The organism is Thermostichus sp. MS-CIW-37, assembly GCF_054060065.1.
The window spans coordinates 1-56,029 of sequence record NZ_JBSSCV010000008.1 but is presented as its reverse complement, the minus strand read 5'-3'; the positions used below and the strand labels follow the sequence as shown (position 1 = coordinate 56,029).

The following is a 56,029-nucleotide window of genomic DNA, read 5'->3' as shown; positions in this document are numbered from 1 at the left end:
GGGCTGCACATCAGCCTGGGTCTCTGGCCCCCCCAAGTTCAGCAGGAGCACGCCGCTTTTGGACATAACAAAGCTCATTCGCGTTGGCGGTGCGGAGCACCATGTTCTTCTTTATCCACTGTAGGGGCTCTTATCCCCCAGCGGGAAAGTGACCTTAAGTTTTTTTGCAGTCTTTCTCAGTTTTCCCCTCAGGAGAAACCACCCGCACCCAAACCTACAAGTCCAATCCGGAGACTCCGTCCCGCTGTCGCGAACAAAGTCCAAAAAGGGATCCCCACCCACTGCAGGGATCCCCGGCATCAACACCCCATTGCCGCTAAGGAGCAGAGCGCTGTCAGAACTCTTGACCGCGGTAAACCCGCTGCAGGGCCGGAGTGACGGGGTAGCAATCGACATCGGCCAGGCTCAACTTCAAGCGCAGCGTATTGAGGAGTTTCCAGTAGGGGGGCACAAAAGCCTTTTCAGGGATGGGTTGGGCGGTAGGAGAGGGATCCCCAGGTCGGGCAACCGTCTCCACAGGGCAGCCGCGGTAGCGGAGCGGACGGGATCCGAGGTGAGCTGAGCGCAGATCTCGGCTGGGATCCACCGTCAAGCCGCGAAACTGGATCGCCCCCGGACGAGAGGCTTCCCGATAGCGCAGATAGCCAGCCCACACCTGGGCAATCCACTCCGGCAAAGCTTCGGGCCGAATGTGATAGCGCTCCGGCAACAGACGGTCGTTGAGAAAACCCATCAGCCCAGACCAAACTTGCCAGACAAAAGCTCTGACGATGCGAGCAGCGGAAGACGATGAAATCTTCATGGTGGAAGCTGAAAAATGTAGAGAACCTGAAAAACCGGTGATGCAGCCAGAATTTGCCGTTGATTATATCAGCCTGGATTCATCGGAGCGCTCACTCTGAACGTTTTGGCCTCCAGTTTTTCTGCTCACTGGAAAGCAGAAGCCAGCTTGCGGCCAAGCGCGTTGAGCCACCCAAATCCATCGACTACAATAGGCCCAAGGCTTGGGTGTTGCTTTCTCTTTCCGACCTGTAGCTTGCGGGGATCCCAGAAGCGCACCGACAAGCCAGCTCCAGTAACCATTGCACCTATGGGGATCGACGGATTATGACCTGGCGCGGCGACATCACTCCCATCAATCGGCTGTGGGGATCCCTTCCCTACCTTTTGCCTTTGGTATCGGCTCTGCCCTTGGGCTTTTTGCCCTCTGGGTTGTTTCAATCTCTGCCAGGGCTGATCCCCATTTTTGCGCCTCTGTTTCGTCTGGTGCCCCTGGCCACGGGCTGGCTGGGAATGGGGGTGTTTTTGGCTCTGCTGTTCCTGGTGATCCGCAACACCCGCGTAGCCCATTTTGTTCGCTTCAACACCATCCAGGCGCTCTTGCTCAACATTGCCTTGTTCTTGGTGCAGGTGCTGATGCAGGCGTTTGGCATACTCTTCGGCAACCTTGGCCTGGCAGCGGTGGTCAGCATTTTGGCCACCACGGCTCTCTTGGGGGTGATTGCCATCACCGTCTACGCCTGGGTGCAAAACATTCGCGGCCACTACGCCGAGGTGCCGGTGCTCTCTGATGCCGCCTATGCCTGGATTCGCTACTAGTTGTCAAGTCCCTGCGGGTCTGGTTGCCGATTTGCCGACCTCATCGGAGCCTAAGCCAACTCTTCAGCTCTCAAGGATTGTGGGAGGCCGGGGTGCCATCGGATTCGAGTTCTAGTCGCGCCAGCAGGACAGAGTCCTTTGTTGGGCAAGCCCTCACCCACCTGGACGCCTCTGGCCGAGTACAGATGGTGGAAGTGGGACACAAGCCCACGGTTGCCCGCTTGGCCACTGCCCAAGGACAGGTACGCATGTCAGAAACGACTTTGCAGACCATCTTGGCCGGTCAAGGGCCCAAAGGGAATGTGGTGGAAACAGCCCGGCTGGCCGGGATCATGGCTGCCAAGCGCACCGCCGATCTGATCCCGCTGTGTCATCCTCTCCCCTTGAGCAGCGTCACTGTGGATCTGGATCCGGATCCCCATCTGCCCGGCTTTCTGATCACCGCTACAGTAAAAACCAACGCCCAAACAGGGGTGGAGATGGAGGCTCTGACGGCTGTTTCCGTGGCCGCCCTCACCCTGTACGACATGGCCAAGGCCCTGGAAAAGACGATGGTGATCGAAAACATCCGGCTGTTGCGCAAGTATGGGGGGAAGTCTGGGCCTTTCGAGGCAGAGGATCGGGACAACGCCGAGAAATGCTGAAAGCTTTGCAACAACCAGAGAGGGGTGTTGGGCTAGGGTTGTTGGTGGGCATTGGGGTGCTGCTCTGGCCCATGCTGCGCCAGGGCTATCCCATGACTCACTCCACTCACTTCAACCTCAGTTGGGCCTTTCAGTATCAACGACAGTTTTTCGGCGGGCAGTTTTACCCCCGCTGGCTGGAGTATTCCAACTTCGGCTACGGCAATCCTACCTTTGCCTTTTACCCCCCTCTGTGCATGGTGGCCCCTCTGCCGTTTCGCCTGCTGGAGCTGGATATGCCCGGATCCCTGGTGGCCAGCATGGGCTTGGCGATGGCAGTCTTTGGCGCAGGGCTGTATGCCCTTCTCCGGCAACTCATCCCCTGGGCTTGGGCTCTGGTTTTGGCTCTGGCGGGTATGGCCGGCCCCTATTGGCTGGTGGATATTTACCAACGGGGGGCAATTGGGGAAGTGTGGGCCATTGCTGTCTCCCCCTGGATTTTCTGGGCCTCGATTCAGGTGATTTGTCGGCCTCAGTCCCTTTGGCCAATTGTGGCCTTGGCCATTAGCTACGGCCTGTTGGCCCTATCTCACTTGCCCACTTTGCTGGTCTTTACGCTAACTTGGCTGCCTCTGCCTTGGGTGCTGGGCCGCTGGGATCCCCTCTGGCCCAGGGTGGGGCGCTGCTACTTGGGGTTTGGGCTGGGGCTGGGGTGGACGGCGTTTTATCTGCTGCCAGCCTTTTGGGATCAGCGCCTCATCCAGGTGGAGTTGGTGAATTTTGTCGAAGAGTACATGCCCCAACATCGCCTGATGCTGAGTGGGCTGACCCGGCTCCAGCCGCAACTGACGCAGCACTGGTTTGAAAGCGGCCTGGTAGGGTACTGGCTCTGGATGGTAGCCGTTGTCTTGGGTGCTGGGATCCTGGTTTTCTGGGAATGGCTGGCCCGCAGGACAAGGGGGATGACCCCAATCCATTCCGCTCGTGCTGGCGAGACGGAGTCCCATGGTGCCTTAGAATCCTCTGCTCCCCTGGCCAAAGCCATCCTGCTCTACAGCTTGGGGGCCAGCTTGGTGGCCCTGCTGATGATGACGGATTTGCTGGGTTGGCTCTACGAGTGGATTTTGCCCCTGCGGCGCATTCAGTTTTCTTGGCGCTGGATGGCGGTGATGGCGGTAACCGTGCCCTGGCTGTTGGGATCCCTGGCCGCCTGGGGGTGGGGACAAAAGGGCTTGAGGATCCTCTTGATTGTGGGGATAGGTCTGGCCATGGGGATACAAAGCTGGCAGGGCTGGCAGGTCTTGTCCAGAGCCAGGTTTGACCCCCAGACCATCCAAACTTTTCAAGAGCTGTCTGTCGCCAAGCCATTTCCCAATGAGCCCCAGCAGCGACTGGGCATCGCTTTTCTTCACTGGCACTGGATCTTTCCCGATGGGCTGGCGCTGGTGGATGTGCTGGAGTACCGACCTCGCCAAGCAACCCTGCCCATGCCGCCCCCAGAGGTGGATCCGCTGCTGCGGTGGCAGGGGGACGTAGTGGATTTTGGACAAGAGCAAGGCAATCTGGAGCCACTGTTGGAAGTGGAGCAGTGGCGCTATGGCTACCGTCGTTTTCGGGCCGTTAACCCCACCGATCAGGATCAATGGGTAGTCCTGCGCACGTTTTACTACCCCGCTTGGCGGGTACAGGTGGATGGTCGCCTCACATCTGCCGAGCACAATGGACTGGGGCTGTTGCAGGTGCGGATCCCGCCGGGGGATCATCGCGTGCAGGTGCGCTATCTGGGTACTGCAGCCGAGTGGATGGGGTGGATCTTGACCGGCCTGACGGGGGTGCTGCTGGTGAAGCTGCGGCGGCTGCTTCGTTTGTTGAATTTGAACGGAGCGCGGAGACAAGAAACTCCAGAGGAGGTAACAGCATGCTGAGTCGCGTGGCCGATTCCATCTACTGGCTCAACCGCTACGTGGAGCGCGCCGAGAACATCGCCCGCTTCATCGATGTCAATCTCAACCTCATCCTAGACTTGCCCAGCGGTCCCGCCCAGCAGTGGGATCCCATCGTCTACACCACCGGGGATCAGGAGCTGTTTTACCAACGCTATGGCCAGGCAACCCAAGAAACAGTCATCCAGTTCCTGGCTTTTGATAGGGATTACCCCAACTCCATCCTTTCCTGTTTGCGGCTGGCGCGAGAAAATGCCCGTTCTGTGCGGGAGGTCATTTCTTCAGAAATGTGGGAGCGGGTCAACCGCTTTTATTTGATGGTCAAAGAAGCAGCTCAGCAAGGCCCCCACCTGAGTCAGCTCCACGATTTCTTCACGGAAGTGAAACTGGCCAGCCACCTATTCGCCGGGGTGATGGATGCCACCATGACCCACGGGGAAGGTTGGCACTTTGGCCAGATTGGCCGTCTTTTGGAGCGGGCAGACAAAACGGCGCGCATTTTGGATGTTAAGTATTTTATCTTGCTGCCCTCTCTGCAGTATGTGGGTACGGCTTTGGATGAGTTGCAGTGGATTGCTTTGCTGAAGTCGGCCAGTGCTTATGAAATGTACCGGAAATACAGCCGCCAGCACCGCATCAATCCCAGAGAGGTGGCCTCTTTCCTGATTTTGGATCGGCAATTTCCCCGCTCCATTCAGTTTTGTCTTATTCATGCGGATCGATCCCTGCACCAAATCACCGGCACCCCAGCCGATACTTGGCGGGATCCCAGCGAGCGAGCTTTGGGCCGCCTGCGTTCTGAGCTGGACTACCTGACCATCGACGACATTATGGAGCAGGGCTTACATGAGTTTCTCGACAAATTGCAGCTACAAATGAACCATGTTGGCGATTGTATCTACGAAACTTTCTTTGCCACTCGCCCCTTGCAACCGTCTGAATCCTCTCCCCTGCTGCAACGGCAGGCTTAGCTAAAATCCCTCACCCCTAGCCCCTCTCCTACAAGAGTTAGAAATTAATCTAACGAACGCTTCCACAGCTATCGACAATGAGCCAAATGTGTTGCTTATATCTCATTGCTATTGTGCAATGGATTGACAATGGTGAAACAGGAGCAAAGGGACGGGTTGATTTTCTGGATCCCTGGCTCCTCTCTTTTTCTGGGACTGGAGGCGGCGCGGAGCGCTGGGGCAGGTCTGGAATTGCCGCACCCCCGGTAGCAGTAGGATTGGGGAAATGGAAGCCGTTGCCAAGGGCGTTTGGAAAGTGGGGTTAGAGCAGCAGCCGAGAGGGATCGACCAGGCAGCCTTTATTGCCGCCAATGCCACACTGATCGGCGATGTCCAACTTGCGGAAGCGGTGAGCATCTGGTACGGGGCCATCTTGCGGGGGGATCTCTCGCCCATTGTCATTGGCCGCCGCAGCAATATCCAAGATGGAGCCATTCTGCACGGGGATCCCGGACAGCCGACCCTGGTTGGCGAGGAAGTGACCGTAGGCCATCGAGCGGTCATCCACAGTGCCCACATCGAGGGGGGATGTCTGATCGGGATTGGGGCCATTATCTTGAACGGGGTCACCATCGGGGCAGGCAGCATGGTGGGAGCTGGAGCGGTGGTCACCCGGTCTGTGCCACCTCGCTCTTTGGCGGCGGGGATCCCGGCTAAGGTTATCCGCACCCTCACCGAGGAAGAGGTCGAGCAACTGCGCCTTCACGCCCAGCACTACGTGGATTTGGCGCTTCAGCATGCCAGCCGCTTTGGCCGGTGGAGCAGAGGTTCGGGCGAGCGACTTTGAGCCTATTTTGCCAGCCGTCTCTCAACAGCCGGGATCCACACAGAGCACCCAGGTATCTTTGCTGCCGCCCCCCTGGGAGGAGTTCACCACCAGGGATCCCTTCTTGAGGGCGACGCGGGTCAGCCCCCCTGGGTGAACGTAGATCTCTTTGCCGTAGAGGATATAGGGCCGCAAGTCCACATGACAGGGTTCTAGACGGGGGCCTTCTCCCCGATCCACCAAGGTGGGCACGCGAGAAAGGCACAGGGTGGGTTGGGCGATGTAGTTGCGCGGTTGGGCGCGGATTTTCTCGGCAAAAGCAGCCCGCTCTTCCGGTGTGGCCTGGGATCCCATCAACATGCCGTAGCCACCCGACTCGTTGGCTGCCTTCACCACCAGCTTGTCCAGGTTTTCCAGTACGTACGCCTGATCCTTAGGATCCCAGCAGAGGTAGGTGGGCACGTTGGGCAAAATGGCCTCTTCTCCCAGGTAGTAGCGGATCATCTGCGGCACATAGGCGTAGATCACCTTGTCGTCCGCCACCCCTGTTCCCAAAGCGTTGGCAATCGCCAGCCGCCCTGACCGATAAACCTCAAACAGGCCCGGAACCCCCAGTAGAGAATCGGGGCGAAAGGCCAGCGGATCGATGAAGTCGTCGTCGATACGGCGGTAGATCACATCCACCCGCTGCAGCCCCTTGGTGGTGCGCATTTGCAAATAGCCATCGGCCACCACCAGATCCCGCCCTTCCACCAGCTCCACCCCCATCTGCTGGGCGAGGAAAGAATGCTCGAAGTAGGCGGAGTTGTAGATGCCGGGGGTGAGCACCACCACCGTTGGATTGGCCAGTTGCGGCGGCGCCAGGTAGAGCAGAGTATCCAACAAGTGGCTGGGGTAATCGTCCACCGGGCGGATCCCCATGGTGTTGAACAGGGAGGGAAAGGTGCTTTTCATCACCCGCCGATTTTCCAGCACGTAGGAGATTCCCGACGGACAGCGCAGGTTATCTTCCAGCACGTACCAAGTTCCGTCCCGATCCCGCACCAAGTCGGTGCCGGTGACGTGGCACCAAATTCTCCCCGGTGGGTTGAGCCCCACACAGGGCCGCAGAAATCCCTTGGCCGTCTCGATCAGCTCGGCAGGGATCACCCCATCCTTAAGGATCTTCTGGTCGTGATAGACATCGTCGATGAACAGGTTGAGGGCGTGGATGCGCTGCTTGAGACCCTTCTCCAGCCGCTGCCACTCGGAAGCCGAGACGATGCGGGGAATGATGTCAAAGGGGAAAATTCGCTCCGTGCCCTGGCTATCGCCATAGACGTTGAAGGTCACCCCCATTTGAAAGAGGGCCGCCTGCGCCGCCGCTTGCCGCTGCTGCAGTTCCCCTTCTTCCAGAGAATGAATGCGCTCAATCAGCGGGATCGCCTCAGGACGGGGCTGGTTACGCCCCAAAAACAGCTCGTCGTAAAACCCCTCGCCCGGGTCGTAGGCATCAAAACGCACGTCTGGGATCCCTGGAACGCTATCATCTTCTTCTACTTCTTCTACTGTTGGCGGCTCTGGATCTGCATAGTGTGCTTTCAGCTACTTTTAGCCTGGTAAAAAGAAAGGACTCCGTCCCGCGAACAGTGGGTTGGCCAAACCAGGGGGGGGGAGCTCTAGGGATCCGCCACCTCAAAGGCCCATAGACCCCGCTCGGCAGGGATCCGATGCAACTGCCCCTTGGGAAAGCGCCGTTGCAGCTCTGCCCCCTGCTGATCCCATACCCACTCGTTCATGAACAGGGTAAACGGTGGCTCCAGCGCCTGGATGGGCAACACCTCAGGGGAAAACACCGCTACCTTTTGTTCCCGTCCGGCAAAAAATTGAATCCAACTTTGCCAGTAGATAGGCTCTCCCCAGCCGAAATAGGGGTAGGCAGCGCTAGCCGCCAGATAGAAGCGGTAGTCGGGATCCATTTGGCGAGCTGCCACATAGCGCCCGGTGGCCCCCACATCGTTGCCCTGCGTCCAGCCTTTGTGGACAAAGTCTCCAAAAATGGCCAGGTTCCACCCCCCAATCAGCAGGATTGCCCCCGCCATCGCCGCCGCCGGCAGCCAACTCCCGGCCCGGGATCCCCAGCGTTCCAGGAGACCTGCCAGCACTTGGATCCCTTCCAAGGTTAGATAGGCTACAAAGGGCAGGATCACCAGCAGGCGGGTGTAGTTGGGGGCTTTGGTGATGGCCAAGCTAAACAGCAGGTAGAGAAATAGGAAGCTGCCGATACAGAGCCAGTCGTGGGGCTGGCTGCGCTTCTTGAAAAGGCGGTAGAGGCCGGATCCCAGCCCCAGCCAGATCAAAGCCCCCGTCAAGGGATCCACAAAAGCATGGCCGTAGTTGGGATAGATGTAGCCGCGGTCGTGCTGGCCGGGGTCGTTGAACATACTCAGGCCGTTGAAGATGTTGCGCCAGACCGCCTCCTCTGGCGTAGCCGCATTCACCCACATCTGTTGTAACGCCCGCCCTTCCGGGAAAAAGAGAAATTGTTGGCGAGAGTACTCGGCGCTCACCGCAGGTGCTGTGACCGTGGCCACCAGAATGGGCCCAGCCACCAGAAAAAAGCCCAGCGCCGCGGGCACCGTCAGCTTAGCCAGGACCCAGAGGGGATTAGCTTGCTTGTTTTCTCCTCGGAGATCCTCCCGGCCCAGGAGCAGGTACAGAACTCCAAACAGCAACCCCAGCAGGATCACCACCCGCCCCGGCAAATAGCCGTAGAGGGAGAAAGCCGCCGCTCCTCCCCCCAGATAGAGCAACAGGGGATTTTTTTCCCGCACGCCCTTGAGGAGCAAGGCCAGGGCCGCACACTCCACCAGCACAATCAGGTTTTCCCGCATGGCCATGCGGCTGATGCCCAGCAAGGCGTGGTTGGATCCCAAGAGGGCCGCCCCCGCCAAAGCCAGCCGGGATCCCCAAAATGCCCGAAAAAACCCGTAGGCCACCAGAATGGTGACGACCCCGAAGGCGGCATGTACCGTGCGCACATTGAGCAGCGTGACTCCCCCCATCAGCCGCGTCAGGCCGCCGAAGAGGCTGAACATGAAGCGGGGGAAATAGAAATACTCCGGCATCAGCCCAAAGATATCGGGATAGCGCACCCCTGAGGCGCGACGGGCCATGGAGGTGATCACAATCTCGTCAGTATTGATCTGAAAAGGGATGTTGGGCAGGTCGTAGAGGTAGATCGGGGCAAAGACCAACACCAACAGCCCCAGGTGCAACAGCTCCTGTTGCCAGCGCAGCCGCGTCGGATCCCAAGGGGGTTGAGCCGGGGAAAACTGCGCCCAATACAATCCCACCAGCAGGATGCTCAGCAGCCAGAGGCCAATCTGCAGCACGTGGTAGCCAAACACCCCGTACCAGAGGATCAGGGCTACCCCCAAGCCCAAGCCGGATCCCAGCAGGGGCAGATGCCGGGAGGTCATCACCCTATCCCAAACCGCCATAGAACCGATACGACTGGAATCAGGAACGAATCGATCCCTCTCAGCCTACCAGGCGCAAGATGCTCGACAAAACCAGAACTCAGTCAGCGCCCTCCCCCCTAGTCTTTCTCCCAAGGGGCGAGGGGAGATCAGAAAAGGTTGGAATCAAAACTTTGCCCCACCTGTTCTAGGGATCGCCAACAGGGATTCACAAAATCAATAACCCCGCATCGGCTCCGCCTCTGGCTCCAATTCCGGATCTATGAAGTTGGACGGATCGTAGAGGAAGCGGTTGACCTCGTCCTCAATGCGATAGATCTCGAAGGGCTCCAATTGTTTGCCAGTTCGCAAGGCCAGCAGGTAGCCATCCACCAGCAGACGTAGCTCATCGGTGCGCCGGTAGCCCCGCTGCCAGGTATCCACCAGAGCATCGGTCAAAGCCTGATAGTGCCGGATCAACTTTGGGTCTTGCAACATGGTGTTCCCTTGCCCTGCCTGTTTCTATCCTAACGTTTGGTGTCTCTTTGTAAGCGGGGATTGCGAACGGGATCCCGAAGCTTGGTCTCTTCTTGGCTTCAAGCCATGGGCAGGTGCAGTCGCGAAGGCGTCTCGCCACCGCTGCGGAGAGTGATGGTGAGAATGCGGGCCTCAATCAGCCGCTCTTCCCGCATTCCCGTGCCTGTGTTGACAGGATAGGCCGGAAAACAAGCCGCGCTAAGGCTGAGGCGCAGAGCATGACCGCAAGGAATGCGAATACAGGTGGGCTGACAGGGAATCAGAATGGGGGTACTGGGCTGGGGATCCCGTAGGCGACAATAGCCTTGGGAAAAGTTATACACCTGCCCATCGGGCCTTACCACCGAGAGCACAGCGCAAAGATCGAAACTGGGGCTGTCCGCCTCCGCGTACACCTCCACAGCAATGTCCCCGACCAGAACCAGCTCGGCTTGCAGCGGCGGAGTGGTATAGGTCAGGACATCGGTGCGGCAGTCGAGGGCGGAGCGCTCTTGCGGCCCGGCAGGCTGAACTAGGTGGCCCCCCAAGGCCGGCACCGGTCGCCAGGGATCGTGAACAAAGGTATCCGATTGTTGCGTCGGCGAGGGTTCAGGGCGAAGGGATCCCTCTGCTTCTGAAAGGGCAGCCAAGCCGGTGCTGTGTAGGTAAAAAGCTTTTGGCTCAGGGGTAGGCCAAGCATCAAAGCCGCGCCAGCGGTTGGATCCCATCTCGAACAGGCGTACCGGCGGCTCCTGGAGGATCCCTGTGTCTTTGCCTTTGAGGAACTGGTCAAACCAGCGCACCTGCAGCCGATCGATGGGGCTAATGGCCTCTGGGCCGAAATCCAACGCCCCCACTTTGCGGCCCCAAGGGAGATGGGCCCAAGGGCCGATGATCAGGTATTGAGGGTTCTGGCTGCGGGCGCTCATTTCCTTGTAGAGGCGCAGGCTACCACTCAGGTAGCTGTCAAACCAGCCGGCAATGTGTAGCATCGGCAGATCCACCGCCTCTAGGCGGGGAGAGAGCTTGCGCCAGTATTCATCCGGCTCGCTGTGCTCCAGCCAGTCAAAGTAATAGGACTGGGGCGCATATTGTTGCAACACCCCCGGCTTGAGGGGGATAGGGTCGTAGAGGGGGAGATTGCGGGCAGCTTTCAAAAGCGCTTGGTAGGCATTGGCATCCCCCCTGAGACGCGCCCCTTCGGTCTCCAGTTGCAAGGCCCAACTGAGGTTGTTGTAGAAGGCAAAGGCCCCCCCTGGGTAAGCGGCATCGGCATAGAGATCGTAAGGCAGCATCGCCGGGCAGATGGCCTTCAAGGCGCTGGGACGGGTAGAAGCCGCATACAGCTGGGTCATGCCCTGATAAGAGAAGCCGTACATGCCCACTACGCCGTTGCTCCCCGGCAAGGCAGCCGCCCAATTGACGGCGTCAAACCCGTCTTCCACCTCATGGCGGAAAGGGTAGAAGGATCCCTTGGAAGTTCCCCGTCCGCGCACATCCTGGATGACCACAATGTACCCCTGGGCCGCATACCACCTGGGATGGGCATACACCACCGTCGAGGCAATAGCCCGCCCATAGGGCTGCCGCATCAGCAAAACCGGGTAGCTCCCCTCCCCTTGCGGGCGATAGACATCCGCGTCCAGTTGGATCCCGTCGCGGGTGAACATGGAAACAGTTTCGCGGGGGCGAACGGGCAACATGGCCTGGGTTGGGCTAGCGGATCTTGCCAAAGGGATACCAACCAAGGACAACCTAAGGGATCCCTGGGTGGATTCTTCCTAAGATAAAACAGAAGCCCTTATGAGAGGGAGAAACTCCCACCAGAGTTTGAGCCCCTTCCCTGGTATTGCCCTTGATCTCCGGCCTGCTGGCGCAAACGCAGCCCCCTCCAGACCCCTCTTTTATGGCTTTTATGGATTTATGGAAACAGAGACCCTGGGAAAAGATTTGTCGGAGCATGCCTCTAACCCCCAAAACCCTGAACTTTGCTGAATTTACTGAGCTTTAGGCGGTTTGGCAAAAGTCATTGAGAGGGATATAGTAGACCAAGTTTCCCCCTGATCCTTGAGTCCACCGCAACGGTTGCCGGGAAGTGAAGGGGGAAAGCGCTCGGGGGGTATTCCTCAGGGCTTTGCGGGATACCGCCTTCCTGCTTGGACTCCGTCCCGCTGACGCGAACAGAGATAGGCAGGATGCGATCGCTTCTTTCCTGAACCATGTTCAGGAGAGTTCAGCGTGAATGTATCAGTACCCCTGACTTCCAACCTCTACAGCTCCCAGAGCCATTGAGGCCTAAGCCTCAGCAAATGCCCTTCTCCAGCCCCCCGACAGTACCTGCAGATCCTCCTCATCCAAATCTGCAGGAGTACCGGATCGGATGAGCTCGGCAAAATCTTCGTTGGGCACCATCATGCAGAGGGCGTAGAGGCGGCCTGGGCCGGTGTTGTGAATTTCATGCACACCCGTTGGCGGCACCAGAACGCTGTCTCCGGTCTTGATGGGGGCAGCTTTTCCATCGCAAATGGCTAAACCTTCTCCCTTGAGAACGAAAAACATTTCCACAGCCATTTGATGGCGGTTGGGAGGAGTTCTGCCTCCCTCATCGAAGATCTCCACACAAAAGGTTAGAGAAATCTGAGCATGAGAAGGATCGAACACGATGGCCAGGCGATTGGTATCGTGGGGGCTGATGCGAAAAGCCTGATAATCGGCAGGGGTTTTAACAATTGGAATCACGCAGCGGGAAAGCGTTTGCATCCGGATCCTCCGCTCAAGAGATGAGGGGTGAATAGTGGGCAAGTGCTAACAGGGGAGAGCCGCGAGCAAGTCAGGGGAGGAGGCGACAAAGCCAAAGCATTGCTTGACGTTGTAGAGGGTAGCTAGCAAACAGTATTCAGGAGAGGTGGTGGCGGCGCAGTCTTCCAGCAAAATGCAGTCGTAGCCGAGGAAATTGGCATCTTGCAGCGTGGTCATGACGCACTGGTCGATGTTCACGCCGGCAAAAAAGAGGGTGGTGCGCCCCAGGTTTCTGAGAATGCTATCGAGAGGGGTATCCCAAAAGCCGCTCATGCGGAACTTATCCACCCAGATATCCTCGGGTTTGACCTCCAGTTCCTCCACCACAGCAGCGCCCCAACTGCCCCGCGTGAGGACTAAAGACCCGTTCTTAGGCAAGGGATCCCCCAGCCCTACTCCCTCTCCGGTGGGGTTGTACACATGTCGCAAGCCGGCGCTGATGTTGAGCAAGTCAGGGCGATTGCCCCAGTTCACCCACACAATCGGCACTTGAGCTTGTCGCAGGCGGGGCAGCAGGGCTTTTAGAGGGCCGATGGGAGCCCGTGCAGATGTGACATCGACGCCAATGCTGGCCAGCCAACCGTCGGGATGACAAAAGTCGTTTTGCATGTCGATCACCAACAACGCCGCCTTGGCCAGATCCAAGCGCAGGGTTTTGCTGGAGGTGGGTAGCAGGATGGGCCGGGGATCCAAGGGCGGACGGGTGAGGTCGGCCATTTCGGCATTCACAGCCCAGGCATTGGGAGGGATCCCAAGGGTCTTCAAGGGGCGATTGGGGGTGCTCATGGATTCTCCGCTCGCGTCGCGCAGCAGTGGGATCAGGTGGGGCGGATGACCCACAACTACGCTCGACCTTAATGCACAGCTGACCTCACTTTGGAATCATAGGCTACACTTTCTCACCTTATTGACGCATGGGATCCCCCAGGGTCAGTTGATATGGATTGAGATGAGGATGATCCGAAAGGGTGCCCAGGGATCCCTCCCTGCACGCTATGCTGTAGAGACCAAGGTTATGTAGAAATATGAACATCTTGCGGCAATATATCTTTCCTGCCCTCATCCTGCTGGTGTTTCTGTTTACCCTGGTGGTGGTGAGCATTCGCTCGTTTCTGCCGGAGGATATGGCCCAGCCTGCCCCTCTAGAAGAAGCGACGCCTGTGGCCCTTTCTGCAAATGCCTGAGGATGGCTGAACAAGGGATCCCTCTGCCTGTGGGTTATCGTTGGCGCATTGGTTCAGCCTGGGATCGGCCCTGGGTGAGGCGAGGATTGCAGGCCACGTTGCAGGAATCTTTTCCAGAGCAAAGCAACTGGGATCACCTGGAAGAGACGCTGGATCGCCTCTTCGACCCACCCCGCACCCCCTGCTGGTGGATCCTCAAGGAAGAAACAGGGGAGCCGGTGGGCTGTGTTTGGGCCGGCATCTCCACCGATCAAGCCACCCATCGGCGGGTAGCCTACATTTTTCTGCTCTGGGTGGATCCCGCCCATCGTCGGCAGGGCCTGGGCAGAGCTTTGATGCAACAGGTGGAACGCTGGGGATCCCAGCAGCAGCTGGCGGCCATCACCCTGCAGGTTTATCGCCATAACCAGGCTGCCCTCAATTTCTACAAGCGGGCCCATTTCTCCGTGCAAGGCTACTGGCTGTACAAACCCCTCGGCGCCGCTGGCGTGGCAGAACCAAAAGGTTATGAAGTTTTGTAAATAAGCTGGGATCCGCTCTCAGTTGCTCTTTTGATGAAAGCGGTGGCAAAGACTGGAGGGAAAGCCCATGTCCAGACCTGTCAAACTCAGTGAAGCTGAGGTCCAAGCCAAGCTGGAAAATCTGCCGGGCTGGTCTTTGCAGGATGGGAAGCTGCATCGTCAATTTCAGTTTCGCTCCTTTGTCGAAGCCTTTGGCTGGATGAGCAGTGTGGCCTTGGTGGCCGAGAGCATGGGGCACCATCCCGAATGGACCAATGTCTACAACCGCGTGCGGGTGCATCTTACCACCCACGATGCCGGGGGCATTACAGAACTGGACTTTACCCTGGCGCAACGCATGAACGAGCTGGCCAGCTGAACGCTTTCTCAGTACCTAACTCTAGGGATCCCTTCAGAGCTGGTTTGGCAAGGGATCCCCATTGGTTTGTTGCTGCCTCTAAGGTTGTGTCGGGAGTTGCGCTGGTCTGATAGACTAAGCCTAAGGTTAAGAAATGATAATTTTATGAACGTGCTGGTTGTGGGGGCGACGGGAACGCTGGGCCGTCAGGTGGTGCGCCGAGCCATCGAAGAAGGACATCAAGTCACCTGTCTGGTGCGAAATCCGGCAAAGGCTGCTTTCTTGAGTGAATGGGGCGCTCAACTGAAAGTGGGAAATCTGCTTCAGCCCAGCACCCTCAACTCCGCCATGGAAGGCATCGAGGCGGTGATCGACTGTGCCACGGTGCGGGTGACCGATACCCTCAGCGCCCGTCAGGTGGACTGGGATGGCAAAGTTGCCCTGATCAATGCGGCACGGGCTGCCCAGGTAGGGCATTTTATCTTTTTCTCCATCATGGGCGCCCACCACGAGTATCCCAATGTGCCCCTGATGAATTTCAAGCATCACATCGAGAAGTATTTGATCGGATCCCAGATGCCCTACACCATTTTCCGGCCAGCGGGCTTTATGCAGGGGTTGATCGGCCAGTACGCCATCCCCATCTTGGAAGAACAAATCGTCTGGGTAACCGGCGAGGGCATGCCAACGGCCTACCTGGACACCTTGGATGCTGCCCGGTTTGCGGTGCGAGCTCTCACTGTAGAAGCTGCCAAGCAGCAAATCTTTCCCTTGGTGGGGCCCAAGGCTTGGACGGCTCGAGAAGTCATTGCCTTGTGCGAGCAGCTCTCCGGCAAAAAGGCCAAGGTCAGCACCATGCCGCTGGGATTACTGCGAGGGGCGCGCAAGGTGGCGCAGTTTTTTCAGTGGAGCTGGAACATTGCCGACCGGCTGGCGTTTGTGGAGGTGATCGCGGCCAAAGAACCCATGCACGCCGATATGACGCCTGTATGCGAAACCCTGGGGATCGAACTGGCCTCTCTGACCTCGCTTGAGGACTACCTAGCGGAGTATTTCCAGAAGATGTTGAAACGGATTCGCGAGCTGAAGGTCAAGCAACCCAAAGTCAAAACGCCCTTCTAGGTCGTTGTTCTCAGTCTTCATCTTCTTGGCAATTTCACAGGGACTTACGATGGTAGCCTTGGGATGAAGAGGTGAACGGGATCCTGCTTGCGTTAGCCTATCGAAGACCGGAAGTAGGGCAGCAGAACTTCGGGGATGTCCTAGAGCCATTCACGGTATCTGCGCAGCCGGGGATCCTGAGTTCCCAAGGGGTTCATTTCCATCTACGCTTTAGAGAGTGAGGGGGTGACAACGACAGAGGTTATTCTGCTCCCCCTGCTTGAACTATAGATTTTTGTCTATAGTTTTTATCGGAAAGTTCAATTTTTATCTATCCTAGTTCGCAGCTAAGATGCTACTTAAGACTTTTTACAGGATCTCAGCAAGTGTTCCAGTTTGGCCAAGATCCCTGGCCGAAGGAGGATTATGAGCTTGAACGGGCTGGTCACAACTGCATGGCTGATTCCCCTCTACGCCTTGGTGGCGTGGGCGGGAGCGCTGATCTGGTCCCCAGGAATCACCCGGCGCACGGGACCACGTCCGGCAGGTTATCTGAATGCGCTCTTGACGTTGATGGCCTTCCTGCACAGCGTGGGGGCGCTGGTGGCAATTTGGGATCAGCCGGCGCAGGTCATTCGGTTGCCCTGGCTACAGGTGGGGGATCTGATGTTAGAGCTGCCGCTGCAGGTGTCATCGGCAACTCTGGGGGCCTGCGCTGTGGTGACGGGGCTGAACCTGGTGGCCCAGATCTACGGCTTTGGCTACATGGAAATGGACTGGGGCTGGGCGCGGTTTTTCTCCCTGCTGGGCCTGTTTGAGGGGGGGATGTGTGCCTTGGCTTTGTGCGACTCCCTCTTTTTCAGCTACGTGATCCTGGAGATTTTGACCCTGGGCACTTACCTGTTGGTGGGCTTTTGGTTCAACCAATCGCTGGTGGTGACGGGAGCGCGGGATGCTTTTTTAACCAAGCGCATCGGCGACCTGTTGCTCTTGATGGGGGTAATCGCCATCTATCCCCTGACCGGCTCCTGGGAGTTTGAGGATTTGGCGGCCTGGGCAGAGGCGGTGCAGGCAGGATCTGTCACTGTGGATCCCACCCTGCTGGCCCTGGTAGGGCTGGGGTTGCTGGCCGGCCCCGTAGGCAAGTGTGCCCAATTTCCTCTGCACCTGTGGCTGGATGAGGCGATGGAAGGGCCGATCCCCTCGACGATCTTGCGCAATGCGGTGGTGGTGGGCACAGGGGCCTGGGTGTTGATTCGCCTGCAACCCCTCTACGAGCTTTCCCCAACAGTGCTGAAGGTGATGCTGACTATCGGCAGCTTGACGGCGGTGGGGGGATCCCTGGTGGCTTTGGCCCAGATCGATGCCAAGCGGGCCCTGTCTTATCTGGTGAGCGCCTACATGGGCTTGATCTTTGTGGCGGTGGGCACCGGTCATCCCCAGCAAGCCTATGGGTTGCTGCTGACCTATGCGCCCGCGATGGCCCTGTTGGTGATGGCGCTGGGCATGGTGATCTGGAACAGCATTACCCAGGATCTGCGCTATCTAGGAGGCTTGTGGTCGCGGCGTCCTATCTCGGGGCTGTGCTTCTTGACCGGGATGGCTGGAATCATCGCTTTGCCGCCTTTCGGTTCCTTTTGGGTGCTGACGGATCTGTGGCAGCAGTTGGTGCAACCGGGGCAGGGGTTGTGGGCGGCAGTCGTGCTGGTCACCAATGCTGTAACGGCCCTAGGGCTGACACGGGTGTTTGGCCTGATCTGGGGGGGCAAGCCGCAGCAGATGAGCGAGCGTTCGCCAGAGGTGCATTGGCCGATGATGTTGCCCAGCACCGCCATGATGGGGGTAACGCTGCACATGCCCATGATCCTAGCGGCACTAGGTCTGATTCCCGCTCTGGAAGGGATCCCTGTTGGGGTAATGACGGGATCCAGCTTGACAGGCATTGCCTTGGGAGCCTGGCTGTATCTGCGTCCGCAGCGGCAGCCGGTGGACTGGACCTTCTTGGCCGACTGGCAGGATTTGTTGGCCAACGACTTCTACACCCCCAAGCTCTACCGGGCCAGTGTGGTGTTTGCGGTACGCATCATCTCTGAGGTTACAGCCTTGTTCGACCGCTATGTGGTAGACGGCTTGGTAAATTTGACCAGCTTGGCGGTATTGGCGGGTGGACAGGTTTTGAAATACACCACCTCTGGCCAGTTGCAAGCCTACGTGCTGACGATTGTGGTGGGGGTGGCCCTGCTGGGCTGGCTGATTCTCTAGGCTTGGGCAAGGTAGCGGGACGGAGTCCTTAGATAAAGAGGGAAAAGACCATGCTGAGTGCCTTGATTGTGTTGCCGATCTTGGGATCCCTGCTCCTGTTCTTAGGCTTGGGGGGGCGAAAGCTGGCGGTGGCCTTGGCCGGGATCCTGCTGGGGATCTCGCTGCTGCTGTTTGCCAACTTTGACCTGCAAGCGGAAGGGCTGCAGTGGGTGCAGCGGTGGGATTGGATCCCGGCAATTGGGCTGAGCTACTCCCTGGGCCTGGACGGGTTTTCCCTGCTGATGGTGGCTTTGAATGGGCTGCTCACGCTGATTGCGGTGCTGACAGCTGAGCCAGAGGTGAAGCGGCCCAACCTCTTATACGGCTGCATTTTGTTCATGAGCGGGTCGGTCAACGGGGCTTTTGTTGCCCAGAACCTGCTTTTGTTCTTCTTGTTTTACGAGCTGGTGCTGATCCCGATCTACCTGCTCATCTCCATTTGGGGCAGCCCCAAGCGGGATTATGCTGCCATCAAGTTTTTGATTTACACCGCCGTTTCCGCCATCTTTCTGTTGGGGGCCTTTTTGGCCATCTACTGGCTGGGGGATCCCCATAGCTTTGAGCTGCTGGAGATCCGCATCACCTCTCTCAGCCCTGTTGCCCAGACCTTGACGCTGTTGGCCTTGATCGTGGCTTTCGGCATTAAGATGCCGCTGATCCCCTTCCACACCTGGTTGCCTGATGCATACGGGGAGTCGTCGCCGCCAGTGGCCATCCTCCTGGGAGGGATCCTCTCCAAGTTAGGCACGTACGGTCTGTTTCGCTTTGGGCTGCAGTTGTTTCCCCAAGCTTGGGCCGACCTGGGCGGGATCCTAGCCTGGTGGGGAGCCATTGCCGTGTTGTCCGGGGCTTTGGCAGCCATCGCCCAAAAAGACATCAAGCGCATGGTGGCCTACAGCTCCATTGGCCACATGGGCTACATCTTGCTGGGCATGGCGGCAGCCACCCCCATTAGCCTGACCGGGGCGATGGTGCAGATGGTCTCCCATGGTCTCATCTTGGCGCTGCTGTTTGATCTGGTGGGCTTGGTGGAGCGCAAAGTGGGAACGCGGGATCTGAACGTACTCAACGGCCTGCTCAACCCCTTGCGAGGCTTGCCCACAGTGAGCGCCCTGCTCATCTTGGGGGGGATGGCCAGCGCCGGGATCCCTGGCCTGGTGGGCTTTGTGGCGGAGTTTTTGATCTTCCAGGGCAGCTATCAGGATTTTCCTTTGCCGACTTTGATCAGCATCTGTGGCACCGGTTTGACGGCGGTGTACTTCGTGATTTTGCTAAACCGCACCTGCTTTGGCAGGTTGGACAACCGCACCGCCTACTACCCGCGCGTGCATGGCTGGGAGCGGATCCCAGGGCTTATTTTGACGGCCTTGATCGTTTGGTTTGGGATCCAGCCCATGAACCTGGTGAAATGGCCGCAACCGTTGGCCTTTACCCTATCCACCCAGGTGGCTCAGGCCCAAACGCTTATCTTGGCATCAGCCGGTGACCTTGCCCCCATCACCCTCTCTGGAGCCGATCCAGGCAAGCGGGAAACTCCCAGGAATTGAGATCCCAGGGAATGACCTCAAGGAGCCAGAACTTTTGAAGAGTTGGAGACTTCTTCTATGACGACAACCCTCACAGCCCGCAAGCTGCCCCCTTCTACCCATCCTTTTGCGGATATAGTCCACCGCTTGGAGGCAGGGGGATCCATGCTGCCAGATACGCCGGAAAACCTGATGCAAATTATCGGCCTCTACAAAGCCTATGCCGTGCCAATGGATTTCTACTGGCGGGATCTGCTCTACATTGCCGAGCAGGTGTTTGTGGATCCCTTGCCTTTTTTCAAGTTCATCATTCCTGAAGAGTATCTGAAGCTGGCCAACCACTACGCGGGAGATAACGCGGATTTGCGCATTTGGCGGGGCCAGGCTACGGCCCACCCCGAGCTGCTGGAGTTCATGGAAAAAGGGGAGCTGAAGCGCAAGCTGCCCAGAATTTTGCATCACCTCTGGCATGACCGCATCAACATGGAATTTGCCGAAGAATGTATGCGGGCCATGCTCTGGCACCGGGATATGGGGGGCTTGCTGGATCCCTACATGGATTCCGAAGAATACAAGCAAAATGCCGACCGCGCCATCCGCGCCTATTGCCAGGGCAACCCCTTGTTGATGGGGCTATACAAGCTCTTCCCCGATATGTTTTTGGAGCTGTGCCGCCAGGCCACCATGTACTCGGTGTTGGGCCTGTTTTGGGAGGTGATGGCTCCGGTCTTTTTTGAGATGAGCGATCTCTACGATGAAGGCAAAATTACCAGCGTGCCGGAGGCGATGAACTTTCTGGTCAACGGGATCTTCACCATTGCCGGACGACCCATCTACCACCGCGTGCGCATTCGGGGAGAATGGTACGATATTGTGCCCAAATCCAAGGGATTTACCTGGCTATATGAGGCCGCTTTCCCCTATGTAGAGGCCGTGTTTTATCGCACCTCTCCTTTCCGCGGCACCAAGTCCTACAACGCCCAGGCCAACGAAGTTCCCACCAACCAGTTGGACTTCCACTACGGGATCCTCTACGCCGATAAGTTTCCGGTGGGCACCGCTGGGATCCCGCCCACGCTCCTGCACCAGGATATGTACCACTTTTTGCCCCAGTATTTGGTGGAATATTACCGCAAGCATTGCCGCGGCGAAGAGGACATGCTGATTCAATTGGGGGTTAGCTTCCAGCGCTCCATGTACAACGTCACCTCAGCCGTGATTCAGGCGGGAAGGGCCGCTTTCTTGTATCCCCTTGATGATCCAAATCCACGGCACTTGATGATGAACCGCCGTTATTTCGAGGGCCAACTCAATCGCTTCACTCGACCGGAATACGGGATCCGGGAAGCAGCCCGCCTCGCCTACATTCAGGATCAGAATTATCGCTAGCCCGTGGCAACTTTAATGATCCCAAAGCCTTTCGAGCAGCAACTTTGTTAGCAGCAACTTCCCAGCCAAAGGATCCCAGCCATGCCCGATATTGTCGATATTGCCGTCTCTGCTGAGGGCTTTTCCACCTTGGTAACTGCCGTTAAAGCGGCAAACCTGGTAGACACTCTCAAAAGCCCTGGCCCCTTTACCGTTTTTGCCCCCACCGATGCGGCTTTTGCCAAGCTGCCCCCTGGCACCATCACCACTCTGGTGCAAAACATCCCCCAACTGACCCGCATCTTGTGTTACCACGTGGTGCCCGGTCGCCTGAAAAAGGCGGATTTGGCCAAGTACCAAAGTGTGGGCTCGGTAGAGGGATCCCCCATCGACTTGTTGATCGAAGGGGACGTTTTCGAGGTCAATAACGCCACCGTTATCCAGGCGGACATCGAAGCCGATAACGGCATCATCCACGTCATCGACACTGTCATCCTGATGCGGCCCCACTGGTTCTGGCCGATTATGAACTCCGCCTTGGCTGCCTCGGCCAGAGGATAAACGGATCCATCCTGAACGGAGGTTGGGGAAAGTGCCTTGGTGAACACTCTCCCCGGCTATGCCTTCCGATGGGTACGGTCAGAGATTTCTGCTCCGCGTGCAGTCTACACCATCCCCCGCCCCCCACAGGGTGGGGATTTTTGTCTCTCGGTAGCAGTGATGTCGCCGTCTTTTAAACCCAGAGATGAATCCGAAGCTTGGCCTGATACGTACCTTATTTAGCCTGTTCTCTGACCGAGGAGCTTTTTTCCATGTTGTTGATCGGTTTTGCCCTTCGGCCTCGTTCAATTTTCGAGGCTTTTTGCGGCTTTTGCCTGGTTGCTGTCTTGTTTCTCAGCGGTTAAGGAAGCTTTACAAATCTCACAACCCCACTTCTACCCATTGCTAACTTTGGCCCTTGTCAAGTCGCGATTTTTGTGGGTTTTTCTTCCACGGCCCAAAGCGGGCCCATGTCCAGGTAACGCCGGAAAGCCCAGTCCTCCGTGGCCCTCAGCATCACCACCGTGGCCAGATTCACCAGGCTCCCCTCGCCGGGGAAGACCCCAACCACCCTGGTCCGCCGCTTCACCTCACGGATAAGCCGCTCCAGCACATTGGTGCTCTTGATGTGCCGCTGGTGGACCCCGGGAAAGTCCAGGTAGGTCAGGGCCTCCCCCAGACCCTGGGCAAACACCTCCACCGCCCGCTTAAACCGGTCCCGGTAACGCTCAACGAACTCCTGGGCCAGAGATTCCGCCGTGCCCCGCCGCCGCGCCACAAACACCTCCTGCAGCTCCTCGGCCACCACACCCCGCTCCGACTGCGGCACATGAGCTAAAACGTTCCGCATAAAGTGCACCACGCACCGCTGCCAGCTGGCCCCAGGAAGCTCCGCCATCACCGCTTGGCGGATGGAAGGGTGGTCGTCGGAAATGACCAGCCTCACCCCCCGAAGCCCCCGCTCCACCAGGCCCTTCAGCAGGTTCCTCCAGGCCTCCTTCCTCTCCCCGCCCGCCGGCTCCACCGTCAGCACTTCCCGGTAGCCTTCTTCGTTCACCCCCACCGCCACCAGAAGGGCCAGGTCCACCACCCGCCCGCCCCAGTTCGCCTTGAAGTAGGCCGCGTCCAGGTAGAGGTAGGGGTAGGCCAGCTCCAAAGGCCGGCCCCGCCAGGCGGAGAGCTCCTCCTCCAGGCGCTGGGCTACCCTGGAGACCGCGTCCTTACCGATGCGCACCCGGGACACGCCCTCCGTGATGGCCGCTACCTTGCGGGTGGAGACCCCTTGCAGGTACATCTCCAGCACCGCTTCCGCTTTGGGGCCCCTACCCCAAATGAACCGCCACCTCCCCGGTCATCCGCTTGCACCGCTCAAAGACCTCGGTCAGGAAAGTCCCCTCCCGGTCCCGGGGTACCCGGAGCTGGGCGATCCTGCCCGCCGGCGTGATGAGGTCCCGGGTGTAGTAGCCGTTCCGCTCCCCGCGGCGGCTTGGGGTGCGCTCACGGTAACCCGCAGCCAGGTGCTCGGTCATCTCTTCTTCCGACACCTGCTCAATGACGGCCTTGACCCCTTCCCGGATGCGCCGGCTGATCTCCTCCTTGGTCAACCTCTTGAGCTCCTCTCGGTCCATTCCGCCCTCCATGCTTAACCCACAAAATACGCGACACTACCTTGGCCCTGGACATATTCACATTGCTCAGCCGCAGCCAGGACAATCTTTCGCCCAGGCCACAGGGCCGGTGGTCTTTGTCTTGAACATGTTGCCGAATCCAGGCAATCAGTCGGGGAATTTCCGACTGGAAGCCAACCTCACCCCTGAGCAAGTCTCCAGCTTTTTGGCCGGAGCTTACTACATCAACATTCACACGCAGGCCAACCCGCCGGGCGAGTTGCGAGCCCAGGTGGTTTTCCCTCGCTAAATCCTTGGGTAGATCTATTGCCCCTCCTGGGATCCCCCGCGGGAGGGGCTTTAGAATATTGGGACTGTTGTCGTCCTGTTGTCAGGGGGAAATAGCGGTGCTTTTAAACAAGACTGGCCGTAGCCTGCTCCTTGCCAGTGTGTTTGCCCTCAGCACCACTTGGGCTGGCGGGGAGGGGCCGAGGGCAGAGGCAGCTTCTCATAACCACAATGGGGATCCCTCTGTTCACATGGCTCATTTGATGAGCCTGGGCCCTGCAGATGAATCCTTCGATTTGCGCTTCCTCGATGCCATGATCTTGCACCATGAAGGGGCTGTGCTCATGGCCGAGGAGGCCCTGCAAAAATCCCGGCGGCAGGAGATTCGTCAGTTGGCAGAGGCCATCTTGAGGACCCAAAGCCAAGAAATCGAGCAAATGCGGGCTTGGCGGCTGAGCTGGTACCCAGAAGCTCCCCAGGATCCCGTGATGTGGCATGAGGAAATGGGGCATCTGATGGCCATGACCCCAGAAATAATCTCCTCCATGCGCATGGACACAGACCTGGGAGCCGCCGACCCGGAGTTTGACCGGCGGTTTCTGCAGGCCATGATCCAACACCATGAGGGGGCCTTAAGCATGGCCAAAGAGGCCTTGGAGAAATCCCAGCGCCCCCAGGTTCGCCAACTGTCAGAGGCAATTTTGGCCACCCAGCAGGCGGAGATTGAGCAGATGCGTGCTTGGCAAAAGCAGTGGTACCCGCAGTAGCGCAGGAACGGTTACAGGGATCCCTACCCCATCGATAGATTTGTCAGATTTGTCTAGGTGCGCTGCCCTGCTGGCGCAACCGCCGTCCCAAGTGCCCGGGAAAGCTCCTAGGCAGGTTGCTGTCCGCCCACAATGGCCCGACAGCGAATGTAGGGGCCGCCTGCATCCACCTTGGCCGGTTGACCCTTGCCGCAATGGCCGGATCCCAAGTCCCACAGGAAGTCCCGCGAGACGGCATCCACCGATTGCAGCACCTCAAAAGCATTGCCGGTGATGGTGACACCGCGCAGCAACTTCGCCAGCTTGCCATCGCGAATGCGGTAGGCCCGCTCTACCCCAAACATAAACTCGCCCGTGGAGTCCGCCTGCCCGTTCCTGGCCCCATCCAGGAAGTAGCCATCGGGAGTGCTGGCGATGATTTCCTCTAGCGTTTGGGATCCGGGTTCAATGAAGGTGTTGCGCATGCGGATCAAAGGCTCATCGGCATATTCCCAGGCGCGGGCATTGCCGGTGGGCTCTACGCCAAAGTGGGCAGCAGTTTCGCGGTTGTGGAGATAGCTGACCAGAATGCCGTTTTGGATGATGGTGGTGCTTTGGGTAGGAACGCCCTCGTCGTCCACAGGAAGGGTTCCCCCTGCCCCCGGCATAAACTCTGAATGGCCGGAGTCTTTGAGGGTAACCCAGTCGCTGGCCACCCGCTGCCCCAGCTTGCCGGCAGCCACAGAACCCGCCAGAACAAAATCCGCCTCGACCGTGTGGCCAATGGCCTCGTGCACCAACAGCCCCACGATGGAAGGCGACAGAATAACCGTGGCCCATCCCCCTTCTGCGTAGCCTGCGGACAATAAATCAACCGCGGTAGCAGCCGCCTTTTCCGCCATCTGCAAGGGATGCGAGCGGAACAGGCAATCCCATCCCCCTGTTACCCCAATGGCCTCGGAGCCACTGCTGAGCTGGCCGTCCGCTTCGGCCACCGCCTGAACTCGCAGCTCGGGGCGCACCAGACGAAAGGCCACATCCGCCCCATCGGTGGTGACAATGGCTTTTTCCTCGTAGATCTCGTTGTAGGTGCAACTGGCGGAGCTAATTTGGCGAGAGGCCTGCCGGGCCTGCGCCTCGGTTTCCAAAGCCAACTGGATCTTCGCCTCCAGCGGTTTGTTCAACACCTCCTCCACACCGGGCTCGCAGAACTCCCCTTGGGCCAGCCGCACACTGGGCAGGGATCCCAGCTTTTGTTTGCGGTAGTCGGCGCTGGCTTGGGCGGCACGGCGAGCTTCAGCGATGGCCTCCCGAATGGCAGCCGGCGAGGGATCCCCGGTGGCAGCGAAGCCCCAAGTACCTGCTTCCAACACCCGCACCCCCACTCCGGAACGGCGACGAACCGCGGTGCGCTCAAGGCGGCCCTTCTCGGCAGTGACGCTGCGGAACACCTTGCTGTGGTAGCGCAGTTCCACAAAGCCAGAGCAGTCCCGAAGGATGTCGCGCAGAAGGTCTCGCATAGCAACAGGGAGATGGGTGTAGTCCTCAGTCCAGCATAGCCCGATCCTGGAAAGTCGATGAGCTGCCACGCCGAGTGAAAGCCCCGATCCCGTTCGTGTCAGCAGTGCGGAACATTTTGGCCAGGCCCGCCGTTAGAGGACAAAGTTAACCAGCTTTTTCGGCACCACCACCACTTTTTTGGGTGTTGCCCCCTCCAGGTATTTCTGCGCTGCTTCTGACCGAAGGGCCAACTGTTCCTGCTCCTCCGGCGTTACCTCGGCAGGGGCCTCAAACGAGCCGCGCAATTTGCCGTTCACCTGAATCACAATGGTCACCGTGTCGGTCACCAGCGCTGCCGGGTCATAGCTGGGCCAAGACTGCCGATGCACCGAGTCTGCGCCCCCCAGCGCCTGCCACAGCTCCTCCGCAATATGGGGGGCAAAAGGCGCCATCAGCAACACCAGCGTGCGGATCCCCTCTGCATAGACCGGCGAATTCGGGATCCCGGCCTCCCCCAGAGCATTGCTCAGCTTCATCAGCTCGGCAATGGCGGTGTTGAATTGATAATCGTTTTCCAGATCTTCGCTGACTTCCTTGATGGCGGTGTGGATGGCCCGGCGCAGATCTTTTTCCGCCTTGGTCAGGGATCCCACCTCGACCTTGGCCGGCAACAGCTCTGGGGCCCCGCTCTGCAAGGACTCCGTCCCGCTACCGCGAACGACAAACTCGTACACCTGCCGCCAGACGCGGTTGAGAAAGCGAAATTGCCCCTCCACATCGGCATCGTCCCACTCCAGATCCTTCTCCGGCGGGGCCTTGAAGAGGATAAACATGCGGGCCGTATCCGCCCCGTAGTGGGCCAGCACCTCCTCGGGATCCACGCCGTTGCCCTTGGACTTGGACATGGTAGCGTAGATAACTTGCAGGGGCTCGCCCGTTTCCGGATCCCGCGGGTCGTTGGGATCCTGCACCAGAGCTGCCGGGATCCAGCGATCCTTGCCGGACTTGTTGGGGTTGTAGTAGGTGCGCCCTTGCACCATCCCCTGGGTGAGCAGACGCGAGAACGGCTCGTCAAAATCCAGCAGCCCCCGATCCCGCAACACCTTGGTAAAAAAGCGGGAGTAGAGCAGGTGCAGGATGGCGTGCTCGATGCCGCCCACGTACTGATCCACCGGCAGCCAGGCGTTCACCTGGTCTTTGCGGAAGATCTCTCGGTCGTTGCGGGCATCGCTGAAGCGCAGGAAGTACCACGACGAGCAGACAAAGGTGTCCATGGTATCGGTTTCCCGGCGGGCTTCCGTGCCACAGGTGGGGCATTTCACCTTCACCCAGTTCTCCAGCTGGGCCAACGGGGATCCCCCTCGCCCCGTCAGCTCCACATCCTCCGGCAAGAGCACCGGCAGATCCTTCTCCGGCACCGGCACAATGCCACAGTGGGGACAATGGATCACCGGGATGGGACAACCCCAGTAGCGCTGCCGCGAGATCAGCCAATCCCGCAGGCGGTAGTTGATCTGCTTTTCCCCCAGCCCCTGGGCTTCCAGCCAGGCGATGGCTCTTTCCACGCTTTGCCCTGGGCCTTTGCCCACCGGGATCCCGTCTAGGGGGCCAGAGTTGATCATCACCCCTTCCCCCGTCCAGGCAGCCTGCAGTTCTGAGGACTCCGTCCCGCTGGCGCGATCCGCTGAGGCCGGAGAACCCTCCGGCGGCTGCACCACCCGCTTGATGGGCAGGCCGAACTTGCGGGCAAACTCGAAATCCCGCTGGTCGTGGGCAGGCACAGCCATGATGGCCCCCGTCCCGTAGCCCATCAACACATAGTCGGCAATCCAGATGGGGATCCGCTCTTGGTTAACGGGGTTGATGGCGTAGGATCCCGTCCAAACCCCCGTTTTTTCCCGGTCTTCGGCGCTGCGCTCGATCTCGCTGCGGGCAGCGGCCTGGGCTTGATAGGCTCTGACGGCCTGCAGTTGCTCGGCGGTGGTGAGCTTGTCCACCAAGGGGTGCTCCGGCGCCAGCACCATGAAGGTGGCCCCCCAGAGGGTATCGGGCCGGGTGGTGAACACTGCCAGCTCGTCCCCTGCCTCGGTTTTGAAAATCACCTTAGCCCCCACCGATTGGCCGATCCAGTTCTCCTGCATGGTGCGCACCCGCTCCGGCCAGCCGGAGAGCTTTTCCAGATCCGCCAGCAGTTGGTCGGCATAGGCGGTGATTTTGAAAAACCACTGCTTGAGCATGCGCTTTTCCACCAGGGCGCCGGATCTCCAGGAACGCCCCTCCGCATCCACCTGCTCGTTGGCCAACACCGTCTGATCCACCGGATCCCAGTTCACCGCCGCCTCTTTCTGGTAGGCCAAGCCCGCCTGCAAAAATTGCAGGAAGATCCACTGCGTCCACTTGTAGTAGTCCGGCGAACAACTGGTAATCTCCCGCTCCCAGTCGTAGGACAGGCCCAACCGCTGCAACTGATCCCGCATCTGGGCAATGTTTTGGTAGGTCCACTTGGCCGGTGGGATCCCCCGGTCGATGGCGGCATTCTCCGCCGGCAGGCCAAAGGCATCCCAGCCCATCGGGTGCAACACCGCGTATCCCTGCATTCGCTTGTAGCGGGCAATCACATCGGTGATGGTGTAATTGCGCACATGCCCCATGTGCAGGTTGCCGCTGGGATAGGGGAACATGGACAGAGCATAAAATTTGCGGCTCCCGTCCTTCAGCTCTGGGGTGCGATCCAGCCCGATTTCACGCCAGTGGGCTTGCCACTTGCTCTCGATGGCCTGGGGATTGTAGCGCGCGTCCACGGTTCGATGCTCCTGGGAAAAAAGCGCTCACGCTGGGAGATAGAAGCATTTTGACATACTCCCCACGCCAATCGCGCCGGCGGAGCACAGCTCTCGGGCAAGGCTCTGGTCACGAGTTTCACGAAGCACTTCGGGAAAGGAGCTCCTGCACCACATTCTTGTCCCCTAGCTGCCCAGCCTGTGCCACAAACTATTGCCCATCGACCACACGGTACGGATAGCCTCATCCGGCACCTTGCAGAGGAGCGGGATCCCTTTGGCTCTGAAAACCCGACAAGCAGAGATCAGTAGGTTTCTTCGTGCCACCTGTCCGCCTTCTTCAGCTCCTTCTGGAACTTGCTCCAATCCTGACCGGCTTGTTCCGCCAAAGGCCCCATGACGTTGTTGATCCCGTCCTCCATCCCCTTGAGGCCGCAGATGTAGGTGTAGGTGTTAGGCTTCTGGAGCATGTCCCACAGCTCGGCACCGTATTCGGCCATGCGGTTTTGCACGTACATTTTCTTGCCATCGGGGGTCTGTTGCTCGCGGCTGATGGCGTAATCGACGCGGAAGCGATCCCCGTACTGGGCTTTCCAGGCCTCCAGATCCCCGTGGTAGAGCAAGGTGGAGGTGGTGGGCACCCCAAAGAACAGCCAGATCTTGCCCTGATAGTTGGGATCCTCTTCAAACAGGTGCTTGATGAAGGCGCGAAAAGGGGCAATGCCGGTGCCGGTGGCGATCAAGATCAGGTTGGCATTCTCATCTTCAGGCAACAGGAAGGTTTTCCCCGATGGCCCCGTGATCATCACCTCGTCGCCTGCCTTCAAATCGGTGAGGAAGCCGGAGCAGACCCCCACCCCCGGCTGGCCTGTCTCTCTATCGACATATTCAGCCCGCTTCACGCTCAAAGAGACGGTGCGCCCCTCGCCATCATCGCCAAAGCGGGTGGAAGCAATCGAGTAAAGGCGGGGCTTGTGGGGCTTGCCCTTGGCATCTTCGCCAGGAGGGATAATGCCAACGCTTTGCCCTTCTAGGTAGCGGTAGTTGGGATCCGGCAAGCTGAGCACAATGTGCTTAGTCAGTCCGGGTGCTCCTTCACCGACAATGGAGTAGGTCTCCACGCAGTGGCCGATCAACGGTGCGTTGGGACGATACAGATTGACGACAACCTCTCGCTTTTCTGCGCTGGCAACCATACCTGCGATCTGCTCCTGGCACTGGGAGGAAATGAGTTTACATATAGCAAAATAGCAAACACCACAGCAGCCCGGCTGCTCAAATGGAACTTGTCAGAGGAGAAGCAGACGACCTTCGCCAGCCCCCCAGGCCGTCCTGAGAGCGGCAACCCCGGAAAAATAATCCCGGCCAAGCTCATCGGCCAAAAATATGGATTTTTTGTTAAATTGTTGCTTGTGGTGCCCACAGCTCTGGCCTGCCAGCGGCTTGTGATGTAACGGCTTTATTTGGTATCATGCAAGACCGTAACAGTTGGTAACTTTCTAGAGCCTTTTTCTCAGTTTTGCCCTGCCCGTCCCCAAGGAGTTCCCATGGCAAGCAGTCCTGATCGTGTTGTGATGATTGGTGTCGCCGGAGATTCTGGCTGTGGCAAGTCCACCTTTTTACGCCGGCTGGGGGATCTATTTGGCCGGGATCTGATTACCACCATCTGTCTGGATGACTATCACTCCTTGGATCGCTACCAGCGCAAAGAGAAGGGCATCACGGCGCTGGATCCCCGCGCCAACAACTTCGACCTGATGTACGAGCAGGCCAAGGCGCTTAAGAACGGCCAAAGTGTGATGAAGCCCATCTACAACCACGAGACGGGGCTGATTGACCCACCGGAGCTGGTGGAGCCCAACCGCATCATCGTCCTGGAGGGGCTGCATCCCATGTATGACGAGCGGGTGCGCCAGCTGCTGGACTTCAAGGTGTACTTGGATCTGGCCCCAGAGATCAAGATTGCTTGGAAAGTGAAGCGGGACATGGCGGAGCGGGGCCACACCTACGAAGATGTGTTGCGCTCAATCGAGGCTCGCCGCCCGGACTTTGAAGCCTATGTCGATGTGCAGAAGCAGTACGCCGATGCCGTCATTGAGGTTTTGCCTACCCAGTTGTTGCCGGAGCTGGATCCAGAGCACAAAGTACTGCGGGTGCGGCTGATCCAGCGGGAAGGGGTGAAGTACTTCGACCATGTTTATCTCTTTGACGAAGGCTCCACCATTGATTGGATCCCCTGCGGCAAAAAGCTGACTTGTTCCTATCCAGGGATCCGCCTCCACTATGGCCCTTCCACCTACTTCGAGCACCCGGTTTCGATTCTGGAGATCGACGGCACCTTCGACAAGCTGGAAGAGGTCATCTACATCGAGAACCACCTGAGCAACTTGTCCACCCGCTACTATGGCGAGCTGACGGAACTGTTGCGCAAGCACCCGGAATACCCGGGATCCCGCAATGGCTCTGGTCTGATTCAGATCATCGTGGGCCTGAAGCTGCGCGCCCTCTACGAGCAAATTCGGGCAGAAGCCAAAGAGCTGGCGGTGGCTTCCTAGTGTTTGCCCCGCTTAGGGGATCCCCTCGGTAAAGTGTTGGTGCAGGTCGGCTGACCCAGCATAGGTCGGCAGTAGGGCTTCGGTGTATGCAGGGATTCCAGTTGGAGATCTTTCCGGAGGGCCCCGTCTTAATCCAACGGGCCATCGAGATTTGGCAAGGTCGGTCAGCCGCTGCCATTCGCGAGCGGGGACGCTTTACGGTGGCCTTGGCGGGAGGGAGCACCCCCAAGAAGCTGTATGCTGCCCTGGCCCAAACCCCAGGGATCCCTTGGCAACAAACCTGGCTGTTCTGGGGGGATGAGCGCTATGTTCCCCCGGATCACCCTGAGAGCAACTACCGTATGGTGCGGGAAACCTTGCTGGAGCAGATCGGGATCCCGGCGGCTCAAGTTTTCCCCATGCCTACCCATGCAGGGGATCCCTTGCGAGATGCAGCGGAATACGAGGCGACCCTGCGGCGGATTTTCGGCAACGAATGTCCTGCCTTTGATCTCATCTGGCTGGGAGTGGGGGAGGACGGCCATACGGCTTCCTTGTTCCCCGGCACAGCCGCCCTGCAGGTGCAACACCGCTGGGTAACCGTGGGGCAGAAAGGAGAGGAGCCGCGCCTGACCCTGACCTATCCTGTCCTAAACCAGGCGGCCCAGGTGGTGTTTTTGGTTGCCGGAGCCAGCAAAGCCGAGATTGTCAAAAAGGCGCTGACGACGGAGGCCCACCTGCCTTGTCAGAGTGTCAACCCCAAAGGGCGGCTGCGGTGGCTGCTAGATGCGGCAGCGGCGGCAGAGTTGCCCCTGCCGGCAGTGGGCTTGCTTGGCTAGGCCCTGACTGAGGATGGCCATTTGACTTGGATCACGGCTGTCTCCCCCTCCTTCTGAATTTCATAGGGGTAGCTGAGTTAGAGCGCTGCCCCATGTCCATTCGCCCAATTGTCGAATCGGTTCTCCAGAGTGCCTGCCTCACCCGCGAACAAGAATCCCAAATCTGCTTTCTTCTCCAAGAATGGTTCTACGACGAATTGGATCTGGAGGCCCTTGACCGGCTGACCCTGGCTTTGCTGGAAGGGCAAGTCCACCTGGAGGGAGAGGAAAGAAGCCGCGCCGCCTAGCCAGGTTCTCAAGGAGCTCCAGCTCAGCCTCTGGCACCAGGCAAACTTGGGCGCTTGCGCGGCGGACAGCTCTTTAGAGGGCTTCCTCAACCGCCTTGGCCACCTCCTCAGCTTGGGCAACACCCTTGCCAAGGGCCGCCTTGCAGCTGGTTTTCCAAAGGAGAGGAGCTTGCCAATTGCCACTCTCCCCCTGGAGTCGGCCGAATATCCCTACAGTCGCCCGGTACAGCCAGAGCCACGCACCCTGAACTGCAGCATCGCTGACACGGGATCCAAACTCTCTTGGCCCTTGAGCTACAGGAGACTCCGCCGCCGGCAGACCAATCGGAGCCAGCGGATCTGGAGGGCAGCGCAGCCGCTCGGCTCTAGGCGCGGGCTATGCTAGAAGCTTCTCCTCAAAGCCGAGCCCAACTGGGCTTCAGCTAGGGCCGGATCCCTCGCTTTCCCTTAATCTTATTTATCTTATTTCTGCTACGCTTGAGCCCCAGCGACGCCCCTTTTCAAGACCATGGACGAACTCAACACCCTGATCCAGGATCTGCAAGCTGCCTTTGACGACAGCAGCAAGCCCGTGCTCTCGATATATGCCGACACCAACCCTGCTCGTCCCGAAAATGCGGGTCGCGCCTGGGTGAGGCGCATCAAGAATACCCTCAAGGAGCTGCTGGAGAGGGAGGAGAGCAAGCCTGATAACTCCCTCTGCGAGCAAGTCCTTGCTCTAGTAGAGCAGGAGCGCCCTTCAGCCCGCACCCTGGTTCTTTTTGCCAGCCGCAATCCCGCCGGCAAGCCAGTGCTGCGCCGAATCGACCTGCAGGTGGAGCTGCCGGTGGTGGATCTGGCCCATGGGCGGGTGGAGGCCCGCTGGGGGGAACCTTACCTCACGCCCCTTTTCTTTGCCTTTGATGAATACGAGCGGGGTGGGGTGTTGCACCTGTCTGGCAGCAGGTGGCGCTTCTACGAGCTCTTTTTGGGAGAACTGCGAGAGGACACGGAAATCTTTGCCAACATCAGCGCCGAGGAATGGCAGGAACTGCAGAAGCTGGCCGGCCGCATTGAAAATGCCGTTGCCGAACGTCGCGCCCGCAGTGGTGGCACCTTCGACAAGCTTTCCCCCAAGGAGCGGGAGGCGGCCAAGGTCAGCCTCTGGATGCACAAGCTCTACCTGCACCTGGCTTCCGCCCTGGATAAGGCAGTGGATCGCCTGGGCATTGAGCGGCTGGTGCTCATGGGCGAAGCCTGGCAGGTGTCCCACTTTGAGGGCTATCTCAACCGCGGCCTACGCAACCGCATCGTCGCGCGGGTGGGGCACCCCGCCAACCTTCACACACCGACGCCGCAAGACATCCTCGACCGAGTGGTACCCGTCCTGGAGGCCGCTGAGCGCCGAGGAGAGCTGGCTTTGTTGGAGCGGATTCGAGAGCAGCCCGGCGCTTGGGGCTTGGATGCGGTGCTGGACGCCCTCCAGCTAGGCCGGGTGGAAATCCTTGTCCTGCCCTGGAGGCTAGAGGCCACCATCTGGCGCTGCCCAGACGGCTTTGTGGGAGGAACCCAGGAGATGGCCCAGCTCCTTTGCCCAGAGCCACAGCCGGCACCCCTGCGGGATCTGGTGTGGGTGCTAGGCCGCGATTTTGGCGCTAAACTGGAGTTCGTTCGCGGCGAAGCTGAAGAGCGCTTGCTCCACGAGTTTCAGGGAGCAGCGGCGCTGCTGCGCTGGTAGGTCTAGCAACTTGAGCAGGGATGGCCCAACCCTCTAGCTAGATCCCAGAGCAACGGTGTAGGCTGCTAGCATAATCTGGCCCATCCTGTTTAGCGAGGGATCCCCTTCGCGATGCTGCCGAATACGAGGCGACCCTGCGGCAGATTTTCGGTGCAGAGTGCCCTTCTCTCGACCTGGTATGGCTGGGGGTGGGGGAAGACGGCCACACAGCTTCTCTATTTCCCGACACCGCCGCTCTGCAGGTGCAGCACCGCTGGGTGACGGTGGGGCAAAAAGGGCAGGAGCCGCGTCTAACCTTGACCTATCCTGTTCTGAACCAAGCAGCCCAGGTGGTGTTCCTGGTAACCGGAGCGAACAAAGCCCCCATCGTGAAAGAGGCGCTGACCACCGAGGCCCACCTACCCTGCCAGCGCGTAAACCCCAGAGGACGGCTGCTGTGGTTGCTGGATGCGGCGGCAGCGGCTCAACTGCCCCTGCCCTGTGTCCCGCTGCTCAGCTAAACAACAGGCGGGCTAACTGCCGATGGGATAGGATCCCCAGGCCCACCGCCCCCAAAATCATCCCAGCCCATTCCAGTGGCCACAGGTTTGATAGCCCCAGCGGCCAACGCACCAGGTTTCATGGGTCGAGAACCGGCGGGGCAGGGATCCCTCAGGGGTTGCCGGGCAAATTCTTCAGTACTGGAATCACCAGCTCTTGGACGGGCAGCGCTACGGGCTGGGCGGAGTCACTGCTCAGGGAGCTGGATGGCGCAGAAGGAGAAGAGCTGGGGATCTCGCCCATGGGCCGCAGTTGCCAGCGGATGATCTGCTCGCCGCGGTAAAAGGTGACCAACAACTGATCCCCTTGCGATTGAATTTGCCAGGTGCCATCACCGCTGGTTACCGAAATATGGCCGCCGGAAAAGGGTGCATCCAAAGCCGGCCCCGATTGGCTCCAGATACGCCCGCCACCCGTTTCCAAGATCAATTGCACCGTCGCCCCCTGCCCCTGGCCGCTCAAAATTTGGCCGGTTCCGCTCCAAACTCGGGTTTCCGTCTGAGCCACGGCGGGTTGCCCAAGCTGCAGAACCATGAGCAACAGCCCTGCCCAGCTCCAGTGATTTCGCAGCCTCCCTCTCCCATCAGGGAAGAAGGAAGAAGAGCGAGAGAAACAAGCCATTGCACTCACGTTGATACCACGCGCCGCGATAGGACTGAAACAGACGAAGAAGAAGGCGAAAAGGTGTCGCAGGAAGCAATCCCTTACACAGTTTTTTTCACAGCTCGCTGAAAGCCTTTGGGATCCCTCTGCGCTCTCTTGGCTCTGGGTTAAGCCTGCTGCTGGAATCCGCCCTCGGCTTGATCCCAATCTAGCAATCTCCATCCCCCCAGACAGGATGTAACCTGAGACTCTGGCTGCGGGGATCCCCAGCAACCGTTTCGCCAATGCGCAGAGCCAAGGCCCAGGGTATCTCCGACGCGATCCCGATCCTCACGACTTGAGAGAAAGGAAACGCTCCAGAGCTGCCACCATCGCCGGTGGCCAACGGCGGACGGTTTTCACCCATTCCAGGTCGGCGTAGCGGGGATCCAGCCCTTGCACAGCCACCCAATGACTTTCGGCCTCTCCTTGCCGACCCTGCACCCAAAGGATGGCACTGAGAGCAGCCCGCATATCTGGAAACTTCGGGTACTTGCGCACCAGAGCCCGCATCAAGCGCAGAGCAGCTTCTGTTTCACCCACCTGGTAGAGGCTCAAAGCATAGTTGGCCTGAGCGAAGGCGTAGTCGGGAGCCAATTCTGTGGCGCGGCGGTAGTCGGCCAAAGCCTGTTGCCATTGGCCCAGCCCTGCTTCCGCATTGCCACGGTTGTTGTAGGCCGCCGCATCGTTGGGATCCAACTGCAACACCCGCTCATAATCGGCAATCGCCTCCTGCCACCGCCCCAACCCCTCCAAAGCAGCCCCTCGGTTGAGATAGGGATCCGGTGCCTCAGGGGCCAAACGAATGGCCTCAGCATAATCCTCCAGAGCTGCCTGCAGTTGGTGCAAGCTGACACGGGCGTTGCCCCGGTTGCTCCACAGGGCCGGGTTGTCCGGCTGGATCTGCAACAGTTGAGTCCACAGGGTTTCCGCCCGGGCAAAATCTCCCCTCTGAGTAGCCGCAAAGGCCTCCTCAAACAGTCGATCGATCTCGTGATCTACCCTGTTGCTCGCTGCCGTTGCCACCACACCCGATCCAGGCCAGATAGGGATCCCTAGCCAAAACAGCAGCCCCAGCAGCAGCGCAGGGAGTAGGTTGGGTACACTGACGGACTTCATGGCTGCAAAAACCACCTTGGATGGGGTGTTTCCACCTGAAGCCATCGCCACAGAAGGGGGTCTGACGGTTAGCGCGCCCTGGAGGACTCGAACCCCCGACATCCGGTTTTGGAGACCGACGTTCTACCAACTGAACTAAGGACGCATTGGCCAAAGGTTACACCCGCTTACCCAGTGTAGCAGGTACACCTAATTTTCAGAGGAGCTGTTCCTCAACTATCTGGGCTCTCTGCCTTAGCCTTGATGCGAGTGGCTTTGCCCACCCGATCCCGCAAATAGAACAGCTTGGCCCGGCGCACTTTACCTCGCCGCAGCACCTGAATCGACTCGATGCGCGGGGAGTGAATGAGGAAAACCCGCTCCACGCCGATTCCCTGGAAAACCTTGCGCACCGTAATGGTGCGGTTGATACCGGAGTGGCGCATGGCAATGACCGTGCCCTCAAAGGCTTGTACCCGCTCCTTGCCCCCCTCTTGAATGCGAACTCCCACCCGTACCTGATCGCCAACCCGAATCTCCGGCAGATCCGGCTTCATCTGGGCAGCTTCAATGGAGCGGATGATCTCCTCAGCGTTGATGCGAACGTTCATGGCCTTCCCGCGCTACCGGCAGTCAACCATCGTAGCAATCGTCCCTGTTTTTTGTACAGAGCTGGCCGAATAGACCTCAAGAGGCGGGAAACCGTGTTTACGCTTCCCCCATTTTTCCAATAGGCTAGACAAAGATAAAGCTTTTGTTACAAACGGGAGACTTTTGTGATCCTGCACACCGATGAGCCCAAGACGGGATCCCTGTCTACTCCCAAGCTTGCAGAGCAGCCTCTGCCGCAAAGCAAACCCCGCCGCCAGAGATTTCCCTTCGGCTGGATGCTCCTGGGCTTGCTGTTGGCCGGCCTAGGGGGCAGCGGTCTCCTGATCCAGCGTCAGCTTCAGCAGCAGAGGGCAGAACGGCTGGAAAGGTTAACAGTCCCAGTTCAAGTGGTGGATCTCACCCAACGCCTGCGGGTGAGCGGCCAGGTGCAGCCGCTCCGCCAGGTGAATGTCAGCCCTCGCGAGTCGGGTCGCCTGGCGGAACTGTTGGTGGATCAGGGAGATGAAGTGGTGGCAGGGCAGTTATTGGCCCGGATGGACTACGGCGATCTCGCCAGTGGCATTCGCCAAGCCCAAGCCCGCATTCAAGAGTTGCAAGCCCGTCTAGCGGAGCAACAGGCCGGAGAGCGCCCCCAGGTGATCGCGGCGGCCCAGGCCAGGGTGGATGCTGCCCGGTCGCAGGTGGACTTGGCTCAGAGGGAGTTAGAGCGCATCCAGGCCCTGGTGCAGGCGGGGGTGGTAGCCCGCAGCGAGCTGGATCAACGCTCGGCCCGCCTGGAACAAGCGCAAGCGGATTTGCGAGCTGCTCAACAGGAGTTGGAGCGATTGCAACTGGGGAGCCGCCCGGAAACCCTACAGCAAATTCAAGCCCAAATTGCCCAGGCACAAGCCGAGCTGGCCCAACGGCAATCCCGGTTGGCTGACACCGAAGTCCGCGCCCCCTTTTCCGGTGTGGTGGTGCAGCGCTTTGCCGAGGTGGGATCCTTTGTAGCTCCCACAACAGCAGCTTCCGATGCCACCGCAGCTTCTTCCAGTTCCATTTTGGCGCTGGCTCAGGGAATTGAGGTGCGGGCAGAAGTGCCAGAAGCCCAGATTGCCCAGGTGCGGGTGGGTCAGCCGGTGGAGATCCGCTCCCTGGCCTACCCCGACCGCCTGGTGCAGGGGCGGGTGAAGCGGATTGCACCCGCTACGGTGGTGGTGCGAGAGGTAACCGTCTTTCGGGTCTTCGTTGAACCGGAGCCTGGGGCCGACTTTTTGCGCACCGGCATGACTGTTTCGGTGGATTTCATTGGGGATCCCCAGCCTCAGGCTCTGACGGTGCCCTCAGTGGCTATCCTCCGGGAGGAAAGCCAGGAAGGCGTGCTCCTGCTGGATCCCCAAAGCCGGCAACCTGTCTATCGCCGCGTGGAAACGGGCATCACTCAGGGTGGAGTTACCCAAATCCTCTCTGGTCTGCAGGCAGGGGATCGGGTCTTTACTGCCCTGCCTCCTGGGGTGAACCTAGAGACTTTGATTAAAAGAGCGGAGCAACAGCCATGAGCCTGGCAACGGCGGCCAAAATGGCCTGGCAAATGGTGCGACGGCATCGCCTGCGCACGGGGTTGAGCATGCTCGGGATCCTCATCGGCAATGCGGCGGTGGTGGCCATTGCCGGATTTGGCTACGCCGCCCAAGAGATGGCGGTGGATCAATTTCGCTCTCTGGGCACCAACTTGCTGATCGTCTTTTCGGCCAACTTGGGCCTGGTCGATGCCGGCAACATCCGCCCCCTCACTTTGGAGGATGTGCGAGCCATTGCTGCGGAAGTGCCTGCCGTGTCAGCAGCCGTCCCCAGCCTGGGCACCAATGTGCGCGCGGTGCGAGGTGGAGTGGATCGCCGCTACGAGGCCACCGGCACTTGGCCGGAGTATTTGTCGGTGTTGAACTTAGAGATCGAGGCAGGCCGCTTCCTCTTGCCCTCGGATATCGAGGAACAGCGCCCGGTGGTGGTGCTGGGCAGCGATGCCGCCAGCCAGTTGTTCGGCCTGGATCCCGCCGCTGCTATTGGGGAGACCGTCCTGCTGAACAACTTGCCCTTCGAGGTAATCGGCACTTTGCGCTCGAAGCCGACGGTGTTTGGCAACAGCGATGCCGGAGTGTTTCTGCCGGTGGATGTGGTGGCCAATCAGTTGGTCGGGCGACGCTCCCCCTACGGCACAGAGCTGACGGCGATTTTCGTCTCGGCCCGCTCTGAAGCCGATCTGCCTGCTGCCGAGTTCCAAATCCGCAACCTGCTGCGCCAGCGGCACCAATTGGTGGGAGAAGATGACTTCATCATCCGCAACCAGAAAGTGCTCCTGGATGGGTCGGCCAGGATTTTGAGCCTGTTGCGGGTGCTGCTGACGGGCACGGCGGCCCTCTCCCTGCTGGTGGGAGGGGTGGGGATCATGAATGTGATGCTTATCTCAGTTGCGGAACGCACCCATGAGATCGGGCTGCGCAAGGCGATCGGGGCCGATAGCCGCCAGATTTTGCAGCAGTTTGCCGCCGAAGCGATTTTCATTGCCGCGACCGGGGGAGTGCTCGGGATCCTTCTCAGCAGTGGCCTGCTGGTGGCGGTGCAGGTATTCACCCCCTTGGCGACCCAAGTCGATGCGGTGGCAGTGGGAGTGGCGTTCTCCCTTTCCACTGGGATTGGGCTAGTCTTTGGCATTTTCCCGGCCCGCAAAGCGGCGCAACTGGATCCCATTGAGGCCCTGCGGGCCTAGAGATCGTATCCAAACAGGCGGGGATCCGCCGGCTGCCCATCGAGATCCGCCAGGCCATATTCTGCCCAGCGGCGATCCACCAAGCGGGCCACCTCCGGATCTGGAGCAAGGGGCTCCCGCCAGGGAGCATCGGTTTCCGGGGGGATCTTGGTGGTGGCATCAATGCCCATCTTGCCCCCCAGACCCCGTTTTTCGGTGGCAAAATCCAGGGCGTCGAAGGGATTGTCCGGCAGAATAAACACATCCCGCTGCGGATCCACCCGCGAACACAGACACCAGAGCACCTGCCGTGGATCCCGGACGTTGATGTCTTTGTCCACCACGATCACAAACTTGGTGTAGCTGAATTGGGGCAAAGCGCTCCAGAAGGCCAGGGCTGCCCGCCGCGCTTGGCCGGGGTAGGCTTTGTCGATGGAAAGAATAGCGGCCTTGTAGCCCAGCGCCTCCATCGGCAAGAAGAAATCCACGATCTCCGGCACCTGCTGCCTGAGGATGGGGGTGTAGATGCGGTTCAGGGCCAGCGCCATCATGTCGTTCTCTTTGGGGGGCTTGCCGCTGAAGGTGGTGAGGTAGATGGGATCCCGGCGGTGGGTCAGGCAGTGGAAGCGAATCAGAGGAGCCTGCTCGTTGCGGGGGCCGTAGTAGCCGATGTGATCTCCGGCAGGCCCATCGGGGGCCACTTCCCCAGGGGTGATGCTGCCTTCCAGAACGATCTCAGCATGGGCCGGCACCTGCAGATCCACCGTTTTGCACTGGGCCAGGTGCAACCCTTCTCCGGCGTAGAGACCGGCAAACAGCCACTCCGACAGATCCACCGGCAGGGGTGTGGCCGCCGCCAGAATCACCACCGGATCCACCCCCACCGCCACCGCCACCTCCAACTTTTGGCCCAGGGCCGCCGCTTTGCGCAGATGCCGAGTTGCCCCCCGCACCGACAGCCATTGCACCGTCATGGTGTTGCGGCTTTGCAACTGCAGGCGGTACACCCCCACGTTGGGGATCCCATTTTCCGGGTCTTTGGTGACCATCAGGCCCAAGGTCAGCACCCGTCCGGCATCGCCGGGATAGACCCGCAACAGGGGCAACTGGGTGAGATCGACTTCCTCTCCCCGCAGCACCACCTGCTGACAGGGAGGAAGCAGATCCCGGCTGGGTTTAGCTTTGAGTACGCTAAACAGAGCTTGTCCCAACTCCACCGCCTGGGCAAAGGTTTTGGGGGGCCGTGGCTGGTAGAGCAAGGCCAATTTTTTCCCCAAGGTCTCCAGCTCCTGCGGCTGCTCCATCCCCATCGCCCAGCAGATGCGCTCCACCGTGCCCAAAACATTGATCAACAGCGGCATACGGGATCCCTTCACCCGCTCGAACAGCAGCGCCGGCCCCCCGCAGGCCAAGAGGCGATCGGCAATCTCGGCAATTTCCAGATCCGGATCCACTTCTGCCGAAATGCGGCGGAGCTGGCCACGGGATTCCAGCAGAGCAACAAAACGACGCAGATCTCTGGGCATGAATGGGGGCACTGGCAGGGGCTAGGGTCTCACTTGTCGCGGCTGAGGGCAAAACCGCTCATGAAGGGCTTTTGTAGGACAATGAACACCAGCAGCGGCGGCAGACTGGCGATGATCGCCCCCAGCATCATGGGGCCATAGGAGGCCGAGCTATCCAGATTAAGCAGAGATTGCAGCCCCACCTGAACCACCTGCCGCTCTCGGCCTTGCACGATCAAGCGGGGCCACAGGTACATATTCCAAGCGTAAACGAAGTGAATCACCGCCTGCGCCCCAATCGCGTTCCAACTCAAAGGGATCAGCACCTGGGTGAGAAATTGCAGCGGGTTGGCTCCATCCAGTTGGGCGGCCTCCGCCAGCTCGCGGGGGATGTTGGAAAAATGCTGGCGAAACAAAAACGTGGCCGTGGCGCTGGCCAGAAAGGGCACGATTAAAGCGTAGTAGGTGGATCCCCAGCCCAAGTTGGTGACCAATCGCAGCAGGGCAATAATCAAGATTTCGGTGGGCATCATCAGCGTGATCAGCACAAAGCCGAAGGCCAGCCCTTTGCCGGGAAAGCGGAAGTACACAAAGGCCAGCCCGGCCAGCAGCGACAAAACCGTCTTGCCCACGGTGATCGCCACCGCCACGATGGTGCTGTTGACCATGTAGTGGCCCAAGTGCCGCGCCACCATCACCTGATGCCAGTTGAAGGCAAAAGAGGAGCCAAAGGTCAATTGATAGCGGAACACCTCGGCATTGTTCTGGGTGCTCACGAGCAGGGCGTACAACACCGGAAACCCCAACACCCAACAGGCCAGTACCAGGCCCAAATGCACATACCAGCGCTCCGGGATCCAGCGCCGCCAACGCCAGGGAGAAGGCTCTACCCAAGTTGAATTGGGCTGGGCCACTTGAGAGCGGGGATCCTGCAACAGTTGGGCCATGGCACCTCCGGACAGCAAACGCTGATGAGCAGATGGAGTTTCTGGGTCGATCTTCGGCTTCTCTTGTGAGGATAATCTGCCAGAGTTAAGGGCAACCTAAGGAAGGCCGGTCGCCTTAGCGGTGCGGAGCACTTCTGGCCTGAACTTTCGAGTGCTTTTACCGGCGGGAGGAAACGGGTAGAGTAGAACAGCAGTATCTGGATAACCCAAGAGAGGATCCCATGACTCGAGGCTTTGGCCCCTTCGGCAAAATCCAAGAAGCGCTCAAGAAAGCCCAAGAGGTGCGCGATGGCGCCCAAAGGCTGCAAAAAGAGCTGGAAGAGATGGAGATCGTCGGCGAAGCCGGCAATGGGCTGGTGAAAGTGACGGTCAACGGCAACCAAGAACCTCTCAAAGTCTCTCTGGATCCCCAGATTCTCCAGGAGTCGGTGGATGTGGTAGAGGACTTGCTCCTGACGGCGATGGTGAACGCCTACACCCAATCTGCCGAGACGATGCGCAAACGCATGGAAGAGCTGACCGGAAACATCAGTCTGCCGGGGTTGGGACTGGGTTGAGCCCCACTTGCTTAACCCCGCTTGCTTAACTCTGTATGTACACTCGCCCCTTGGCTCGCCTCATCGAAGAGCTGCAACGGCTGCCCGGCATTGGCTCCAAAACCGCTCAGCGCCTAGCTCTCCACTTGATCAACCGGCCTGCCGGCGAGATCGAGGCCCTGGCCAAAGCCCTGCTGGAAGCCAAGCAAACCGTTCGGCACTGTTCCATCTGCTTCAACTGGTCGGCGGAGGATCCCTGTGAGATCTGCCGTTCGCCGCAGCGGGATCCCTCGCTGTGGTGCGTGGTGGCCGATGTCAAAGATTTGATTGCGATGGAACGCACCCGCGAGTTCAAGGGGCTTTACCACGTTTTGGGTGGCCTCATCTCCCCCATGAACGGGATCGGGGTCGATCAACTGCACATCCGCGAGCTGGTGGCTCGGGTGGCACGGGAAAAACCGCAGGAGCTGATCTTTGCCATCAGCCCCAGCGTAGAGGGGGAAGTAACCATGCACGTGGTCAAGGATTACCTGAAGCCGGTTGCCCCCACCTTGCGCATGACCCGCCTGGCCTTCGGCCTGCCCATGGGATCCGAGCTGGAATACGCCGACGAAGTTACCCTGGCCCGTGCCTTGGAAGCCCGGCAGGAGTTGTGAGCCGCCCAGCCCATCAATCGCAGCCGGTTACCCCCTCCGCGCAGTAGGTGCTCCACCAGGGGTTGAAGTTGGCAGGATCCTCCGGCAGAGTGCTGATGTTCAGAAGTTCCTGGAAGCTGCTGTTGCGGCCTCCGTAGCGCAGGTGCATGTGCACCGGATCCCCGTGGGGTGCCCGCAGAATCACATAGGTGAAGGTCTCGCAACTGGCGTCTGCTCCAGGCTGCAACTGAAACAAATCCCAGATGGAACTTAAGGAGCGCTCAGGGTAGTAGAAGGGATCCGGCGCAGCCCCCCGATAGGCGTAGCGACAATTTTCCGCCAGGGGCTTTTTCCCCTCCAGATCGGCGTAGAAGGAGAAGAACTCCATCTTCTCAAACTTCACCCGCTTTGGATTGCGCGGATCGTTGGCCGATTGTTCCAGGGACGTATCCAGGGTAAAGACGCCATCAATTCCCAGGTAGGGCACTTTATAGGCGTTGGGGGACACAATCTGCAACTCCAAGGCTGCCGCAGCCGCTCCAAAACCCAGGAGACTCAAGCTGCCGATCAGCCAGGTTAGGGCCGTTGAAGAACCAATTTGGCGAGAGAGCATAAAACTTTGTTGTGCCTGTGTTGTGCAGTAAACTGCAGAGCAGTTTAGGGGAAGCTTTGAGCTCGTACCATCCCACTGGGGGGCATCTGGCGAGAAATTCGCCGACTGCAGGTGCAGCTCTGAGGAACGGGATCCCATCTGGATCCCAACAAGGCAGTAAAATTGAGGTCAGGCTCACCGTAGAGGTGCCAGGTTTGCTGCCAGAGCCTGATATCTGGAAACTGATTTTGAAAGCGAGGAAAACCCCGTGGAGCTAGCTGAGATTGAGGAGTTGATGAACAAAGCTGTGCAAGCCACACAGCGCTCCTTTAATACGGTACGCACCGGGCGGGCCAATTCCAGCCTGCTGGATCGGATTCAGGTGGAGTACTACGGCGTGCCCACTCCCCTCAAGGCCCTGGCCAGCCTCACCACGCCAGACTCCAGCACTCTCTTGATCCAGCCCTTTGATCCCTCGACCCTGGCGGCCATTGAGCGGGCCATTGTTGCCTCTGACCTAGGTCTAACCCCCAGCAACGACGGCAAGGTGGTGCGGCTCACCATTCCCCCCCTGACGGAAGAGCGCCGCAAAGAGCTGAGCAAACAGGTGGCCAAGCTAGCCGAAGAGGGGCGAGTCTCAATCCGCAACATCCGGCGGGATGGCATTGACTCGGTGCGCAAGCGAGAGAAAAATGGCGAGCTGTCTGAAGATGAGTCCAAAAGCTTGCAGGATGCCATCCAGAAACTAACTGACCGCTACATTAAGAAGATCGATGAGCTGCTGGCAGAAAAAGAAAAGGAGCTGACGACCCTGTGAAGGCTCCTTGCTGGCATCCTCCCCACTCTACTGGATTGCTTCTGCGCAGCGGTAGGACGGGGTTATGACCCAATTTTTTGATAAAAACCCGGACACCCGTCCTGAAACTTAGCTTCGAGGTTTTCACTTGCCCCTCGGAGTTGAGCAGCCCTTCATTTCTTCTTGTCCGATTCCAACAAGAGGGATCCCGGCTTAGGCCAGGATGGAAGGGGGGAAAACGACAACTCTTGCCGCAATGGATCTGATCCTGTGCCATCAATCGGCGGATTTCGACACCCTGGGGGCGGCGGTGGGAGCGGCCCGCCTGTATCCGGGTGCCCGCATCGCCTTGACCGGGGGATCCCTGCCGGGGGTGCAGGAGTTTTTGGCCTTGTACCGAGATGAATTTCCCCTCATCGAGCTGCGCTCTGTGGATCCGGGACAGGTGCAGCGGTGGATTGTGGTGGATTGTCACGATCCGGATCGCTTGGGAAAAGCTGCCGCTTGGTTGAGCGTCCCCGGCGCGCAGATTGAGATTTTCGACCATCACCCCAGTCCACTGGATAACTTTTGGCCGCAGCAGCAGGTGAACTGTCATATCGAGGCCGTGGGGGCCACCTGTACCTTGCTGGTGGAGCGGCTGCAGGCTGCTGGGATCCCTCTCAGCCCTTTTGAGCGGCTGGCGCTGGCTTTGGGCATTCACATGGATACGGGATCCCTGACCTTCCCGGAGACCACCGCCCGCGATGCTGCTGCCCTGAGCTGGCTGTTGGATCAGGGGGTGAACCTGGTCTTGTTGCGGCGCTTTTTGGGGGATGGCCTCACCCCAGAGATGCGCGAGCTGCTCAGCCAGGGGTTGGCCCAGATGCAGGTGCAGCAGGTGGGGGAGTATCGCCTGGGAGAATGGCTGCTGGAGCTGCCGGAGTTTGTGCCCGGCTTGGCCGGCCTGGTGATGCGGCTGATGGATCTGACGGGAGTGGATGTGCTGCTCTTGGTGGCGCGGCAGGGGGAGCGGCTCAGCCTGATCGGGCGGGCGCGGCAGGAGTTTGCCCAGTTGGGCAGGGTGATGGCCCTCTACGGCGGCGGTGGACACGATTGTGCTGCAGCAGCCACGTTAAAAGCCAGCCCAGAGCAGCCTTTGCCCGACCCGGCCCAAGTCATGGCGGCCCTCAGGCAGGCTGTCCAAGAGCGGATCCCGCCCCCGGTGACGGCCAAAGATTTGATGTCGGCTCCGGTGCGCACCATCCGACCGGAGATCACCATCGACGAGGCCCAGCGGGTGCTGCTGCGCTACGGCCATTCCGGCCTGGTGGTGGTGGACGCTCAAGGCCACCTGGTGGGGGTGATCTCGCGGCGGGATATCGATATTGCCCTGCACCACGGGTTTGGCCATGCCCCCGTCAAGGGCTACATGACCACCGACGTGAAAACCCTCTCCCCCGACACCCCCTTGGCGGAGATTCAGCGGTTGATGGTGCAGTGGGATATTGGCCGCCTGCCGGTTCTCCAGGATGGCCAGTTGGTGGGCATTGTAACTCGCACCGATGTGTTGCGGCACCTACACGAGTTGCCGGCCCTCTCACCCCAGTTGGCTCTGCCCACCCTTTCCTGCCCCTTGGATCTCACCTTCGCCGCTCTTTCGGAACGGCATCGACAGTTGCTGGAGCAGGCCGCCCGCCTCGCCGATGAAAAGGGCCTGAGGTTGTATCTGGTAGGGGGAACGGTGCGGGATCTGCTGCTGCATCGGTGGGGACGGCAGCCCTCACCCAACCTGGAGCGGCTGGATCTGGACTTGGTGGTGGATGGGCCCTACTCTCCGGCCCTGGATGGGACGGATCCCCCGGGCTGGGGCTTGATTTTGGGACAAGCGCTCAAACAGCACTTCCCAGAAGCGCGGCTGGAGATCCACGGCAAATTCCAAACGGCGGCCTTGATCTGGCCAGGCGGCTTTTGTGTGGATATCGCCAGCGCCCGCACGGAGTTTTATCCCTACCCGGCCTCTCCCCCCGAAGTGGCCATGGGATCCATTCAGCAAGACCTCTATCGGCGGGATTTTTCCATCAACGCCTTGGCCTTGCGCCTCAACGGCCCCCAGCGAGGACAGGTGCTGGATTTTTTCGGCGGACAAGCAGATCTGCAACAGGGGATCATCCGGGCATTGCACCCCAACAGCTTCATCGAGGATCCCACCCGCATTTATCGGGCGGTGCGCTTTGCGGTGCGCTTGGGCTTCGCCCTGGACTCGACCACAGAAAAATGGATCCGCGCTGCTGTAGCCAGTGGTCTGCACGATGCCGTCGGCGGGGATCGCCTCAAGCAGGAGCTGGCCTACATTCTCGGATCCCGCGATTGGCCCCAAGCCTTTGAGCAGCTGGCAGAATGGGGGGCTTTGCGCTGTATTCACCCCGACCTGGAGTGGGATCCCTCCCTGTGTCAGCGGTTGCAACGGGTGGGCCGCTGGGCCTATCACTTTCGCCGCCGCTATCCTGAGCTGGGATCCCAGGAGATCTGGCAACTGCGCCTAGAGGCTCTCCTCCTCACGCTGCCCCAAGCCCCCCAGGTGGCCAGCCAACTCCACCTTACCCAAGCAGGCATCGAACGCCTCAGCCATTTCCCCCATTACCAAACCCTGTTGGCCCAACTGGATCCCAGCACCCTCTCTCCGGCCCAGGTGGTGCAACTGCTGCAGGGGCTGCGGATCCCAGCAGTGATTTTGGTGGCCGGGATCGCCCCCAAGCCGGCCCGGCGGCTGATCTGGCGCTATTTGCAGGAGTGGTACTGGGTGAAGCCGCTGCTCAACGGCCACGATCTGCGTCGTCTGGGTTATAAGCCAGGTCGCCCCTTCCAAGCCATTTTGGAGCAACTGCGTTGCCTCACCCTGAACGGCGAACTCACCACCCCGGCAGAAGCTGAAGCCTGGCTACAAGAACACTTCCCCCTGCCGCAAGCTCAATACCGAGGAAGAAAGTAGAAGGGCAAATCAGTCGAAATAGAAGAGAGTGACCAACTTGTGTTGTTCCTCAGCATGCTTGCAGGCATCCAGCAGCGTGACGCTGTCGTGGAAGACAAAGCAGATCAACTGCTGGCACTTGCTGATGATCTCCAGGTTGCACAGGCGGCTGGCCTCCGCCAGGGGAAGATGGTCGTTTTCGGGATGTTCCACCAGATGCAGCACCTGCTCCAGGCTGGCCCGCGACTCTGCCGGCTGTCGCTCCAAACTCTGGGGCAAGATCACCGTCAAGGACTTCATGTCCGCCCGCATCGCCCCCCGAATGACGGCCAAGTTGGTGCCAATGGCCCCAGAGGTGAGGATCTGATTGCCGGTAAGGGCCAGGGCATAACTGAGGGTCTCGATCAAATACTGATGGGTAATGGGCACATGACGGCTGCCCAGGATGGCCACTCGCTTCGGCCCAACTTGCTGAATGGCGGCCAACTCCTGCAAAAACGTATCAACGCTGGTGGGGACATCAATAGACTGGGTCAACGGGATCCCTCGGCAGATTCTCTAGATCTTGGCTAGGCTATGCTATCTCAAATTTTCGCTTTGGGATCCGGCCAAGTTGAAGCTCTACGGCTTCAGCTCCGCACTTTTGGTGGAGTGCTAAGGCTGTCTGCAGCAAGCTGGGCTTGGCTTTGCGCAGAAGATCCCGCCTGGATGTGGATGGTGTAGCTCATACTGCTGTGAACGCCCTTGCCCAGCCAATGGCCGTAAATGGGAGCGGCATCTCTGGGGTAAGCGCTGGCCGCCAAAGCCACATGACCATCGGCCACGGCCAACCCCTGGGTGGGATCAAAGCCCCGCCAACCGGCCCCTGGCAAGTACACCTCCGCCCAAGCGTGCAAATGACGGCGCACAGGCTCTGGGGGTTCTCCACCCCTGCTCTCCCCCGAAGGCTGCGAGGGGCTGACCTGGTAGCCACTGACAAAGCGCGCGGCCAAGCCTACCGTACGGCAGACCTCCATGAACACCAGGGCCAAATCGCGGCAGGCTCCGGTTTTGCGATGCCAGGTCAAGCCGGCAGGCCAGGGATCCCCCTTTTCCCGCAAGATGTGGCGGCATTCTGAATAGATGCGCTGGTTCAGCGCCGGCAGAAAAGCTGTCGTTTCCCCCTGCACGTGATCCCATAGCTCCCAGGCCAAGGCCTGGATGCCGGGATCCGCCTGAGCCGTCAGATAAGGCTGTAGTTGAGCTGCCAGCGTGCTGGGATAGTCGATGGGGAGATGGGTGGCCCAATCGCAGAGGAGATAGTCGAAGGGATTCTCCCGCAGGGTGAGCACCGTGGCCTGAGTTTGAATGCGCAAATGCTCGGTGGGATCCTCAAACCAAAGCCGAACTGCCGCGTTGCCCTCCAGCTCCACCAGCGCCGATTGGCCCACCGGCTGCGGATCCACCTGCAACTCAAAAGCCAGGAGAGTCTGGATCCCGTCGCAGCGCGGTCGCAATCGCACCGTATGGGGCTCCAGTTGGACTGGACGACTGTAGCGATATTCGATGAGATGGCGGATCTGAATTTGCACAGGTTGGCCAAATGACGGGCAAGGAGTTTTATCACAGGCAAAGGAGCACCGAGATCAGGCAACCCAAACTGCTCCCAGATCAAAGCCAAGAAGCGGTTGCATCGTCTGCCCGAGATCTCTAGACTTCAGGGATCCCGAGTTTGAGATCTCCGAGAGCTTTGCCCTGCCTTCCCAATCATCGAAACCTCCAGCTTAGAGCGGATGTACTCCCCAGCCTGTACAGGAGCATAGCGAGGGGGATTTGCTGCATTCTGGCATGTGGGCAGGCATTCGATCCAAGCATCGTCCCGAGGAGCTGTAAAGTAAACCAAAGACAGGCGGCGACTGGAACCGAAAGCCGATCGGGGTGGATTGACCACGCGGTGCAACGTGGAGCGCCAACGGTCATTGGTCCAACGGGATAGCAGATCGCCAACGTTGATGACAAAGGCGTTGGGAACAGCCTGCACATCAATCCACTCTCCTGCTTTGGAGTACACCTGCAGCCCTCCCGGCGCCCCATCCTGTCGCAGAATCGTGAAGCCACCGTAGTCGGAGTGAGCCCCATAGCGTAGCTGTCCCGGGATGGGCTCCACCTCCTGTTCAGGATAATGCACAGCCCGCAGCACTCCCCCTTTCCCCTCCATAAAAGGCAGAAAATAGGTTTCCGGCAGATCCAAAGCCAACGCGCCCATGCGCATCAAGGTTTGGGTGAGCTGAAGCAGAGCCGCATCATAAGCCAGAAGAGCAGCCCGCAGTCCTGCTGGATGGGTGGGCCAAAGGTTGCCCGAATCCGGATCCACCCCTGCTTGGGGCCGTTGTGGATCTTCCCGAAACAGGTCATTGAACACCAGCGCCTCACAGAGATCGTAGGGAACCTCTGCCCCACGGGTAGCGGCTACACTTTCGATGCCAATCGGCAGGTATCCCTGGTTTTTGACGCGATCCGGAGTCACCACCTCCATTTTTTGTTCCAGCGGCAGGTCGAAGAAAGCCCTCGCTCTCTCGTAGGCTGTTTGTATGATGGCCTCCGGGATCCCATGCCCTGTGATCACCACAAACCCCACCTCCTCCAAGGCTGCCCCAAAAGCCTTTGCAACCCCTAGCGGATCCGTGCCCTCCCGAAAGGGGGTCAAATCCAGACAAGGGATCCCAGCTTGCTCAAAGGAAGAAACTGGAGACATGGCCGACGTAGAGACAGGCGCTCAGAACAGCTCCTACCCTACAAAGAGAACTTGCCCCAAGACTGTGTGGGCGGATACCCCCTCAGAGCTGGCACCGGCTCAACCCCACATCCAGAAACGAAACTAGGGATACTCTTGCTTGGCCTGTTGCCAGAGGACTTCCAGCTCCTGGAGACTGCGCCCTTTCAGAAGGGAGCTTTTGCCACCGCCGGGCGTGGATCCCAGCAGTTCCTGAGCCAGCTCTTCCATGCGCAAAAAACGACGGGCAAAGCGCAGATTGGTTTGGGCCAGAGCTTGGGCAGCATCCAAACCGTACCAACGGCCCAAGTTGACCAGAGCAAAAAGCAGATCCCCCAGTTCGGCTTCCTGGCGAGTTGGATCGGGGGGATCCCTTTCCAATTCTCGGCGCAGCTCGGCTTCTTCCTCGCGGATCTTGGCCCAGATCCCCTCCACCGTTGGCCACTCAAACCCTGCCCCCACCACTTTGCAGGAAATTTTCAGGGCAGCCATTAGGGGAGGCAAACTTTGGGCATAGTGCAGCAGTTTTTGGCCAAGGCTTTGATCCGGTCGCTCCCCTTGCTTGATCTGTTCCCAAGAGCGGTGCAACTCCGGAAGATCTGCCATCACAGCATCCCCAAACACATGGGGGTGACGGCGGATGAGCTTATCGGCAATTCCCGCAGCCACAGCTTCCAGATCAAAGTGGTTCTGCTCGGCAAAGATCTGAGACTGCAACACCACCTGCAACAACAAATCCCCCAGCTCTTCGGCAATCGCCGCCGGATCCCCGGCTCGAATGGCAGCTACCGTCTCATACGCTTCTTCGAGAATGTAGGGGGTCAGAGACTCCGGAGTTTGGGCCCGATCCCAGGGACATCCATCGGGGGCACGCAACTGAGCAACAACAGCCGCCAAACGACTCAGGTGCGAGGTAGAGGCGGAACGCTCCAGATAGAGGTGGGCAAAATGCCCCGTTGCTTGGGGATCCCAGCTTTGCAGCGTCAGTGGGCTGGCCACCACCTCTAAGCCCTCCGTTAACAACGTAACAGGCTGGACAGGAGCACAGACCTGTTGCAAAACACTGCGCAGCTCCGCCGGATCCTTTCCCCCACAGCTTTTCAGCAGTAGGGATCCCTGCTCCGCAGTAGACCACCGAGCCAGAGCTTGTTGCCAGTCGGGCTGAAGACTATCCAGCGTTTGCAGCATGGTCAAAAGGGTAGGTGCGGCCCAAATCCAAAAGGCGGCTGAGCTGCTCCAGATCGATGAAACTCAACTCCAAAAGAATCATCAGCAACGGCCCTTGCTGGCGATGTTGCAGCTTCTTGGCCAGGCTCAGTTGAGAACGGTCGATGATGCCCGTTTGCAAGAGATATTCCTCAAGGGCTGGGGGGGGAATGGGATCTAGCATGGTCGTTTCGCAGCGCTAAAGAAGGACAAATATGAAACTGAGAAGATAGTAAACTAACGTAACTATTCTTAACACTCCTACAGAGTTTCGGCAAAGATCCGGCTGGCAAATAGGCCACAGGTGAGCTTACCAAGCCCTGTGCCCACAGCTCCACGGCAAGAAAACCCCTAAATTGCCTCAGCAAATGAGGTTTCTGTATCCAAGGACACAAAAAATGGGTAGCGAGAGGTCATGGTATGATAGCAGATTGGCGATCAGTTGGCAGTACCCTGAAAGGCTGGCTGCTTCTTCTTTGTTTGGAGAAACCAACTTGCTTTGGCAAGATGTTACTTTTTTATCTGACTAATTCTGGTATTTAGATAAAAATCTTACAATAACTGCTCAGGGATCCAATCTGTTCGGCTCCTCTGGGATCCGCCCTGGGGCTGCCATCCTGCTCGGGTTAGCTAGACCGCCGAGAAGTCCCGCCCTCTATGTATCAGCATGGGAGTCGGGATGAGAGGCGGAGATTCCTGCGCTATGATAAGCAGAGAGCGGTGGGGCATCCCGTTCTTAAAGCTCAGGAAATGTCCTTAACAGGAGTCACTGTTCGCGTCAGCGGGACGGAGTCCTTGAAGCTCGCACTCTTTCGCTTTAGCGGCGCGGAGCGCTTTGCATCAGCATGAGTGCAGGAGTATGTCACCTAAGCTAGAAACGGCTGCAGGATGGACTCCCATTATGTCTGAAGCCCAAGGTTTACTGCCGGTGGGGGCAACGGTTCAAGTGGTGGAGATGCCTCCTTACCTAAAAACGGCTGACCCAATGCCGATGTTGCGCCCGGCCCATTTGATCCGCTTGCACGAGCAAGGGGTGATCCTGCAGCGACGGCTGTTGGGCACCTACAGCGTGCAGTTTGCCAATGGCATCTTTCTCATAGACGGAAAATATCTTGCCCCGGTGGGATCCCTGTCCTAGTGCGCCCATTTCTCCTCCGAGCCAGCTCGATGGGTTTGTCGGCCTTCAGAACCTTTGGGAGCTGGCAGCTTTCCACAGAAGCGAGCCTTCGACTGACCGGCGGACTTTCGCGGTAGATTAAGGTGTGCCGGTTGGGGTTGGGTCAAAGTTTGGCTCAGCCGGTGAGATCCACCTCAACTTACGCTAATCCCTGCTTCTTACTGCCCTCCATCCCACTAGACCAGCGCTGCTTATGCCCAGAGTCATCGTCACAGATCCCATCGATCAGGCGGGGATCGACATTCTCTCCCAAGTCGCTCAGGTGGATGTGCAAACTCAGCTCACCCCAGAGCAGTTGATCGCGGTCATCCCCAACTACGATGCCATCATGGTGCGCTCCGGTACACGGGTTACCCGAGAGGTGATCGAGGCGGGGACGAACTTGAAGATCATCGGGCGGGCGGGCGTTGGCGTTGACAACATCGATGTGCCTGCCGCAACCAAAGCCGGGATCCTGGTGGTCAACTCCCCAGAGGGCAACACCATTGCCGCTGCCGAGCACGCCATTGCCTTAATGATGGCCCTCTCCCGCCACATACCTGATGCCAATGCCTCTCTGAAATCGGGCCTGTGGAATCGGCAAGAGTTTGTCGGCGTAGAAGTCTACAAAAAAACGCTGGGGATTGTCGGATTGGGTCGGATTGGATCCCATGTGGCCCAGATTGCCAAGGCGATGGGGATGAAGCTGCTGGCCTATGACCCCTATCTGTCCGTGGAGCGGGCAGAGCAGCTGGGGGTGCGCCTGGTGGACTTCACAACTTTGGTGCAGGAATCGGACTACATCACCTTGCACGTTCCCAAAACCCCTGAAACCACCAACCTGTTCAACGCCGAAACCTTCCGCATGATGAAGCCGACCGCCCGCCTGATCAACTGCGCCCGTGGCGGTTTGGTGGATGAACAAGCCCTGTACGAAGCCCTGAAATCCGGTCAAATTGCCGGAGCGGCTTTGGATGTATTTGCCAACGAGCCCCTGAAGGACTCTCCGCTGTTTTCTCTGGGCAAGGAAGTCCTGCTCACTCCCCACTTGGGGGCCTCCACCGAAGAAGCCCAGGTGAACGTGGCCATCGATGTGGCCGAGCAGATCCGCGATGTGTTGCTGGGGCTGCCGGCCCGCTCTGCTGTGAACATCCCCGGCTTACAGGCAGAGGTGCTGCAAAACCTCAGACCCTACCTGGACTTGGCCGAAACCCTGGGCAACTTGGTTGGCCAATTGGCGGGGGATCGCGTCAACCAGTTGGAGATCCGCCTGCAGGGAGATCTGGCAGAAAAAGATGGTCAGCCGATCGTCATTGCCGCTCTCAAAGGGCTTTTGACGCTGGCGCTGCGGGAGCGGGTCAACTACGTCAACGCCTCCATCGAGGCCAAAGAACGGGGCATTCGGGTGGTGGAAACTCGAGATCCCTCTTTGAAAGATTATTCCGGATCCCTGACGTTGATTGCCCATGGCCCCAATGGGATCCGCTCGGTTTCGGGGGCGTTGATTGGGGAGCGAGAGGTGCGGATCACCCAGATCGACGAGTTCCCGGTGAATGTGCCCCCTTCCGCCAACATGCTGATGACCCTGCACCGGGATATGCCGGGGATCATCGGGCGGATTGGCACCTTGCTGGGAGCCTACAATGTCAACATCGCCAGCATGCAAGTGGGCCGCAAGATCATCCGCGGCGATGCAGTGATGGTGCTCAGCTTGGATGATCCTCTGCCCGATGGGATCCTGGAAGAGGTGCTCAAGCAGCCGGGCATCCGCGACGCTTTTGTGGTGAACCTCTAGAATTGCTGATCCTTAAAAAATCCCAAACCTCACTTACCACAGCAAGACGGAGTCTTTGCTTGAGCCAGAGTGATTTGTCCCTAACCCTGCCTCGCATCCCAGACTGGGATTGGCCGGCGTTTCTGGAGTCGCTGAGTCACTTCGGTGTGGACCTCAGCCTGGAACGCATGCAAGTCTTGCTGCAGCGCCTGGGACAGCCCCAAGTTGGGATCCCGGCCATCCATGTAGCCGGTACCAACGGCAAGGGATCCGTCTGTGCCTGGGTCAGCCACGTGTTGTGGGCGGCAGGCTATCGTGTGGGTCGTTACACCTCTCCTCATTTAGTAGATTGGCGGGAGCGGATTTGGCTGAACGGGGAATACATTTCCACCAACGACTGGAGCCAAGCGCTGGCCCAGGTGCGAGACTGCCTACAAACCTATACCCCCAACGAGGCTTCCCCCACCCAGTTTGAGGCTATCACCGCCGCCGCTTGGCTGTACTTCCGCCGACAAAAGGTGGATGTGGCGGTGATAGAGGTGGGCTTGGGGGGTCGGCTGGATGCCACCAATGCCGGGATCGAGCCGGTGGTGACGGCCATCACCTCCATCGGCTGGGATCATTGGCAGCGCTTGGGCAACAGCCTTCCCCAAATTGCCTCTGAAAAGGCGGGCATTCTCAAGTCAGGGATCCCGGCAGTGTGCGCACCCCAAACCCCAGAGGTCACAGCAGTTATCCGAGCCAAAGCAGAGCAATTGCGAAGCCCCCTGAAGATGGTCGAACCTCTGCGATGGTCAGAGCCTCAAACCGTCCACTGGCGAGGGCAGCTCCTCACCTTGCCCCTCAGCGGCGATGTACAACTCACCAATGCAGCAGTAGCCCTTGCCGTTGTGGAAACCCTACAGCAACAGGGCTGGCGGATCCCGGATGCCGCTGTCGAAAAAGGATTTGCCATCACCCGTTGGCCGGGGCGCTTACAGCGGGTGCAGATTGGATCCCGTCAGTTGCTGATGGACGGAGCCCACAACTTGCCCGCTGCCCAGGCTCTCCGTCGCTATCTGGATGAGCATCAACCCGGCCCCCTCACCTGGTATGTGGGCATCCTCACCACCAAAGATGTCCAGGGCATTCTCAGCACCCTGCTGCGACCAGGAGATTGCTTTTTCGCTCTGCCAATTGCTGGCCACTCTGGGACGGATCCCGAGCAACTTGCTCAGCTAGCCCAGACTCTGCAGCCTCATCTCGCCTCGGCACGGGCACTGCCCAATCTCTCCGCTCTTCGGGCTCAGTTGCTCAAGCCGAAAAACCTCACTGAGCCACCAGCTGTAATCTGCGGATCCCTGTACCTATTGGGCCAGGTGATGCAGGAATGTTTGGGATGGGATCTAGCCTGTTGAACTGACAGGTGAAACCTTATGCAAAACCTGATATCCTCTCTTATAAAGAGAGAGGAGCTATGAACAAAAACTAGCTCTCAACCACTATCACTTGATCAAGATACTCCCCTACTGATTGGGTTAGGGTGGTGGGCCTGGCACCGAGCTAGGTTGCCAGCAGGTCGCCCTGCCAGTAGATTCGCCGCTGATGCGTTTCACGTCCGAGTTCGGGATGGGTCGGCGTGGTTCCACATCGCTATAGGCACCAGGACAGCCTCAGCCACCCTGAAAGCTGCATAGCCAGAAAGGTAGAAC

General features: G+C 59.1%; 52 protein-coding genes, 1 tRNA gene, 1 rRNA gene and 1 pseudogene (1 of these 55 cut by a window edge). 29 read left to right on the top strand and 26 right to left on the bottom strand.

Annotated elements, in window-relative coordinates; genetic code table 11:
- Nucleotides 1-66, bottom strand: partial view of a ferrochelatase gene (hemH, locus tag ACVWYZ_RS05435; protein WP_457466434.1) — the 5' end (the start) only. It extends 969 nt beyond the left edge of the window; the window shows 66 of its 1,035 coding nt (coding positions 1-66); its start codon is at nt 64-66; the stop codon falls past the left edge of the window.
- Between the two features lie 268 nt (nt 67-334).
- A complete protein-coding gene (locus tag ACVWYZ_RS05430) occupies nt 335-802 on the bottom strand; it encodes a hypothetical protein (RefSeq protein WP_457466433.1) in 468 nt (155 codons plus the stop codon).
- Between the two features lie 305 nt (nt 803-1,107).
- On the opposite strand from ACVWYZ_RS05430, the gene ACVWYZ_RS05425 reads away from it, so the two are divergent.
- From ACVWYZ_RS05425 to ACVWYZ_RS05405, 5 genes are all read left to right on the top strand, one after another.
- Nucleotides 1,108-1,599, top strand: coding sequence for a Tic20 family protein (locus tag ACVWYZ_RS05425; protein ID WP_457466432.1), 492 nt, complete (start codon nt 1,108-1,110; stop codon nt 1,597-1,599).
- A 92-nt stretch (nt 1,600-1,691) separates the two neighbouring features.
- Complete coding sequence (gene moaC, locus ACVWYZ_RS05420; RefSeq protein WP_457466431.1) at nt 1,692-2,243, top strand: cyclic pyranopterin monophosphate synthase MoaC; 552 nt, start codon at nt 1,692-1,694, stop codon at nt 2,241-2,243.
- Nucleotides 2,237-4,147, top strand: coding sequence for a hypothetical protein (locus ACVWYZ_RS05415; protein ID WP_457466430.1), 1,911 nt, complete (start codon nt 2,237-2,239; stop codon nt 4,145-4,147). Before moaC ends, ACVWYZ_RS05415 begins: the two co-directional genes overlap by 7 nt.
- Nucleotides 4,141-5,136 (top strand): alpha-E domain-containing protein, encoded by a 996-nt coding sequence (locus tag ACVWYZ_RS05410; protein WP_457466429.1) that lies wholly within the window; start codon nt 4,141-4,143, stop codon nt 5,134-5,136. The genes ACVWYZ_RS05415 and ACVWYZ_RS05410 overlap by 7 nt, the downstream gene beginning before the upstream one ends.
- Nucleotides 5,137-5,401: 265 nt before the next feature.
- A complete protein-coding gene (locus ACVWYZ_RS05405) occupies nt 5,402-5,962 on the top strand; it encodes a gamma carbonic anhydrase family protein (protein WP_457466428.1) in 561 nt (186 codons plus the stop codon).
- A 21-nt stretch (nt 5,963-5,983) separates the two neighbouring features.
- Here the strand turns inward: ACVWYZ_RS05405 and ACVWYZ_RS05400 are convergent, their stop codons facing one another.
- The 6 genes from ACVWYZ_RS05400 to ACVWYZ_RS05375 form a co-directional block, all read right to left on the bottom strand.
- On the bottom strand, nt 5,984-7,444 hold the full coding sequence (locus tag ACVWYZ_RS05400; RefSeq protein WP_457466427.1) for a circularly permuted type 2 ATP-grasp protein: 1,461 nt from the start codon (nt 7,442-7,444) through the stop codon (nt 5,984-5,986).
- Between the two features lie 155 nt (nt 7,445-7,599).
- Complete coding sequence (locus ACVWYZ_RS05395; RefSeq protein WP_457466426.1) at nt 7,600-9,402, bottom strand: glycosyltransferase family 39 protein; 1,803 nt, start codon at nt 9,400-9,402, stop codon at nt 7,600-7,602.
- Nucleotides 9,403-9,618: 216 nt separating this feature from the next.
- Entirely contained in the window at nt 9,619-9,879 is a 261-nt protein-coding gene (locus tag ACVWYZ_RS05390) for a DUF6761 family protein (RefSeq protein ID WP_011434405.1), read from the bottom strand.
- Nucleotides 9,880-9,977: 98 nt separating this feature from the next.
- Entirely contained in the window at nt 9,978-11,600 is a 1,623-nt protein-coding gene (locus ACVWYZ_RS05385; protein WP_457466464.1) for a CocE/NonD family hydrolase, read from the bottom strand.
- 592 nt (nt 11,601-12,192) lie between these two features.
- Nucleotides 12,193-12,657, bottom strand: coding sequence for a cupin domain-containing protein (locus ACVWYZ_RS05380; protein ID WP_414424334.1), 465 nt, complete (start codon nt 12,655-12,657; stop codon nt 12,193-12,195).
- A 45-nt stretch (nt 12,658-12,702) separates the two neighbouring features.
- Complete coding sequence (locus ACVWYZ_RS05375) at nt 12,703-13,482, bottom strand: cysteine hydrolase family protein (protein WP_457466425.1); 780 nt, start codon at nt 13,480-13,482, stop codon at nt 12,703-12,705.
- A 239-nt stretch (nt 13,483-13,721) separates the two neighbouring features.
- Between ACVWYZ_RS05375 and ACVWYZ_RS05370 the strand changes: the two genes are divergently transcribed.
- The 8 genes from ACVWYZ_RS05370 to ACVWYZ_RS05335 all read left to right on the top strand — a co-directional run bounded on the left by ACVWYZ_RS05370 (nt 13,722) and on the right by ACVWYZ_RS05335 (nt 21,595).
- Nucleotides 13,722-13,880: a hypothetical protein gene (locus ACVWYZ_RS05370; RefSeq protein ID WP_414342473.1), complete on the top strand. Its 159-nt coding sequence runs from the start codon at nt 13,722-13,724 to the stop codon at nt 13,878-13,880.
- 2 nt (nt 13,881-13,882) lie between these two features.
- Nucleotides 13,883-14,401 (top strand): GNAT family N-acetyltransferase, encoded by a 519-nt coding sequence (locus ACVWYZ_RS05365; protein WP_457466424.1) that lies wholly within the window; start codon nt 13,883-13,885, stop codon nt 14,399-14,401.
- Nucleotides 14,402-14,468: 67 nt separating this feature from the next.
- Nucleotides 14,469-14,759, top strand: coding sequence for a 4a-hydroxytetrahydrobiopterin dehydratase (locus tag ACVWYZ_RS05360; RefSeq protein WP_099812243.1), 291 nt, complete (start codon nt 14,469-14,471; stop codon nt 14,757-14,759).
- A gap of 144 nt (nt 14,760-14,903) precedes the next feature.
- Complete coding sequence (locus ACVWYZ_RS05355; RefSeq protein ID WP_457466423.1) at nt 14,904-15,860, top strand: NAD(P)H-binding protein; 957 nt, start codon at nt 14,904-14,906, stop codon at nt 15,858-15,860.
- 405 nt (nt 15,861-16,265) lie between these two features.
- Complete coding sequence (locus ACVWYZ_RS05350) at nt 16,266-18,101, top strand: NAD(P)H-quinone oxidoreductase subunit F (protein ID WP_457466422.1); 1,836 nt, start codon at nt 16,266-16,268, stop codon at nt 18,099-18,101.
- A 50-nt stretch (nt 18,102-18,151) separates the two neighbouring features.
- The gene (locus tag ACVWYZ_RS05345) at nt 18,152-19,687 is read left to right on the top strand and encodes an NADH-quinone oxidoreductase subunit M (RefSeq protein WP_414407143.1); all 1,536 of its coding nucleotides are present in this window, start codon (nt 18,152-18,154) and stop codon (nt 19,685-19,687) included.
- A gap of 57 nt (nt 19,688-19,744) precedes the next feature.
- On the top strand, nt 19,745-21,055 hold the full coding sequence (locus ACVWYZ_RS05340) for a CO2 hydration protein (protein ID WP_457466421.1): 1,311 nt from the start codon (nt 19,745-19,747) through the stop codon (nt 21,053-21,055).
- Between the two features lie 81 nt (nt 21,056-21,136).
- Nucleotides 21,137-21,595: a fasciclin domain-containing protein gene (locus ACVWYZ_RS05335; RefSeq protein WP_414357838.1), complete on the top strand. Its 459-nt coding sequence runs from the start codon at nt 21,137-21,139 to the stop codon at nt 21,593-21,595.
- A gap of 400 nt (nt 21,596-21,995) precedes the next feature.
- On the opposite strand, the gene ACVWYZ_RS05330 is transcribed toward ACVWYZ_RS05335, so the two are convergent.
- Complete coding sequence (locus ACVWYZ_RS05330; protein WP_457466420.1) at nt 21,996-22,868, bottom strand: IS256 family transposase; 873 nt, start codon at nt 22,866-22,868, stop codon at nt 21,996-21,998.
- Nucleotides 22,869-22,896: 28 nt separating this feature from the next.
- On the bottom strand, nt 22,897-23,178 hold the full coding sequence (locus ACVWYZ_RS05325; protein ID WP_457466419.1) for a transposase: 282 nt from the start codon (nt 23,176-23,178) through the stop codon (nt 22,897-22,899).
- A 34-nt stretch (nt 23,179-23,212) separates the two neighbouring features.
- Here ACVWYZ_RS05325 and ACVWYZ_RS05320 point away from each other — a divergent pair, with 34 nt between their 5' ends.
- Both ACVWYZ_RS05320 and ACVWYZ_RS05315 read left to right on the top strand, forming a co-directional pair.
- Nucleotides 23,213-23,491, top strand: a complete 279-nt coding sequence (locus ACVWYZ_RS05320) for a CHRD domain-containing protein (protein WP_457466418.1) — start codon at nt 23,213-23,215, stop codon at nt 23,489-23,491.
- Between the two features lie 97 nt (nt 23,492-23,588).
- The gene (locus ACVWYZ_RS05315; protein WP_414383011.1) at nt 23,589-24,236 is read left to right on the top strand and encodes a DUF305 domain-containing protein; all 648 of its coding nucleotides are present in this window, start codon (nt 23,589-23,591) and stop codon (nt 24,234-24,236) included.
- A 107-nt stretch (nt 24,237-24,343) separates the two neighbouring features.
- Here ACVWYZ_RS05315 and ACVWYZ_RS05310 read toward each other — a convergent pair whose 3' ends face one another.
- The 3 genes from ACVWYZ_RS05310 to ACVWYZ_RS05300 all read right to left on the bottom strand — a co-directional run bounded on the left by ACVWYZ_RS05310 (nt 24,344) and on the right by ACVWYZ_RS05300 (nt 29,691).
- Nucleotides 24,344-25,735 carry a TldD/PmbA family protein gene (locus ACVWYZ_RS05310; RefSeq protein ID WP_457466417.1) on the bottom strand — a complete coding sequence of 464 codons (1,392 nt, stop codon included), beginning with the start codon at nt 25,733-25,735 and terminating at the stop codon, nt 24,344-24,346.
- Between the two features lie 132 nt (nt 25,736-25,867).
- The gene (gene leuS / locus ACVWYZ_RS05305; RefSeq protein ID WP_457466416.1) at nt 25,868-28,516 is read right to left on the bottom strand and encodes a leucine--tRNA ligase; all 2,649 of its coding nucleotides are present in this window, start codon (nt 28,514-28,516) and stop codon (nt 25,868-25,870) included.
- Nucleotides 28,517-28,800: 284 nt separating this feature from the next.
- On the bottom strand, nt 28,801-29,691 hold the full coding sequence (locus ACVWYZ_RS05300; RefSeq protein WP_414357239.1) for a ferredoxin--NADP(+) reductase: 891 nt from the start codon (nt 29,689-29,691) through the stop codon (nt 28,801-28,803).
- A 351-nt stretch (nt 29,692-30,042) separates the two neighbouring features.
- Between ACVWYZ_RS05300 and ACVWYZ_RS05295 the strand changes: the two genes are divergently transcribed.
- From ACVWYZ_RS05295 to ACVWYZ_RS05275, 5 genes and pseudogenes are all read left to right on the top strand, one after another.
- Nucleotides 30,043-31,050 (top strand): phosphoribulokinase, encoded by a 1,008-nt coding sequence (locus ACVWYZ_RS05295; protein WP_414351832.1) that lies wholly within the window; start codon nt 30,043-30,045, stop codon nt 31,048-31,050.
- 86 nt (nt 31,051-31,136) lie between these two features.
- On the top strand, nt 31,137-31,868 hold the full coding sequence (gene pgl, locus ACVWYZ_RS05290) for a 6-phosphogluconolactonase (RefSeq protein ID WP_457466415.1): 732 nt from the start codon (nt 31,137-31,139) through the stop codon (nt 31,866-31,868).
- A gap of 92 nt (nt 31,869-31,960) precedes the next feature.
- Nucleotides 31,961-32,155: a hypothetical protein gene (locus ACVWYZ_RS05285; protein WP_414513933.1), complete on the top strand. Its 195-nt coding sequence runs from the start codon at nt 31,961-31,963 to the stop codon at nt 32,153-32,155.
- A 508-nt stretch (nt 32,156-32,663) separates the two neighbouring features.
- The gene (locus ACVWYZ_RS05280) at nt 32,664-33,872 is read left to right on the top strand and encodes a VLRF1 family aeRF1-type release factor (RefSeq protein ID WP_457466414.1); all 1,209 of its coding nucleotides are present in this window, start codon (nt 32,664-32,666) and stop codon (nt 33,870-33,872) included.
- Nucleotides 33,873-33,982: 110 nt separating this feature from the next.
- A pseudogene (locus ACVWYZ_RS05275) lies at nt 33,983-34,372 on the top strand (6-phosphogluconolactonase); the annotation flags it as partial.
- Between the two features lie 151 nt (nt 34,373-34,523).
- Here the strand turns inward: ACVWYZ_RS05275 and ACVWYZ_RS05270 are convergent.
- From ACVWYZ_RS05270 to rplS, 4 genes are all read right to left on the bottom strand, one after another.
- Nucleotides 34,524-34,946, bottom strand: coding sequence for a hypothetical protein (locus ACVWYZ_RS05270; RefSeq protein ID WP_414344534.1), 423 nt, complete (start codon nt 34,944-34,946; stop codon nt 34,524-34,526).
- Between the two features lie 399 nt (nt 34,947-35,345).
- On the bottom strand, nt 35,346-36,173 hold the full coding sequence (locus ACVWYZ_RS05265; protein WP_457466413.1) for a tetratricopeptide repeat protein: 828 nt from the start codon (nt 36,171-36,173) through the stop codon (nt 35,346-35,348).
- A gap of 72 nt (nt 36,174-36,245) precedes the next feature.
- Nucleotides 36,246-36,318 (bottom strand) — tRNA-Trp (locus ACVWYZ_RS05260).
- A 67-nt stretch (nt 36,319-36,385) separates the two neighbouring features.
- Nucleotides 36,386-36,763 (bottom strand): 50S ribosomal protein L19, encoded by a 378-nt coding sequence (gene rplS / locus ACVWYZ_RS05255; RefSeq protein ID WP_011434427.1) that lies wholly within the window; start codon nt 36,761-36,763, stop codon nt 36,386-36,388.
- 165 nt (nt 36,764-36,928) lie between these two features.
- Here rplS and ACVWYZ_RS05250 point away from each other — a divergent pair, with 165 nt between their 5' ends.
- Both ACVWYZ_RS05250 and ACVWYZ_RS05245 read left to right on the top strand, forming a co-directional pair.
- On the top strand, nt 36,929-38,302 hold the full coding sequence (locus ACVWYZ_RS05250; protein WP_414427863.1) for an efflux RND transporter periplasmic adaptor subunit: 1,374 nt from the start codon (nt 36,929-36,931) through the stop codon (nt 38,300-38,302).
- Nucleotides 38,299-39,510, top strand: coding sequence for an ABC transporter permease (locus tag ACVWYZ_RS05245; protein WP_457466412.1), 1,212 nt, complete (start codon nt 38,299-38,301; stop codon nt 39,508-39,510). The genes ACVWYZ_RS05250 and ACVWYZ_RS05245 overlap by 4 nt, the downstream gene beginning before the upstream one ends.
- On the opposite strand, the gene ACVWYZ_RS05240 is transcribed toward ACVWYZ_RS05245, so the two are convergent.
- Both ACVWYZ_RS05240 and ACVWYZ_RS05235 read right to left on the bottom strand, forming a co-directional pair.
- Complete coding sequence (locus tag ACVWYZ_RS05240; RefSeq protein ID WP_457466411.1) at nt 39,507-41,015, bottom strand: UbiD family decarboxylase; 1,509 nt, start codon at nt 41,013-41,015, stop codon at nt 39,507-39,509. The genes ACVWYZ_RS05245 and ACVWYZ_RS05240 overlap by 4 nt on opposite strands.
- A gap of 29 nt (nt 41,016-41,044) precedes the next feature.
- The gene (locus ACVWYZ_RS05235) at nt 41,045-41,941 is read right to left on the bottom strand and encodes a carbohydrate ABC transporter permease (RefSeq protein ID WP_457466410.1); all 897 of its coding nucleotides are present in this window, start codon (nt 41,939-41,941) and stop codon (nt 41,045-41,047) included.
- Between the two features lie 221 nt (nt 41,942-42,162).
- Here ACVWYZ_RS05235 and ACVWYZ_RS05230 point away from each other — a divergent pair, with 221 nt between their 5' ends.
- Entirely contained in the window at nt 42,163-42,498 is a 336-nt protein-coding gene (locus ACVWYZ_RS05230) for a YbaB/EbfC family nucleoid-associated protein (protein WP_414344527.1), read from the top strand.
- Nucleotides 42,499-42,533: 35 nt separating this feature from the next.
- Entirely contained in the window at nt 42,534-43,133 is a 600-nt protein-coding gene (gene recR, locus ACVWYZ_RS05225) for a recombination mediator RecR (RefSeq protein ID WP_011434433.1), read from the top strand.
- 13 nt (nt 43,134-43,146) lie between these two features.
- On the opposite strand, the gene ACVWYZ_RS05220 is transcribed toward recR, so the two are convergent.
- Nucleotides 43,147-43,725: a hypothetical protein gene (locus ACVWYZ_RS05220; protein ID WP_414357227.1), complete on the bottom strand. Its 579-nt coding sequence runs from the start codon at nt 43,723-43,725 to the stop codon at nt 43,147-43,149.
- Between the two features lie 247 nt (nt 43,726-43,972).
- On the opposite strand from ACVWYZ_RS05220, the gene frr reads away from it, so the two are divergent.
- On the top strand, nt 43,973-44,521 hold the full coding sequence (gene frr, locus ACVWYZ_RS05215; protein WP_011429597.1) for a ribosome recycling factor: 549 nt from the start codon (nt 43,973-43,975) through the stop codon (nt 44,519-44,521).
- Between the two features lie 235 nt (nt 44,522-44,756).
- Nucleotides 44,757-47,471 carry a CBS domain-containing protein gene (locus tag ACVWYZ_RS05210; protein ID WP_457466409.1) on the top strand — a complete coding sequence of 905 codons (2,715 nt, stop codon included), beginning with the start codon at nt 44,757-44,759 and terminating at the stop codon, nt 47,469-47,471.
- 9 nt (nt 47,472-47,480) lie between these two features.
- On the opposite strand, the gene ACVWYZ_RS05205 is transcribed toward ACVWYZ_RS05210, so the two are convergent.
- The 5 genes from ACVWYZ_RS05205 to ACVWYZ_RS05185 form a co-directional block, all read right to left on the bottom strand.
- Nucleotides 47,481-47,987, bottom strand: a complete 507-nt coding sequence (locus ACVWYZ_RS05205) for a hypothetical protein (protein WP_011434437.1) — start codon at nt 47,985-47,987, stop codon at nt 47,481-47,483.
- Between the two features lie 92 nt (nt 47,988-48,079).
- Nucleotides 48,080-49,021, bottom strand: coding sequence for a transglutaminase family protein (locus ACVWYZ_RS05200; RefSeq protein WP_457466408.1), 942 nt, complete (start codon nt 49,019-49,021; stop codon nt 48,080-48,082).
- A gap of 125 nt (nt 49,022-49,146) precedes the next feature.
- The gene (locus ACVWYZ_RS05195) at nt 49,147-50,184 is read right to left on the bottom strand and encodes an isopenicillin N synthase family dioxygenase (protein ID WP_041438122.1); all 1,038 of its coding nucleotides are present in this window, start codon (nt 50,182-50,184) and stop codon (nt 49,147-49,149) included.
- 123 nt (nt 50,185-50,307) lie between these two features.
- The gene (gene mazG, locus ACVWYZ_RS05190) at nt 50,308-51,390 is read right to left on the bottom strand and encodes a nucleoside triphosphate pyrophosphohydrolase (RefSeq protein ID WP_457466407.1); all 1,083 of its coding nucleotides are present in this window, start codon (nt 51,388-51,390) and stop codon (nt 50,308-50,310) included.
- The gene (locus ACVWYZ_RS05185) at nt 51,371-51,592 is read right to left on the bottom strand and encodes a DUF2949 domain-containing protein (protein ID WP_414332365.1); all 222 of its coding nucleotides are present in this window, start codon (nt 51,590-51,592) and stop codon (nt 51,371-51,373) included. Before ACVWYZ_RS05185 ends, mazG begins: the two co-directional genes overlap by 20 nt.
- A gap of 717 nt (nt 51,593-52,309) precedes the next feature.
- On the opposite strand from ACVWYZ_RS05185, the gene ACVWYZ_RS05180 reads away from it, so the two are divergent.
- From ACVWYZ_RS05180 to ACVWYZ_RS05170, 3 genes are all read left to right on the top strand, one after another.
- On the top strand, nt 52,310-52,546 hold the full coding sequence (locus tag ACVWYZ_RS05180; protein ID WP_011429589.1) for a DUF3148 domain-containing protein: 237 nt from the start codon (nt 52,310-52,312) through the stop codon (nt 52,544-52,546).
- A gap of 232 nt (nt 52,547-52,778) precedes the next feature.
- The gene (gene serA, locus ACVWYZ_RS05175) at nt 52,779-54,359 is read left to right on the top strand and encodes a phosphoglycerate dehydrogenase (protein WP_414332254.1); all 1,581 of its coding nucleotides are present in this window, start codon (nt 52,779-52,781) and stop codon (nt 54,357-54,359) included.
- Nucleotides 54,360-54,433: 74 nt separating this feature from the next.
- Complete coding sequence (locus tag ACVWYZ_RS05170; RefSeq protein ID WP_457466463.1) at nt 54,434-55,735, top strand: bifunctional folylpolyglutamate synthase/dihydrofolate synthase; 1,302 nt, start codon at nt 54,434-54,436, stop codon at nt 55,733-55,735.
- Nucleotides 55,736-55,867: 132 nt separating this feature from the next.
- Here ACVWYZ_RS05170 and rrf read toward each other — a convergent pair.
- A 5S ribosomal RNA gene (gene rrf / locus ACVWYZ_RS05165) occupies nt 55,868-55,984 on the bottom strand.
- Between the last annotated feature and the right edge of the window lie 45 nt (nt 55,985-56,029).

Excerpts from the sequence above, each read along its gene's own strand:
- ACVWYZ_RS05430 (WP_457466433.1), bottom strand. The coding sequence starts at position 802 with ATGAAGATTTCATCGTCTTCCGCTGCTCGCATCGTCAGAGCTTTTGTC.
- ACVWYZ_RS05425 (WP_457466432.1), top strand. The coding sequence starts at position 1,108 with ATGACCTGGCGCGGCGACATCACTCCCATCAATCGGCTGTGGGGATCC.
- ACVWYZ_RS05415 (WP_457466430.1), top strand. The coding sequence starts at position 2,237 with ATGCTGAAAGCTTTGCAACAACCAGAGAGGGGTGTTGGGCTAGGGTTG.
- ACVWYZ_RS05410 (WP_457466429.1), top strand. The coding sequence starts at position 4,141 with ATGCTGAGTCGCGTGGCCGATTCCATCTACTGGCTCAACCGCTACGTG.
- ACVWYZ_RS05405 (WP_457466428.1), top strand. The coding sequence starts at position 5,402 with ATGGAAGCCGTTGCCAAGGGCGTTTGGAAAGTGGGGTTAGAGCAGCAG.
- ACVWYZ_RS05395 (WP_457466426.1), bottom strand. The coding sequence starts at position 9,402 with ATGACCTCCCGGCATCTGCCCCTGCTGGGATCCGGCTTGGGCTTGGGG.
- ACVWYZ_RS05390 (WP_011434405.1), bottom strand. The coding sequence starts at position 9,879 with ATGTTGCAAGACCCAAAGTTGATCCGGCACTATCAGGCTTTGACCGAT.
- ACVWYZ_RS05385 (WP_457466464.1), bottom strand. The coding sequence starts at position 11,600 with ATGTTGCCCGTTCGCCCCCGCGAAACTGTTTCCATGTTCACCCGCGAC.
- ACVWYZ_RS05380 (WP_414424334.1), bottom strand. The coding sequence starts at position 12,657 with ATGCAAACGCTTTCCCGCTGCGTGATTCCAATTGTTAAAACCCCTGCC.
- ACVWYZ_RS05375 (WP_457466425.1), bottom strand. The coding sequence starts at position 13,482 with ATGAGCACCCCCAATCGCCCCTTGAAGACCCTTGGGATCCCTCCCAAT.
- ACVWYZ_RS05370 (WP_414342473.1), top strand. The coding sequence starts at position 13,722 with ATGAACATCTTGCGGCAATATATCTTTCCTGCCCTCATCCTGCTGGTG.
- ACVWYZ_RS05365 (WP_457466424.1), top strand. The coding sequence starts at position 13,883 with ATGGCTGAACAAGGGATCCCTCTGCCTGTGGGTTATCGTTGGCGCATT.
- ACVWYZ_RS05360 (WP_099812243.1), top strand. The coding sequence starts at position 14,469 with ATGTCCAGACCTGTCAAACTCAGTGAAGCTGAGGTCCAAGCCAAGCTG.
- ACVWYZ_RS05355 (WP_457466423.1), top strand. The coding sequence starts at position 14,904 with ATGAACGTGCTGGTTGTGGGGGCGACGGGAACGCTGGGCCGTCAGGTG.
- ACVWYZ_RS05350 (WP_457466422.1), top strand. The coding sequence starts at position 16,266 with ATGAGCTTGAACGGGCTGGTCACAACTGCATGGCTGATTCCCCTCTAC.
- ACVWYZ_RS05345 (WP_414407143.1), top strand. The coding sequence starts at position 18,152 with ATGCTGAGTGCCTTGATTGTGTTGCCGATCTTGGGATCCCTGCTCCTG.
- ACVWYZ_RS05340 (WP_457466421.1), top strand. The coding sequence starts at position 19,745 with ATGACGACAACCCTCACAGCCCGCAAGCTGCCCCCTTCTACCCATCCT.
- ACVWYZ_RS05335 (WP_414357838.1), top strand. The coding sequence starts at position 21,137 with ATGCCCGATATTGTCGATATTGCCGTCTCTGCTGAGGGCTTTTCCACC.
- ACVWYZ_RS05330 (WP_457466420.1), bottom strand. The coding sequence starts at position 22,868 with ATGTACCTGCAAGGGGTCTCCACCCGCAAGGTAGCGGCCATCACGGAG.
- ACVWYZ_RS05320 (WP_457466418.1), top strand. The coding sequence starts at position 23,213 with ATGCTTAACCCACAAAATACGCGACACTACCTTGGCCCTGGACATATT.
- ACVWYZ_RS05310 (WP_457466417.1), bottom strand. The coding sequence starts at position 25,735 with ATGCGAGACCTTCTGCGCGACATCCTTCGGGACTGCTCTGGCTTTGTG.
- ACVWYZ_RS05300 (WP_414357239.1), bottom strand. The coding sequence starts at position 29,691 with ATGGTTGCCAGCGCAGAAAAGCGAGAGGTTGTCGTCAATCTGTATCGT.
- ACVWYZ_RS05295 (WP_414351832.1), top strand. The coding sequence starts at position 30,043 with ATGGCAAGCAGTCCTGATCGTGTTGTGATGATTGGTGTCGCCGGAGAT.
- pgl (WP_457466415.1), top strand. The coding sequence starts at position 31,137 with ATGCAGGGATTCCAGTTGGAGATCTTTCCGGAGGGCCCCGTCTTAATC.
- ACVWYZ_RS05285 (WP_414513933.1), top strand. The coding sequence starts at position 31,961 with ATGTCCATTCGCCCAATTGTCGAATCGGTTCTCCAGAGTGCCTGCCTC.
- ACVWYZ_RS05280 (WP_457466414.1), top strand. The coding sequence starts at position 32,664 with ATGGACGAACTCAACACCCTGATCCAGGATCTGCAAGCTGCCTTTGAC.
- ACVWYZ_RS05270 (WP_414344534.1), bottom strand. The coding sequence starts at position 34,946 with ATGGTTCTGCAGCTTGGGCAACCCGCCGTGGCTCAGACGGAAACCCGA.
- ACVWYZ_RS05265 (WP_457466413.1), bottom strand. The coding sequence starts at position 36,173 with ATGAAGTCCGTCAGTGTACCCAACCTACTCCCTGCGCTGCTGCTGGGG.
- rplS (WP_011434427.1), bottom strand. The coding sequence starts at position 36,763 with ATGAACGTTCGCATCAACGCTGAGGAGATCATCCGCTCCATTGAAGCT.
- ACVWYZ_RS05245 (WP_457466412.1), top strand. The coding sequence starts at position 38,299 with ATGAGCCTGGCAACGGCGGCCAAAATGGCCTGGCAAATGGTGCGACGG.
- ACVWYZ_RS05240 (WP_457466411.1), bottom strand. The coding sequence starts at position 41,015 with ATGCCCAGAGATCTGCGTCGTTTTGTTGCTCTGCTGGAATCCCGTGGC.
- ACVWYZ_RS05235 (WP_457466410.1), bottom strand. The coding sequence starts at position 41,941 with ATGGCCCAACTGTTGCAGGATCCCCGCTCTCAAGTGGCCCAGCCCAAT.
- ACVWYZ_RS05230 (WP_414344527.1), top strand. The coding sequence starts at position 42,163 with ATGACTCGAGGCTTTGGCCCCTTCGGCAAAATCCAAGAAGCGCTCAAG.
- recR (WP_011434433.1), top strand. The coding sequence starts at position 42,534 with ATGTACACTCGCCCCTTGGCTCGCCTCATCGAAGAGCTGCAACGGCTG.
- ACVWYZ_RS05220 (WP_414357227.1), bottom strand. The coding sequence starts at position 43,725 with ATGCTCTCTCGCCAAATTGGTTCTTCAACGGCCCTAACCTGGCTGATC.
- ACVWYZ_RS05210 (WP_457466409.1), top strand. The coding sequence starts at position 44,757 with ATGGATCTGATCCTGTGCCATCAATCGGCGGATTTCGACACCCTGGGG.
- ACVWYZ_RS05195 (WP_041438122.1), bottom strand. The coding sequence starts at position 50,184 with ATGTCTCCAGTTTCTTCCTTTGAGCAAGCTGGGATCCCTTGTCTGGAT.
- mazG (WP_457466407.1), bottom strand. The coding sequence starts at position 51,390 with ATGCTGCAAACGCTGGATAGTCTTCAGCCCGACTGGCAACAAGCTCTG.
- ACVWYZ_RS05185 (WP_414332365.1), bottom strand. The coding sequence starts at position 51,592 with ATGCTAGATCCCATTCCCCCCCCAGCCCTTGAGGAATATCTCTTGCAA.
- ACVWYZ_RS05180 (WP_011429589.1), top strand. The coding sequence starts at position 52,310 with ATGTCTGAAGCCCAAGGTTTACTGCCGGTGGGGGCAACGGTTCAAGTG.
- serA (WP_414332254.1), top strand. The coding sequence starts at position 52,779 with ATGCCCAGAGTCATCGTCACAGATCCCATCGATCAGGCGGGGATCGAC.